The organism is Arthrobacter sp. CDRTa11 (assembly GCF_026427775.1).
Classification (GTDB): Bacteria; Actinomycetota; Actinomycetes; order Actinomycetales; family Micrococcaceae; genus Arthrobacter.
This window is the reverse complement of sequence record NZ_CP044532.1, coordinates 4,744,624-4,800,246: the sequence shown is the minus strand read 5'-3', so window position 1 is coordinate 4,800,246 and position 55,623 is coordinate 4,744,624. Positions and strand designations below refer to the sequence as shown.

The window sequence follows — 55,623 nt, the reverse complement described above, 5'->3', positions numbered from 1 at the left end:
CTTGCCTTTGCACTGGCAGGCTGCCGGGACCCCTTCGCCCCGCCGCCGTGCGGGCCGCCGGAATACTTTGTCTCGCCGTCGGCCGTTCAGGCCGGCGGGCAGGTGACGGTCTCCGCGCAGGACACTACCTGCGACGCGCTATACGGCGCGGATGCGCGCATCCAGGTTACGGTGACGGACGCTGCGGGGCAGACGGTCCTGGAGGAGCTCGCTCCCATGACCGACGACGGCGCCTTCACCTTTGTCTTCACCGTTCCGGACACCATGGCTGCCGGAGAGGGCGGCGTCAGCGCTGTCCCGTACGGCGTGGACTGGTGTGATGACACCGGCGTTAACAACAGGGCCGACCCGGGCACCCTGAGCCTGGAACGTGCCTCCTGCGCCCACCGCCTGGTCCCGCTCACAGTGCACGCGGCTCCTCCAGCCTGAGGCTCCTCCAGCCTGAGGCGTCAACGTAGGTTGACGGCCAGAGCATCGTCAACTAATGTTGACGCCGTGGAGGTGGACCGAATGAAGACACTCGTTGGATCGATGGATGGAAAGGGCCCTGCCGAGGCACTCTATGCCGTGGCGGAGCTGCAGAAGGAAGTAGGGCGGGCCGAAGCTGCACTGGTCAGGAACGCCCGCCAGGCCGGGCTCTCCTGGGAAGCGATCGCCCTGTGCCTGGGTGTGAGCAAGCAGGCAGTTCACCGGAAGTACGGCAAGCGCTGACCCATCAACGCGGTTCGTCTGGGTCCCTCCCGGGTTCCTTGCGCCTGGCGCGCCGCAGTTTTCAGGCCTTGAGGATGAGCGCCTCGCCCTGGCCTCCGCCGCCGCAGAGGGACACAACCCCAGTGCCGCCGCCACGCCGCTGCAGAGCCAATGCCTGGTGCAGCACCAGCCGTGCGCCTGAGGCGCCTACGGGGTGGCCCAAGGCGATGGCGCCGCCCTCGGCGTTGATCCGCTCCGTGCTGACGCCCAGGTCCCGGGCCGACTGGATGATCACGGACGCGAAGGCTTCATTGATTTCGATGAGGTCCAGGTCAGCTACGCCGAGTCCTTCCGCTGCCAGGGCGCGTTCGATGGCGCGCGACGGCTGGGAATGCAGGGAAGCGTCCGGGCCTGCGGTCTGGCCGTGGCTTCGGATCTCGGCGATCCAGCTGAGCCCGGCACGTTCCGCGGCGGCTTTGCTGGCAACCACGACGGCGGCCGCGCCGTCGGAGAGTGGAGAGGCGGATCCGGCGGTGATAGTGGCTGACGCCGCCGCGGAGAAGGCGGGCTTCAGCGCCGCCAGTGCCTCCGTCGTCGTACCCGGACGGATGCCTTCATCGGAATCCACCATCAGTGCGGGACCGCGGCGCTGCGGTACTTTGACGGGCGCGATCTCTGCAGCAAACAGGCCGGCGGACCTGGCCGCCTCCGAGCGCTGATGGGACGTGGCGGCAACCTCGTCCTGGTCCGCCCGGCTGATTCCGCGTTCGGCGTTGCCTGCATCGGTGGCGGCGCCCTGCAAAACACCGGAAACGGGATCCTGCAGGGCATCGAAATTCAGTGCATCAACCAGCGGGGCGTCGCCGATGGCCACGCCGTGGCGCAGGCCCTGAAATAGGTGCGGGGCGTTGCTCATGGATTCCTGGCCACCGGCCACGATGAAGTCTGCCTCGCCGGCCCGGATCATCCTGGCAGCGTCGATCACTGCTGTGAGTCCGGACAGGCAGAGCTTGTTAATGGTTACCGTGGGAACGTCCCAGCCAATGCCGGCCGCCAGGCTTGCCTGCCGGGCGGGTCCTTGCCCTGCTCCTGCCTGGATGACCTGGCCCACGATCACGGCCTGGACCTGCCCGGGATCTACGCCTGTGCGTTCCAGGGCGCTGCGGATGGCGTGTGCGCCCAGTTCACTGGCTGACAGCGCGGCCAGGCTGCCCCGGAAACGTCCAAAGGGAGTGCGGGCGCCGCCGAGGATGACGGCGGTACGGGCGTCAGCTTTCAGGGCCTCGTTACTCATAGTTTCGCTGCTCACGGCCTCGTTGCTCATGATGGGTGCCTTCCGCTGGTTTGGTTCTCGGATCTGGTGCCGGAAATGGCCGGGGCTAGTTCAGGAGCAACTGGTGGAGGAGGTGGTCCTGCCAGCTGCCGGCGATGTGCAGATACTCTGGGGCCACGCCAATCTCCTGGAAGCCGGCCCGCCGCAGGATCTTCCGTGATGCACCGTTGTGGACCAGGGTGGCTGCCTGGACCCGGTGGAGGCCGAGCTCCGCGCGGGCATGGTTCACGGCGAACATCACGGCAGCGGAACCTATCCCCTGGCCGTTGTAGTCTTTGTCCACCCAGTACCCCAGATGGGCGTTGAGGAACGGCCCCCGGACAATGCCCGTCAAAGTGACGGCGCCGATGATCCGGCCGCCATCCAGCAGGACCCAGGGAATTTCCTGCCCCACTGAATGCTGGGCGAGCTTGCTGTGGATGAGTCCGAGCTGGTGTGCGGGGGTGAAGAACTCATCCGCACGGGCCGGCTCCCAGGGCGCCAGGTGTGCCCGGTTCCGGGCATAGGCCAGGCTCAGCAATGGCGCATCATCCCGGTGGAGCAGCCGGACCTGGATGTTGCCCAGTAACTGCGAGGACTCGATGTGGTGCAACGTACCTCTTCGGGGGTAGCTCCTGCGTCGAAACATTGTTGCCTTAAGGGGAGGCAGTGTTCCTGCACGCCTGAGCTTCATCGTAACGCGGTGGGCTCTTAACGAGGTCTGCGTGGCAGACCCGCCTGCGAGGCCGGGCTTATGCAAGGCCTGCCCATGAGGGCCGGGCCTATGAGGGGACTGGATCCAGCGGGGTGGACACCGCGATCCGCCGGCCGCCGTCCGGCGCCGTCACCACCTGGTAGGCGTTCCGTTCCAGGCTCACGGGGGAGCCGCCGTCGTCAAGGTTTTCCATGACCAGGTGCCCTATCCAGATGCCCGGAACTTCAACGTCGGTGACGATCTCCCGGACCCTCACACCCTGTATTCCGCGGGAGCGGTAGAACTCCTGGCCTTGACTGAAAAACTCGCGGGTTTGTGGCGGTTCGGTCACCGCCAGGCATCCTGCGGCCGTTACTGCCAGGGCAGGGTAGTTATAGATGTTTACGAGGCCTTCAATATTGCCCTCGGTGAGGTACCGCATGTAGCGGGCAAAAAAATCCTCGATTGATTCCGTATTTTCAGGAACACGTTCCATGCCGCCGATGCTACGCGTCAGCGGCACCGGCGGCCATGGAATTTTTCGGAACGGTCACTGACCCACAGCGGTGGTCCCAAACATGAGGGTCCTTCGGCTGACGTCATAAAAAACAGTTCCAGCCGACGTCAACAGGTCCTGGAGGTTGTCTGCGTCGTCAGCGCTCAGGGTGAGCACTTCCTCCCAGGCGCCTTGGTCCAGTACCAGCTGGAGGGTCCATGTGCCTGGTTTGGTGGCCTCACCTGCCACCCAGCTGAACTGATAATGGCTGACCTGACGTACTTTGATGCTGTCGTCAGTTACGGGCTGTTTTGGGGTGGGATTCATGGCTGGTCCTTTGCCGGCTGGCCGCCGGCATATCGCAGGGATAGGGACATCCCGGAAAATATGCCGGCCCAGATCCGGCCACTCACCGGACTAACAATTTATCCCCGTCACCGCGCCCTGTAAATGCAGTGAGAGCACGTTCGTCTTCGCGGGCAGGGACGCTCGGCCGGGTAGCAACGCTGGCGCGGTCAGGCGTTTCTTGACATACAGGCAAAATGTCGTGGCAATCGGTCAGAATGATGTCGGCACATGGATTTTCTTGGGGATGCCGTTTTCCGACGGTGAGCTGCTGCCCTGAAGCCCTGGGCTGCATCATCACTCCATCGAAAGGCACCACCATGACCCAGCCCCCCGCCGAACAACCCGCAGTTCCGTCCATGCCGGAACTTCCCTCGCCGGACCAGCCTGCCCCGTACGTGGGTGCCCCTCCTGCTGCCGGCGCATACCCCGAGCAGGCGCCAGCTCCGCAGCAGTACCAGAATTTCCCGCCGGCACCCCAGCAGTACCAGGCACCCCAGTACCAGGCCCCAACGGCGCCGCAGCAGTACCAGAACCAGGCTCCGCAGTACCAGGCACCCCAGTACCAGGCCCCAACGGCGCCGCAGCAGTACCAGGGCCAGTATCCGCAGATGTCGCAGCAGCCTCCCATGCCCAACCCGGCCTACGGCTATCCGCAACCGAAGTCCAAGATCGCCGCAGGCCTGCTGGGCATCTTCCTCGGCGGACTGGGGATCCACCGCTTCTACCTCGGCTACACCACCATCGGCGTTATTCAGCTGGTGCTGACAGTCGTTCTGGGTATCTTCACGCTTGGACTCGTCGCGGTCTGGGGCCTGGTGGAGGGAATCATGATCCTCGCAGGTGCCACCTACTTCCAGCGGGACGCCAGGGGCATCCCGCTGCGCGAATAGCCGGCCTCCAAGTCTCAGGAAGTATCCACAAATGACACAAATTATCTATGACCGGCCTGAACAGCTGGAGCAGATCAGGGCCGGGCTGCTACAGGGCGAGACAGTTTATGCCGTGTACGACTGCATCGGTGTGGGGACCGGTTTTGTTGGCATCACCAACATGCGGATCATCCTGCAGGACAAGAGTTTCGTGGGCAACAAAGTTGCCATCGTTTCCGTGCCTTACAAGAACATCCGCTCGGTTTCGATGCTGTCGAATAAATCGATGCTCGGCCGCTTCGCGTCGTCCTCAAGCATTGGCATCGACACCGGCGGCAGCGTCAAGGAAGCCGATTTCCGCGGCGACGACAAAGCCAAGCACGCCCACGACCTGATCCTCTGGAACGTCCTCCAGGCGCGGTAGCGTTTCTGGTCAACGTGCGGGAATCAAAGGGCGGGCGGGTCAACCGGCCGCCCTTTGCGGCCTCCAGATTCGCCTAAGACACGGAGGAGGGCATCAAGGATGGGGAGTTGGCCCTTGACCAGTTTCACGCGGGCGTCCGTCTCGGGAAACCATGCAGCGTGGTCAATCTCCGGGAAGTCCTGGATAACGCCGGAGCCCTTCGGCCATTCCAGCGGAAAGGTATTGCTGAGGATCTGATCGGGCTGGAAGTCCGCTTCTGCCGCGAACGCCGTGATGATCTTTCCTGACGGTTGCCGGAAGGTGCCCAGTTCGCGGTAGTCTGCGTCCGGTGCCGGAGCGCCCATTTCCTCGGCAAACTCGCGCAACGCGGCAGTGAGCGGATCCTCATCTTCAGGAAATTCGCCCTTGGGAATGGACCAGCCGCGGGCATCCTTGCGCGCCCAGAATGGTCCGCCCATGTGGGCAATCCAAACCTCCGGCTGGCCTGTGGTGCTCCACCGGTACAACATGATTCCTGCGCTGTGAACTGCCATCTGTCCTCCCCTCCCACAGGCTATACCTGCGGGCCGCGCCATACTCCGCCTGCTATCTTCCGGCCTGCGCTGTCTTCCCGCCTGCGCTGTCTTCCCGCCTGCGGCGGGGACGTGCCAAATTCGAAAGTTCGTGCGACCATCCCAGCATGACCGCGGAGAATTCCATCCCAGCACTGATCGACCAGGCCCGGGAGGAGATGCTTTTCATCGGACCGGACCATCCCTACTATCCGATCCTCGCAGGCCTGGTCTCCGCCGTTGGAACAGCCTGGCAGCAGGGCTATGACCAGCATCGAAGAGGCGGCCCGGCAGAAAACCCGTACAGCTGGAGAGCATCCCCTGGCGCATAGCCGGCCCGCATTTGGCCTCAGGAAAATCCGGCTACTGAATTCGGGCGAACAGTTCGTTCAGCTCGGCGGTCAGCTGCTTTTGGATGGCAGGCGTGCCGATCTCCTGGCCGTCGATGTGGTTGACGGGCGCCAGCAGCCGGATGCTGGAAATCAGCCAGACGGCGTCGGCGTCCAGCAGGTCCTGCGGCTGCAGGGGGCCGTACCCGAGCTCCCAGCCTGCCGCTGCTGCGGTCTTGAAAAGGGCTTCCTGCGATGTCCCGGGGAGGATGCCGCTGTCCAACTGGGGTGTGATTAGCCGGCGCACCGTACGGGTGCCGCCGGCACCGTCGTCGGACGTTTGCAGGTGGGCCAGCAGGACAGTGGACGTAGGTCCCTCCAGGACACGTCCGTCCGAGGACGTAAAAATGACGTCGTCAGCGCCTTGCTTATGGGCGTGCCGCAGCGCAGCCATGTTCACGGCATAGGACAGTGTCTTGGCACCCAGCAGGAGCCACGGCGCGCGCTCGGCAGCGTCACTGTCATAGCCCCGGTCAAGGAGGATAACGTCGATGCCCGTCTCACGCTGGCGCCGTCCGAGGGAACCCACCGGTGACACCTGTACCCAGCATGTTGGGCCGGATGCGCCTTCAACGCCGCGCGAGACAACGAGCTTCACCACCAGTTCGTCCTCCGCCGGGGTGCTTGCCGGATGCTGGGAACGATGCTCAGCCACACCAGTTTCGATGGCACGCCGCCACTGGTCCTGCCCGGGAATGTCCAGGTCCAGGGCCACGGCCGAGCTGTCCAGCCGGTTCAGGTGCGCCTGGACTTTACGTACTTTGCCGCCCACCGCCAGCATGGATTCGAAGACTCCGTCGCCGCGGGTGGCACCCTGGTCCGTGGCCATCAGCTGGGGTTGGGACGCGTCCGCCAGCCGGCCGTTCGGGAAGGCAGGGTCAAGAAAAACGAGCACCACGGAAGCAGGAGAAGTCATGGCTTCAGCTTAGTCCGGCCCGCCGCGGATAAGCTGTGGTCATTGCCTGGCCGGAATCCGTCCGGAGGGCATAGACAGTCCTGGGGGTGGTTCGAGTGTTGTGGCCGTTGTCGCTTGCGGGTACCTCGCCAACGTGGCTTGTGGTGCTGCTGAGCGTTGCGGACCTGGTCATCAGGGTGCTGGCGGTGGGCATCATTCCCGGCAACAGGCGTCCCACTACGGCCATGGCCTGGCTGCTGGTCATCTTCTTTGTACCCTTCGTGGGCCTGGTGCTGTTTCTGCTGTTCGGCAATTTCAAGCTCTCCAGCCGTCGGCGCCAGCAGCAGGAGCAGGTCAACGACAGGGTGCGCGCCGGCATCTCCTCCCTGGCCGACGTCGAAAGCCACTACCCCGGGCCGGAATGGGTTTCCTCAGCTGCGGAACTGAACCGGAGGCTTGGCTCGCTCCCCATGGTGGATGGGAACTCCGTCGAGCTCATCCCCGGCTACCCGGATTCGATCCTGGCCATGACCCAGGCGGTGCGGAAAGCGAAGAAGTTCGTCAATGCCGAGTTCTACATCATGAGCACGGACCACATCACCGATGACCTGCTCACCGCTCTCGAAGAGGCCACCGAACGCGGCGTCGAAGTCCGGCTCCTGTTCGACCACATCGGCACCCTCCGGATCAAGGGCTACCGTGGCCTGCTCAAGCGGCTCCGGGCCGGCAAGATCCAATGGAAGCGTATGCTCCCGCTGCTGCCCATCCACGGCCAGTGGCGCCGTCCGGACCTGCGCAACCACCGCAAGATCATGGTGATCGACGGCGAACTGGCCTTTACCGGGTCCCAGAACCTGATCGAGCCCTCCTACAACAACCCCAGGCACCGCAAAGCCGGCCGCGAATGGGTGGAACTGATGGCCTGCCTGCGGGGCCCCATTGTGACCACCCTCAACGTGGTGTTCGCCACCGACTGGCTCAGCGAAACCGATGAGTCCCTGGAGCACCAGCTTCAGCTTCCGTCCAACCCCGAACCCGGCACGGTGACGGCGCAGGTGGTGCCCAGCGGCCCCGGGTTCATCACCGAAAACAACCTGCGGCTGTTCAACACCCTGATCTACTCCGCCCAGCACCGCATCTCCATCTGCAGCCCGTATTTTGTGCCGGACGATTCCCTGCTCTACGCCATCACCACGGCAGCCCAGCGCGGGGTGGACGTGGAACTTTTCGTTTCGGAGAAGGGCGACCAGTTCCTGGTCCACCATGCCCAGCGTTCCTACTACGAGGCCCTGCTGGAGGCCGGTGTCAGGATCTATCTGTACAAGGCCCCGTTCGTGCTCCATGCCAAGCACTTCACCATCGACGACGAAGTGGCGGTCCTGGGGTCCAGCAACATGGACATGCGCTCCTTCTCGCTGAACATGGAGGTCTCGGTGATGCTCCTGGGCGCTGAGATCGTGAACAACATGCGCGCGGTGGAAAATACCTACCGGGACATCTCGCACGAACTCAGGCTGGAGGACTGGCTGAAGCGCCCGCTCGCGGCCAGGTACGTGGACAACGTGGCGCGGCTGACCGCCACCGTGCAATAGCCCCGGAGTTTTTGTCCATTTGCGGCGACTTCCGGTGGGTTCAACCCGCCCGATCTGGACAAAAACTCGTGGGAGTCAGGAGTCCGGAAACACGGCCCCCAGAGCCGAGAGCACACCGAAGGCCTTGACCCTTATCTCCTCATACTCCTCGTCTGGCGCCGAGTCGGAGGTGATGGCACCGCCGACGCCGAGGGTCAGTTCAGCCGTTGCCTTGCCGTCGCTGCCCTCCCCGGCATCAGCCCTGATCACTAGGGTGCGGATGGCCACCGCCAGGTCAGTGGCGCCGTTGAGCGAGAAGTAGCCGATCGCGCCGGAGTAGATCCCTCGAGGCTCCCCTTCCAGCTGGTCCAGGATGGCCATGGTGCTGATCTTGGGCGCCCCCGTCATGGACCCCGCCGGGAAGCAGGCGGCCACGGCCTCGGCCCGCGGCGAGCCTGGCAGCAGCCGGGCATCGATGGTGCTCACCATCTGGTGCACCGTGGCGTAGCTTTCAATCTCGCACAGCCGGCTGACGGTGACCGATCCCGGCTCCGCGAAGTGGCTGAGATCGTTCCGCAGCAGGTCCACGATCATGATGTTCTCGGCACGGTCCTTGAGCGACGTGGCCAGCTCCCGCCGCAGCTCGGCGTCCCGGACCGGATCGGCAGCCCGGCGGCGGGTGCCCTTGATCGGCTCGGCACGCATGCCCCCGTCGGAGGTTATCTTCAGGAACCGCTCAGGCGAGGTGCTTGCAACTGTCAGCGCGCCGAATCGGAGATAGCTGGCAAAAGGTGCCGGGTTCCGTCGCCGCAGCGCCAGGTACGCCTCCCACGGGGACAGTGATTCGGCCGGAACCAGGGCAGAGAGAGTGGTGGTCAGGCACACCTCGTAGGAATTTCCTTCGCCGATTTCGTGCTGCGCCGCGGCGATCTTGTGTTTGTAGGCCAATTCGCTGTCGCGGCTGCTGAACGCGGGCACCGTTGAAGGCTCCGGCACCGTGGAAGGTACGACGGCGTTGCTCCCGCCGTCGGGCGCCGTCCCCGGACCGGATGGAGCTGCTTCTGTTACCGCCAGCCGGGCGCTCGCCAGCCACTCGTCAGCGTCTGGCGACTCGAGCGCGAGGAGCCAGGCCGTTTCCTCGGCATGGTCCAGGACCACGGCCCGGCCGGCGAAGATGAGCGCAGCGTCTGGGGTAGGGGCGGAAACGTCAGTCCCACCGGTTTCGCGCTTGAGCTCATAGCCCAGGCAGCCGAGCCAGCCCAGCGTAAATTCGCCGGAGTAGCCCTCGGGTGCCCGGACGGTGCTGCCGCCCCAGGCGGTGTCGAGCCAGCGGAAGAACGGGCCTGCCACCTTGGTGGTGGCGCAGCCGGCGGTTATCAGGCTCTCGCCGGAACGGTGGGTGAGGGACTGGCCGAACGTCCCGCCGTCGTCGGCCAGGATGCTGAAGCGGCTGCGTTCCGTGGCAGGGGACTTCTCAGCCCCATGAGCGGACGGCGCATTGGAGGAGTCGAGCCAGACGGCATTTGGTGAGCTTCCGTAGAGCTTGTTGAAGAGGGTTGCGGCGTCCGGGCTGGAGTGGAGGCGTTCGGCCCGGAGCCTGTGGGCGCGGCGGGTGAAAAGTTCGGGCACGAGGACCTGCGCCAGGGCGGGGAGGCAGGGGAGGAGCTGCAGGACATCGGCGGGGGCGGACCCGTCCGCTGGATTGAGCACGCGAACGTCCGCCTGCCCGGGTACGTCATCCCCGGCGAGCCAGTCGTCCTCCTGCGTAGCCCACTCGTCCCAGAACGGCTCGTAGGTGCCGCCGTCCCGGTCCAGGGCGCGCGTCCGGCGGACGTCCGCCGGGGAATCGGCCCAAATAACGGCACTGAGCAGCGGGCGCGCTTCGGCGGCGGCAGCTCCCACGCCCTCGATGATGACAATCTCCGCGGGCAGGGTGACCCGGGTGTCGCCGTCGTAGTGTTTTTCCCAGTCCCAACTGATCCACGTGGCCTGTTCTCCGCGGCTCAGGGGCGTGAGCACGGTTGAAACGTAGCGCTCCACACCAGCCCTCAGCCCGTTCCACCCCGGGTAGATGTCCTCAAGGTGGAACAGCGAAACCTTGTGATGGTTCCTGAGGCGAGCGGCCAGTTCGATGGCCAGAGTGGTCTTTCCTGCGCCGGATCGACCGTCGATGGCGATGATCACAGGTGCGGGGGTCATGAAATAGAGCGTACCTGCCCGGCTGCATTCCCGACGGCAGCCCTTGAATTCAACCCTCCATTTCAGCCCTGCCGGGCCTTCATCCTGGGGTTCTTCTTGTTGATGACAAACGTCCTGCCGCGGCGGCGCACCACCTGCGCACCCGGCATCTTTTTCAATGCCCGCAGGGAGTTCCGTACCTTCATGATGTGCTCCTTTGTTTGCTTGTTCAGGTTGCTTGTTCAGGTTGGCTAATGCCGGCTGGCTAGGGTTCTTCGGACTGCAGACCGAACGGGTCGTGCAGGCCGTCAAAGCCGGCCAGCATCTCCGCGTCGGTCAGTTCACAGCTTCTGAGCAGCTGTTCAATCTCCGCCGGGTCAACGTCCTCGCCGGTTGCCGCCAGCAGGGTGCCCCGGCGCTCCGGCTGCCGGTTTAGTTTCCCAGCGGTCACGGAGCTGGAGCCCGACGGCGTCGAGTCGGTCCGGGTGCCCCAGGCGCCGGTGTTTTCAAGCCAGACGCGCGGCCCGATGCCCTGGATGGCGATCCGGCATTCAGGCGCCGAAGCAATCCATAACCGGCCGCGCAGAACGCAGCAGCCTTCGGCGAGGGTTGCCAGGGCGTGCCGGAACCGCTCCGGGTGCAGTGGGCGCTCCACGCTGTGGAAAACGGTGGCGAACGGCGAGGCCGGCACGGTTCCGCAAGGAGCCGGATCATGAACGGTCCCGGGAACGGTTCGGGCAACGGCGTCAGAGTAGTGGTGGAGGCCGGGGCGGACATCGGCCGCACGCGGCGCCACGTGGGCGTGCGGGGCCAGTTCGCGGATCAGGTGAACGCCCCGCTCGTGTCCTTGCTGATCGGCCGGAACGATGTCCGGTGCTGCCAGGAGGACGGTGTCGTTGAAGCACAGCTCGCCGAGGAGGAACTCCCCGGGAGTGCGTTGGTCTTCATGGATGGGTGTGAAGCCGGACTCGAACAGCGTGTGGTGGTCCCAGATGTGGTCTTCCAGGGCGTCCGGAGCGCAAGCCAGGACGGCCGAATCAATGGTGAAGGGACTGGACAGCCCACGGTCAAGGGCGGCAATCGCGGCGGCCGCAGGCACTGCGGAGGGCAGGCCAACAATAATGCGGGTGGCGCCGCCGGAGAGCAGCCCCTCGATGGTGGGAACCAGGTCCAGGCGCACCGTGCAGCTCAGGCAGCCGTGTTCGAGCTGCGTCTCCACCCGTTCCAGAAGCTGGTCGGCGCTAAAGACCCGCCGAATGACCACGCCGTTCTCGAGCAGGTCGTGCAGGACCACTACGCTTTCGGGCTCGCCGGCGGCCAGGTCCTGGCACGCCTGCTGCCGGCACAGGGAATCGATCGAACTGACAACAGTGAGATGCATGCGGCCAGTCTAAATGAGAATGGTTCGCAATTACAAACTGTTGTTGGCCGTAGTGGCGGCTGACGCCGTCGGAGGTTCTAGTGCTGCTGCCGCTGAAGCTGCCTGGATTCCCTAAGGGCCGCCCGGACGTGCCGGATGATTCCCGGCACGGCGGCGTTGATTTGGTGCCAGACGGCGTCAAAGTCGGACTGTCCGCCGTACCAGGGGTCCTCGATACCCTGGTCCAGCAGGTCCCTGGCGGCGATGGCAGGGTCAAAGCTGCGGAGCATGCGCACCTTGTCCATGGATTCCTGGTCCGGCGCCGATTCGCGCAGCCAGGCGTAATGGTCCACGTCCAAGGCCAGGATCAGATCGCGCTCCCGGAACCAGTCAGCCCGCCATTCCCTGGCGATGTGCCGGTCTGACGCGAGGCGGGTGGCGGTAAGCCGCCGTGCCGCCCTGGGATCGATGGGGCGTCCGGCCTCGTAACCCGTGGTTCCGGCCGAGTCCACCTCCACTACGCCGTCCAGCCCATCCGCAGCAAGGGCCGCGGCCAACATCAGTTCGGCCATGGGGGACCGGCAGATGTTTCCGGTGCACACGGCAATGATCCGGTATGGGCTCGACGGTGAGTTCATGGAGCTAAGCATGCGGGATGCCGGACCATCTTGGCTAGCCGGAATTACTCACGGCTTTACTGTTGCGTAAAGAGACTTTCAGATTTCGTCATACGCTGTCGCTTTAGCGGCGCAGCGGGCGAAACCTCAGTGAATCAGGGCGAGCAGGATTCCCACTGCAACGAAGAGGACCCCAAAAATCCGGTTGAGGATCAGTTGTCCCCGAACATCGTGTGTGAACCGCTGGAAGGATTTGGCGGCGAGGGCAAAAAAGAACCACATGACAAGGATGTCGATCACCACAACAGTTGCCGTGAGGACGGCGTACTGCCCCAGCAGTGGCCGTCCCGGACGGATGAACTGGGGCATGAATGCCAGGAAGAAAACCACGGCCTTCGGATTGAGCAGATTCACCCAGAGGCCGCGCCGGAACATGGACCAGGCCGGCTCGTTCCGGAGGGCCACAGCCTGCCCCTGGTCCAGGCCCGGCTTGGCCAGGAACTGCCGGATGCCGAGATAAACCAGGTAGGCGGCACCCAAATAGCGGATGGCGTTAAAGGCAATCGGGGAGCTGGCGACGAGGACTCCCACCCCCAGGGCCACGATGACCACATGGAGCACCAGTGCCGCCTGCTGGCCCAGGATCCCCCAGATGGAGCGCCGGAAGCCCGCCGTCAGGGAATTGCTCATGGTGTTAATGGCGCCTGCACCGGGAGTAAAGCTGATCAGGGCACCGGTACCGGCGAGAGCCAGCCAGAGTGAGAGTTGCACCATCCGATCTTAGTGCGCGTGAAAGGAGGCGCAGGTTCACGGCAGAACGGCTCGCCAGGTGGGCTGTCAGGCCCTCGCGATGATTTCCCCGTTGGGGATCAGGAACCAGCCGTCGTCTGTGGAGCCCCAGCGGTGCCAACCTGCTGAAATCCGGGCCAGGTCCGCGGGGTTGGCGAAGCCGTACTCCAACGCCTGCTCCGCGAAGGCCGAATGCAGCACCCGTTCGCTCCACACGCGGGCCTGCCAGCGCCGCTGCTGGCCGGTGGCGTAGAGCCAGTTGCTGCTGGTGGGTGCAACGTCCGTGAATCCTGCGGACTGCGCCCAGGAGACCAGGCGGCGTCCGGCATCCGGCTCGGCTCCGTTGCGCCGGGCGATCCGCTGATACAGGTCCATCCACTCATCCAGTTCGGGGATGGCGGGATACCAGCTCATGCCATGGAAATCGGCGTCGCGGACAGCAACAATGCCGCCCGGCTTGGCGACGCGCCGCATTTCCCTCAGCGCCTCCACCGGATCGGTGAGGTGCTGGAGAACCTGGTGTGCGTGGACCAGATCGAAGGTTTCATCCTCAAAATCGAGGTCATAGATGTTGCCCGCCACGAACTCCACATTGTCGACGCCCCGCTCGGCGGCGAGGGCCGTCGCCTGGGCGATGATGTCAGGGGACCGGTCCAGGCCCGTCACCTTGCCGGGTGACACCAGGACGGCGAAATCGCAGGTGATGCTGCCCGGTCCGCAGCCGACATCGAGCACGCCCACGCCAGGGGTCAGGTGCGGAATAACAAACGCGGCGGAATTCTCGGCCGTACGGGCGGCGTGGGCGCGGATCACTGACTCGTGGTGGCCGTGGGTGTAGACGTCGTCTTCAGGCTCTTGCGCACTCATGGATAAAAACTACACCCGGGCCGCGCCGGAATCGGGGCGCCGGCACAGGCGCTTTCCTGCCGCTGCTCTGCCAGAATTGAGCAATGTTGCGGCGCCCCTTTTTCATCGCCGCTGTGGTGGTTTTTGCCATCGCAGTGCTGGCCGAGATCGGTTTGGCGCTGCTGCTGGGGAACACTGCAGTGGACCCCGTCGCGCCGTCCACAGCCAACGGGATGGGAGTCCCGCCGGAGGTGCTGCTCCAGACGGAGAAGGCCGACGCCGAACCACCCGGAAGCGGGATCGGTTACCTCGCGTTCCTGGACGGGTTACTCCTGTTCACTGTGGTGATGCTGGGCCTGAGCCTCATCATGAACCTTCGGGTTTACGGCAGGGTCCAAGGGATCGTGACGCTGGTTGTCACCTTCCTCTGGGTGGTGGGCGCGTTCTTCGCAGCAATGATTGCGCTGGCCAAGCTCTTCCTGATGTTCGGCCTGCTGGTGGCCACGCCATTCGGCACCATCGCCTACCTCGCCTTGTGGGGCAGTTTTCCGGTGGACGAGGCGGCGGTGATCCTGGGGCTGATACTGATGCTCAAGATCGTGTTTGTGGTGCTGCTGGTCCTGAGCCAGCCGGCCTTCCTGAAGATCGTGGGACTGGTGCTGCTTATTGTGGTCTCGGTGGTCCTGCAGCTGGTCCTTGGCCTGATCCACGGATTCCTGCCCGGCCCGCTAGTGTCGATCGGCGACCAGTTCTGGGCGCTCATTACCGTCGTCGTTGCCCTGGTCTGGGCACTGGTGATGCTGATCGCGTCCATCCCGGCAATCGTCAACGCCGTGCGGGTCAGCGGGTCGCTGGCGGACTGAGCGCTACCCGCCCAGGATCGGCCCGGGCTCAACCATCTTCACGCATTGCTCCGGGTTCAATACGCACTTGTTGATCGGCGGGAAGATGAATCCAGTGGTCCGGATTTCGGAGATCACCGCCACCCGGCTGCCCGTTTCCACCGGCTCGCCTGCCTTGGGTTCAACCCCGGCCACTGCGCAGTAGTCATAGAAAATGACGTTCGGCGGCCGTACCGGGGATGAGGTGCAGGTGGAATCGCTGGTAAACACCAGCTCCAGTTTCGCCATGGTCAGCGCTTCCCGGGCCGTTTCGATGGAATTGCCAAGAATGTCCGGCATGGTCACCTTCACCGGTACCGCCACTTCCAGCGTGACGTTGGAGCCGCGCGGCGCGGAGGTCTCGCCGTCGGGCTCCTGGGACAGCACCTGCCCCTTGGGAGCGGCATCCTCCTTCTCCGTGGTACCCACGCTGAACCCGGCATCCGTCAGGAGCTGGGTGGCCTCGGCAACCTGCTTCCCCTCCACGGGCGGCACGGTGACGTCCTTCAGCAGGAACCAGACCACGCCGCCGATCAGGGCCAGGAGTACGACGGCTCCAATCACTACCCACAGCCACGGAAACTTCTTCTTGCGTTCCTCCTCGGCCGCCGGGACCACGAGCGTGACCACGTGCGCCTGGTCCGCGTAGTCCTCGGGGGCCTCGTCCGCTGAATACGCAATGAGCTTCACCTGGTGGTTGCCGGCCGAGGCTCCTGTGGTGTCAAAATTCACGACGTACTGCTCCGTGGCGCCGGCCGGAATGACACGGAGTGGCTTGTCGATGCTGGCGTAGGTGGCCCCGGGCGGGCTGGCGGCTTGTGCCGAAAAAGCCCCCAGCACCACGGGTTCCTTCTCCGCCCCGGCATTGGTCACGGATGCGGCCAGGGAGCCTTTTCCGTCCTTCAGTTCCACACCCGGGGAACTGAGCGTCATGGTGATGGTGCCCATGTCATCCTCCTGCTTCCATTAGCTGCAACGTGCAGCCGCCCACGGACAGGCAGGTGACGCCCAGCCGCCCGCCCGAAGTTCCAAATGTCAGCGGAATGTCCTTTCCCGCCTCAATGTCCTGTTCTATCCGGCTGCCCTGGACCAACAGTTCTATGGCCACATCCTGCTGCGGTACCAGCGTGCCGCGTTTGGTGGGCGGGCCAAGACCGAACGCCGCGCCGAAGTCTTTGACCACAAACACGCAGGACCCGCTCACGATGAGCCGGGATTCAGACACCGTGCAGTTGTCACCGCCGGCTTTCAGGTCCCCAGCGGTGAGGTCCGCCCCGCCGGCCGCTTCGCCAAACGATTCCTGCCACTCCTTCGCGGCAGCGCCGTCGCCGTCATCGCCACTGCCGCAGCTCACGCCCAGCACCAGCACCAGGACCGCGATCACGGCACACACCCCGACTACCAGCAGCGGCTTCCTGCTCTCACTTCCGCTCACGGCCCGCCACCACCCTCCGCGGCAGGTGCACTCCCGGCGGCAGGCCCAACATCTGGCAGCACCATAATCTCCGCGGTGACGTGAGCCGGTTTGGTGCCGTCCACGATCCTCCGTACCAGCTCCAGCTGCCTCTCCGCCGCAGACGGCACTCCTATCAGCATGTGGAACGCGCCCGGAACCGAGCCCACCGTGAAGCCGCGGACTCCCGTGGCCAGATGCAGGAAACGGACCAGCCCGTCCACGGTTCCGCGGCGTGCGGAGAGCTGCGAAGCCGCGGCAATCAGGTCCCGCTGCCGGGCCAGGGGAACCTCGGCGCCCGCCGATCCGGCGGCCTTCGCGTCCGGCAGTATCAGCCAGTCCAGGTCCACCCACCGCGACAAAAACGGAACCAGCGACGACGGCACCTGGCCCGGGTGCGGAATCGTCGCCACCGTGTCGAGGATGGTCCGGACGGGCCGGTGCAGGTCCTCCGCGACGGCCAGCAGCGCACGCAGGGGAGGGCTTGCCCCGTGGACACTGCTGGCCGCCGCGGCCACCCGGAAGACCTCGGGCAGCACACGCGCCACTGCGGAATCTTCCGCCCTGAAATCCGGTTCAACCATGGCTGCGCACCACCTCGATCCGGTGCTGGCCGGAGCAGAACAGCCACGTCTCCGGGAGGGTCACCACGTCCTCCACTACGCGCCGGCTGCAGCTCTGCCAGGACGAAGTGAGGTCAAGGCTCCGGAAGATCCCCTTGGGTCCGGCCGCGAGGATGACTGTTGCGCCGCCGTCGGGAGATCCGGTATCCGTAAGGACCGCGCCGGAGACGGAGCGCACCGGTTCGAAGCGCGTCCGGTCGCGCAGCGGCAGCCCGCAGTTCACGTCCGGAACGCTCCACTGCGCGGAGGCGTCACCGAGCTGAAGCCGCAGCACCCCGCCGCTCTGGGTGGCGGCGTAGGTGGCGTTTCCTGTGACGTGGACTCCCCAGCAGCTCCCGCCGGTCCACCCTGCCCGGTACTCTTCCCACGAGCCTGCCAGCGACTCCAACTGGGTGCGGGCCAGTTCGTCGATCTTGAGGCGCAGGCATCCTGTCCCGCTTCCCTCCGGGGTGGAGCGGCCCAGCCAGAGGTGGGTTGAGGCGCCGTCGTACTGGATGGCCATGCACCGGATGTCCTCGCCTGCGGCCTTGATCTGCGTAAAGGTGCCCGCTGCGCCGGCGTCGGGGGATAGCCAGATGCCCGCCGACGCCTGCGCCGCCACCACCACGGCGGTGCGGCCGCGGACGTCAACAAACGCCTCCACCGCATAGAAGCCGCGGTCCGGCTGGGCGGCATCCACCAGGTTCTGCACGGGAACGGCGCCGGATTCCATGGGCAGCTCGTACAGCCCGTGCTCGCCGGCCAGGAGCAACACGGGAGATCCCTGCCGGTCCACCCAGCAGAGATCCACGACGCCGAATCCCAGTTCCGCTGCCCGCCGCCAGGACTCGCCCAGGTCCTCGCTGATGTAGATCCGGGATCCGTCCGCTGTGGCGGTGGCGACGGCCACCATGCCCGGATGCTTCTCGGGACCCAGCCGGCCGGGTGCGGGGGAGCGGAAGGGGGCGATGGTGCGGATAGTCTCAGATGGTTCCCCAGAAGCGTCCCCTGGAGCCCCCGGCCCGCCAAACTCCGCGCACGCCTCCCAGCCGTCCGCCGCGTTGGTGGTCCGGAACAGGATGCCCTGCTGCGCCACAAACCAGGTGCGCGACTGGCCGTCCGCCTGCACCAGACCCACGGCATCGCTGTCCGGAACCTTGTCCACCTCCAGCCGGACGCGGTCCACGTACTGCACACCGGGCTCGGATTCCTCCATGGCCCGGTAGAGGTTTGACACCCGCAGCGGCCGGCCAAACCCGGATCCATAGCCGGAGCCTCCCTTGGCGAGGGGGCTGATGGTGGCAGACAAGCGGCCGATGATCCGGGCCTTGACCGCCTCAGCGTCCTCGTCGCTGCGCACTACCACCCGGGCATCCACCCGCACTTCCTTGTACAGGCCCCACCGCACCACCGGCTCCGCGCCCACCGTGGACCGGCGTCGAAGATAGTTCTCCACCTCGGTGCGGACCTGGTCCCGGGCATGCGCACGCAGGTCCTCCGCCTGCACCGGTTCCGGATTCCGGTCAGTGCCCGGCCCGGATCCCGGCCCAGCTCCTGGCCCTGCACCGTGTCCCGGTACAAACGGCACCAGCACCACTTCCACCTCGCCCGGCCGCGCGAAACCCCACAAATCCTTGCGTGTGAAGGCCCGGGCCCGGGCCACGCCGGCGTGCCTGGCAGCCAGCACCTCATAATCGCGCACCGTGACAGCGCGGTCCCTGGCTTGGAAGTCCTGCGGGGCCCGCCGCAGCGCGTTTTCCACGGACTCGCCGTTCCGGCCGCCGGTGGCCGGTTCAGGGTTCGTTACCCGCACTCCCGCCACCGGCGTGCGCAGGACAGTCAGCTGACCTGCGCCCACATTGCCCCGCTCACCACCGCCGGCCCGGTACCAGGCCCGGACCTCTGCACCGGGAGCCGGAACGATCAGCCCGGGACTTCCGGCATCCGCCTCGTCCCACCAGGGGAACATGGCCACACCCGCGCTGCGGTCGATCTTTACCGCCGCCTCGCCGGGTTCCGCGTCGGCGAAGGCCTCCACTTCCCGGCAGTAGCGGAACCGCTTCCCTTCCACCAGGACAGCCGCGCCGCTGGCCAGCCGGGTGCCCTCCGGAACCTCCATCGCGATGGCCAGTCCCGCTCCGGACACGATCGGCGCGTTGGGAATCTCAAAGTTTTGCCCTGGACGCCCGGTACCGACGCCGATCCGTACGGCGTCGTACAGCGTCACGTCGGCTGCGGGGACCAGTACGTTCGCCGCACCTGCGGGGATCACTGCCGCCGCCGTCGTCGTAAATACCGGCTGCGGCGCCCCGGGTACTCCGGCGGGGCAGCCCACCTGGGTGCCGCGCGGGATCTGGATCTCCTCCGTGCCCGGGGTGGCGCGGCTGAACTCCAGCAGGGTTTCAGCGGTGCTGGGCGGGTGGAGGCTGGTGCCGATGAGGTTCAGGAACACGGCATAGAGCTTTTCCGGCACCCTGTTGACACGGTAGAGGAGGGTTTCGGTGACGAACGCGAAGGCCTCCACGATGACGATGCCGGGATCGTGCACCGAGAGGTCCGTCCACTCTGGATCCACCTGCCGGATGCGCTCGCGGGCTGCCGCCACCAGGTCCGCGAAGTTCCGGTCGTCAAGATTGGGCACGGGGATACTCATGGGGCGCCTCCGGAAGCAACGGGCACGGCAATGGCGATTTCGTCCTCAAGCTGGGTGGTGCGCACCCGGTAACGCAGCCGGACTTCCAGGAGCTCCGGGGTCTCCGGTGACCGTCCGGCGTCCAGGGACAGGACATTGATCCGCGGCTCCCACTGCTCCACCGCGCGGGCGACGTAATGGATGGCAAGGCCGGCGGTGGTGTCGTCCGCCGGGGCGAAAACCAGCCGGAAAAGGTGGCAGCCGTAGGTTGGCCGGTTGATCCTCTCGCCGGGCCTGGTGCTCAGCAGCAGCAACAGCGCCTGCCGGACCGACGCCGCATCCGTGACAACGCCCAGCCGTCCCGCTGGCGTGAGGCGCAGCCCCGGAACTCCGGCGCCGGCGTCGAAATCCGGGTGGATAAAGGCGATGGAACGGTACCGGGGGGCGCTCATGATCCCGCCTCCACAAAGACCTGGCCGGGCCGGCGCACCGTGTATTTCACGGCTCCGGGCGGTGTGCCGTCCGTGAAGCCTTCCACGGTATCCAGGCATACCGACTGGCCGCCGATCCGCACAAACCCGGAGTAGCCGGTCCGCACCATCAGGGTTTTGGTGCATGGCTTGATGTTGATATTCACGTTGGGGCACATGGCAATGTCCCGGCCCTGCGGATCGTGATCCACCAGGACCGGCAGCCCGGCTACCCGTACCCATTCCTGTGAGGGCACGTTGGCCACGATTCCGTCGTGGCCGCAGCGCAGGATGGCCTCGGTGACCAGCAGTTTCATCAGGCCTCCTCAAAGTCCACGGTTTTTGCCCGAATGGTCATGGCTCTTCCGGGTGCCTCCAGCAGCAGGTCCGTGGCCGCCGTGATTCGGAGCCTGTTAGGGCCCAGTTCCACGGCGGAGCCATGGCCGTTGCTGAGCCGGATAGTATGGGCATGGCCGTCCAGCTGCACCTCCTGGCCGTCCCGGGTCCTGAACGTAAAGCGGCCGTCCCGCGGACCGCTCACCTGCGCGTCCGGTGGCTGCCCGGCCCCGAACAGCCCGCCCAACACAATCGCCTGGCCGGGATCGGACGCCGGCAGCAGCACCAGCACGGTGTCGTCCGGACCAGGCGGTGCTACCAGCCCCTTGTCCGCGCCGGCCGCCGCGTACATCACCGGTACCCACGGCGTTTCCAGCTCCGGATACGCGGGCAGCCGCACGCGGACGCGTCCGCGGCCCTCCGGATCGTCGACGTCGGACACTATCCCCAAGGTGAAGACGTCCGGTTTGCGCTCCGGCGGAGGAGGCGGCGGGAGGGTGGAGACGGTGGTTTCGTATCCTGTGCCGTCCAGCCGATGGGTCACGGAGGTCACCGCATAGGTTCCTTCCAGCCGCTGGGCAATCCCCCGCACGCGGACCCGCCCGCCCGCCCGGAGCCGGGGATCGCCGTCGGCCACAAAAACCGCGGTGACCTGGCCCGCCACCCGGACGTCCAGTTCCGCCTGCGCCAGGTGGTCCGCGAGCGCTGCCGAGGCCAGCGGCTCATTGTCCCGCAGCAGCTTGCCGCCTGCGCCCACCGAGGCCAGTGCCGGATCGGCGGTAACGCCGGCCTTGGCGTCACTGCTGCCGGCGGTGGCACCTTGCGGGGACGCGTCATCGGCCCGCCAGCCGGAGGTGCGGGCACCCGCGAACGCCGGCTCCTGGCTGATTTCCACCTCCGCGGAATGAAGGCTGGTACCAAGCTCCAGGTCCAGGGGATCGCCCTCGCCGGACAGGCCAGGCAGCCGGAGCGTGCCGTCGTCCACCACCGGATACACCCCCACGCGGGCGCTTTGCTCCACCAGCAGGCTCAGGTCCGAGCGGGCGCACTGATAGACGTCCCCCAGGGGCGTCCCTCCACCCGTGACCAGCAGCCCCGTCCCTTCGCAGAGCGTCCCGGCCAACGCCGCCAGGTCGGTGTCCGGATGGAAACGGGTGAACTGGCGCTTCCGCAGCCGGTGCAGGGCATCATAGGCACGCACCCGGATTTCCTGGGACAGATCCGCGCCGTAGCTGTACTCCACCACTGTCACTTCGCCCGCAAAGAGCGGCGCCCGGAACCCGCCCACCTCCACCCGCAGGGCGTCGCCCGGTGCGGGATCAACGCTCCCGGCCGGGGACCGCCCGCCGCCGAGCGACCGCCCCGGACCGGGGCCGGGCCGCCAGCTGATGAGGCACTGTGCCGGCCGGGCCAAGGTGCTCAGGACCTGCACGGAGATGATGGCGGCCGTTTCAGATGCGCTGAGCCTGCGCCGCCCGAGGGTGACGATCAGTTCCGGCAGGCCCTGGAGTTGCCTCACGGCGTTTCCCCCAGCGGCGGAACGGCGAGGGGACCGGCGAAGCGGGCTGGATCATCGATGTTGTTGTACTCCAGGAGCAGCTTCCACAACAGGGGCGTTCCGAAGGCCGCCAGGGAAAGCCTTCCCAGTTCACCCGGCGGGACCTCCGGAACTGAAGTTTCGCCGTCGGGCTCCACCACTGATGCGGCGCCGGGGGTGCCGCCGTCCCCGTACACCGGGAGGGTATCCACCGGCGGAGCTGTGAGGTCAACGGCCGGCAGCCGTTGGGCGAGCTCGTAATTTTCGCCGCCTTCCTCGTCCGCGCTTTGGCCCACGCGGACGAAAACCATCCGCATCCATGAGCGTAGCGGCGAGCCATCGGGCGAGAAACGGTCAAAGCGCTCGGCCACTTCCGTGACGATGCCCGGGACGTTCCAGGCGCGCCCCCACACAAAGCGGACCGACGGCGGCCGCCGCTGGCGTTCAACTTCGGCAGAGTTTTCGGCGAGTGCCCAGATGGGCCGGGTCATCTGCCGCACGTCCTGCAGATGAAGGTTGACGGGGGCCAGGTCCACGTCGAACAGCAGGTCCAGGCGCAGTTCGGTATGCCCGCCGCCGGTGAACAGGAGGGGGTCGTCAGCCAGTCCCGAACCGGTGAGTTTGCCACCCGCGGACCTCCGCGGTTCCACACCCGCTGTCCGGGTCATCACCACCGTTTCGGGGTTGAGCAGGCAGCCAAGGTGTTCGCCGGTGTCCTCGATGAGGAATGCCACACGTTCCACGCTAAACCGCCTGCTGCTCGTCGCGGAGCCGGAGATTCCGGGTCAGGGCCTGCTCGATCTTCGGCGCCGCTTCCGTGGCAGGCGCGGCATGGATTACTGGGAGCTCGGGCCACTCGCCTGCCAGCGCGGATGGCAGGTTCCTGGCCGCCGGCCCAAGGGCGGGGTACTGCACGCCGGCGCCGTCGAGAGGCCGCTCCGGATGTGCCCGGTTCTGGGCAGGTTGCTTGGGAGCAGTTTGACCCTCTGGAACGACGACGGCGGCCGGACCCGTCTGTACCGTTCCCTCACCGGAGGGGGCTGCCGCTGAAGAGAATCGTTCCGGGGACCATGCCAGTCTCCAGAGCCCCGAACGCACACTCCGTTCCGAGAGCCTTTGTGGTCCCGACGTCCCAAATTCTCCCGAAAGCCCTTCTTGTCTCGACAGCCCCGGGGGCACCGTCAGTCCTGCCGCCCCCGGTAACTCCGGGGCGGACGGCTCCGGCGGCGACGCATTTGGCAACGGCTGCCGTGCCGGCTGATTGGTGTTCGATGCAAGTGTGGGAGCAGCCCGCCGTGCTGAATGTCTGTGGGATCCGGACGTGAGGGCGGGTTCGCCTGACCCGGGAGGTGTGGGGCCGGGGAGCGAACCTGGTCTCGTCATCCCCTGCCCCTCCTTCGGTACTGCTTCAGCCCCCAGGCGGCTGATGTGGGCAGTTCCTGTATCGGAAGCGCTGCCGGCGCGAGCGGCCTGCGGGTCGGCAGCGTGCGGGCTGGCGGCCTGTCCGTTGGCTGCATGCTCCCTTAAAACCGGCTGGCTTGTGGCAGTCCGACGGCCAATGAGCAGCCGCGGAATACGTCTGCCGCCATTGGCCCGGGGGTGGTGTCCGCCGGCGCCTGCACCCTCCGCGCGCGCTGCTTGCCCATAAGCCGCAGCGTTGCCGGCATCAGCCGCGTCGGCGCGCAGCGATCCGGCCTCTCCAGAACCGGCCTGGGCAGAACTCGCCAGAGGCACAGAAGCCGGACCTGCCGAGTCGTCGTCCGCAGGCGTCGTCGGCCCTGCTTTACCCACTCCATGCCCGCCAGCCACCAGGCCGGCATCACGCAGGAGCTTCACCCAGTGTTCGGGAGCTTCACCCAGATCGAAGCGGCGGCTGCCCGCGGCCGCCGCATCCGGTGCGAGATGGCCGCCGTCGTAAGGTGGGTGGTCCGTGGCGGATACCTCAGGGGAGGGGGAGAGGCTGTCTGCCGCCTGCCTCAGCCAGCCGGCGGCGGCACTACGCCACCGGGGCCCGGGCATCATCCAACTCCAGGCGGTCATAGGCGATGCTGAGCGATTCAATGGCGAGGTTCTTGCCCAGGGCATCCAGCGGGGCGCCGAACCAGTCGCACGGCCAGGCACCGATAAGGTTCCAGCGCCGCACCTCGGCTGTGCCGGCGTCGTTAAGCATGGCGATGGAGACGTTGCGGCGCTCCACCTGCCCCTCCACTGCCCGGAACAGCCACTGCAGCATCTCGGTCGAGTCGGTCAGGCCGTACTTCAGCGTCACGGGGGTGTACTCCACCTGGCCGGGAATGACGCGGACTGCGCTGTTCTCGCCCCCGGCCCGGAACAGGATCCGCCCGATGGACATGCCCAGGCCCTCCACCTTGGTGAAATGCCCCTGGACGACGCCCTGGATGACCACTTTGAAGTTGAAGTCGCGGTAGGGGGTAACCTGGACGCCCGGCTGGGCTGACGGCGGTTGAGTGGTCATATCAGGCTCCTGCGTTTTCTATGGACGTCGTGTCCGCTGACTGCATGAGTTTGAAAATCACGAACTCGGCGGGTTTCACCGGTGCGATGCCTATCTCCGTGACTACCTGGCCTGCATCGCGCACGCTGGCAGGGTTGGTTTCCTCGTCGCACTTCACATAGAACGCCTGCTGCGGAGTGGTCCCCAGCAACGCCCCGTCCCGCCAGACATTGGTGAGGAACGCCCCCACATCGCGGCGGATGGACTTCCACAGAGTATGGTCGTTCGGTTCAAATACCACCCAGCGCGTCCCCTCGGCCACTGATTCCTTGATCATGTTGGTCAGCCTGCGGACGTTGATGTACCGGTACTCGCTGGCTTCAGCCGCCCTGGTGCGTGCTCCCCAGATACGGATCCCCTCGCCCGGAAAGTACCGTATGCAGTTCACCCCGGCCGGGTTGAGGGTCTCCTGCTCACCGCGGCTGACGCGCCTTGCCAGATCCAGCGCACCCTGGATGGGCTCGTTGGCGGGCGCTTTATGCACGCCCCGGGTGGCATCCACCCTCGCCCACACGCCGGCAATATGGCCCGACGGCGGCTGCGTCACCTTCTTCCCGGACACCGGGTCAACCATCACAATCCAAGGAAAATACAGCGCCGTGTATCCGCCTGGTGATTGTGGGGCGCCCAGCGCGTCTTCCTCACTGCCGCGCCTGCCTGATGTGGGAGCCGCCGCGGGAGGGGGAGGCCCGGCGGCAGGCTCGGCTGCGTCGCTATCTGTTGCGCCGCTATCTGTTGTGCCGCCTTCTGTTTCGTCACCTTCTGTTTCGTCTGTCTCATCACGGTCTGTTTTGTCTCCGTCGGAGTGACTGTCTGCGTCAGGCACTCCGGAGGTGGCCGCCCGGGTGAGGACACCGACGTCGTCCACTGTCTCCACGGTGTCCAGGATGGCCATCCGGTCCTGCCGGAGCGGATGCTCCACATGGGCCTGCAGTGCGGCGTAAGCTTCGGCGTCCGTATATCCGGGAGCGGCCACCATGGAAATGTCATCGATTGCTTCGAGAAGGGTCAGTCCGGTGGGCTTGGCGGCGGTGCCCATCAGGCTGCCACCTTTCCCCACATTCACCACATAGCAGCGGCTGCCTCCGTTGGAGAAGAAGCCGAACACTGCGTTGGACAGCGGCGAACCCTCGGTGGCCTTGCCCACGAACTGGTCCACGAACTGGGTCCAGTTATCGAGGACCCGGGCCTCATGGAGGTGGGCGGAGGTGTCCGGGGCGATGCCCACGAACGCCGCGATGCTGGTGCTGACCTGTCCTATGGGACGGCTGCCGCTGGGTATCTCCTGTACGTAAACTCCTGGCGCCTGGTAGTTCGGCATCGTGCGCTCCCTTTCATTCCCACCGGATAGTCACTGGCAAGGTGCTGGTGGCAGCGGTGACTTGCCGTTCTGTGCCGCGCACGAGCACGGCGAAATGCTGGAGTTCGTCCGCCGAGGCCAGGACCTCGAATCCGCCCGAGTCATCGCTGACCACGGCGTTGGCGGACGAATGAACGCGAATCCGCGCATGGGGGATCCCGTTGTTGTGGCTGTCCAGGAGCCGGCCGCTGATGGTGCGGCCGATCACCGTCTTAGTGATCATCGGCTGCAGGACCGGCGGGCCAGACTGTTCATCAACCCGGAGGCTGACGGGGATCCGCACCAGGAAGCCGAGGCCCGTCGGGACGGCTTCGGCCGGCGCTGTGGTGTATTGGCTGTGGCGTTCGACGGCGAGGAGCAGCTTCTCGAGGTTGTCCAGCTGGCGTGGGCCCCGGCATTCCACGGTGACGGTGAGCTCCAGATCCAGGACAGGCCCGTCCCGCCGGGAGCGGCCCACCCTGGTGAGGGCTGTGGGCTTGAGGGAAACGGGGGACCCTGGAGGCTCCTCTGGTTCGTCGCGGGAGCCGTCGTCGAGCATGATTTCGTCCGGTGTGATGGCGTCATTGAGCAACTTGACGAGCTCAGTGAGCGACGCTCGCACCACGCCCATGAAAATGCCCCCAGTCCAAGGATTCCACGCTGAACGGATGCCTTAGGGTACTCCTCGGCGCCGGGCGGCGTCACATGACTCGCGGGGGCGATTCCATTCGATTTAGGGGGATTTGGGGCCGTCGTCGGAGGCTGTTCCCGAAGCCTCCTGGCGGGCGGCGATGGTGGCTTCCACCATGGCGGTCATAAAGCGCGTGACCGTTTCCAATTCCTCGGCAGAAAAGGCCGCCATCGCGGTGCCCATGTGCCGGGACAGCGGCATAAACATGGCACTGCCGTCCTGGAAGGCCTTGGGGGTCATCCGGAGCTGGACCTGCCGGCGGTCCGAGCCCAGCCGTTCGCGGACCACGTGGCCGGAACGGTCCAGCCGGTCGATCAGCGCTGTGGTGGCAGGGGAACTGAGGTTCAGTTCCCTGCGCAGGACACCGGGGGTGACCACCAGACCTTTGGCGGTGTGGCGCATAATCACGGCCAATGCGTTGAGGTCAGTGCGGTGCATGTCGTTCCGGCCGCCGGCCGTGTCCACGTAGCGGTTTGCCTCGAGGGTGAAGTCCTGGAGCAGCCGGACCAAGGCTTGGGGTCCGGCATTTGGGGGGCGCTGGAACACTTCCTCTGCCATGTCCCCACTCCTCCGCGTCGCCGTACTGCCCTGACGGATATTACTGCAGCCTGCTGTGCCTCCGGCATTTTCCCTCAAAGAGTTTGCCTTGGAGGGTTATCTCTATGGTGGAGATACTTTATGATGGAACCAATTCTACTCTCCGCAACCCTCGAGGGAACATGCCATCACATCCTGTACGTCAAGCCCCGGTGCCATTCCTTCTGCGCTGGCTTATTCCGGTCCTCCTGGTGCTGACCTGGCTCGCCGTGGCGGGTGTAGGGGGGCCAACGTTCGGCCGGCTGGATGAGGTGTCCTCCAACGACCAGGCCTCGTTCCTTCCGGCCGGCGCCGAAGCCACCGAGGCCCGGGACTGGCAGGAGAAGTTCCGGGACTCCAATGAGATCCCTGCCGTCATCGTCATAGAAAACGACGCTGCGTTTTCGCCAGCCCAGCTTGGACAGGCCGCGGCGCTTAAGGCGGACCTTGAGGCACTGCAGCTGGGCAGCGCCGTGATCGGCCCCATCCCTTCAGCGGATGGTAAGGCGGTGCAATTCATCGCCCCCATCTCCTCCTCGGATGAGGTCAAGGAGGGTGTTCAGGAACTGCGGGATACCCTGGCGGACGCCGCGCCGGAGGGCATGCAGGCCTACGTCACCGGCCCGGCCGGCCTGACAGCCGATCTTGTCAGCGCGTTTGCGGGCATCGACGGAATCCTGCTGCTGGTGGCCCTGGGTGCGGTTTTTGTGATCCTGCTGGTGGTGTACCGGTCCCTCCTGCTTCCCCTCGTGGTGCTGCTGACGTCGGTGTTCGCTCTCTGCGCCGCCATCCTGCTCGTGTTCGGCATGGCCAAGCTCGGGTGGATCCAGCTCAATGGCCAAAGCCAGGGCATCCTGTCCATCCTGGTGATTGGCGCGGCCACCGACTATGCGCTGCTTTACGTTGCCCGGTTCCGCGAAGCCCTCACCCACACCACCGACAGGACGGCGGCTGTGCTGACGGCGTGGAAAGCGTCGGTTGAGCCGATCGTTGCTTCCGGCGCGACGGTGATCATCGCCCTGCTGTGCCTGCTGTTCTCGGACCTGAACTCGAACAAAGCCCTGGGCCCAGTGGCCGCGGCGGGCATCCTGTGCTCGCTGTTTGCGGCGCTGACACTGCTGCCCGCGATGATGGCGCTCCTGGGCAGGGCATCCTTCTGGCCCTTCGTGCCGAAGCTTGTCCCCGCCGATGAACGTGAACCGGAACTCGTCACCGGGCTGGAGGGGCAAAAGGGCATCTGGCGGGCCACCGGATCGCTTGTCTCGCGCAGGCCGCGCACTGTATGGATCGGATCGGTGCTCCTGCTCCTGGCGGCCTCGGCCGGCCTCCTGCAGCTGAAGGCCAACGGCGTGCCCCAGACGGACGTCATCCTCACCGCATCCAATGCCGTGGACGGGCAGGATGCGCTGGCGCGGCACTTCGACGCCGGGAGCGGCAGCCCCGCCGTCGTGGTTGCCGACGAAGGCAAGGCAGCGCAGGTGCTGGAGACGGTCAAGGCGGGCGACGGCGTCGGGGCAGCTTATCTCCTGGCCGCGGGAAGCGTGCCCATCACCGGAGCCCCCGGCTCTCCCGCTGTCCCCGACGTCCGGGAGGGGAAGGTGCTGATCAACGCAACGCTCGACTACGCGCCGGACTCCGGGGACGCCGAGAATGCCGTGAAGGTGCTGCGCGAGCAGGTAAAAACCGTTGACTCGGATGCGCTGGTGGGAGGCGTGACTGCGACGGCCCTGGATACCAACACCACGGCCCAGCGCGATCTGGTGATCATCATTCCGGTGGTGCTGGCGGTCATCCTTGTCATCCTGATGCTGCTGCTGAGGTCGGTGGTTGCCCCGGTCCTGCTGGTGCTTTCGGTGGTCCTTTCCTACGGCGCGGCCATGGGTGTCTCGGCGCTGGTCTTCAACAACCTGTTCGGATTCCCGGGTGCCGACGCCACCGTGCCGCTGTTCGGGTTTGTGTTTTTGGTGGCCCTGGGTGTGGACTACAACATCTTCCTCATGAGCCGGGTGCGGGAGGAGTCGCTCAAGCACGGGACCCGGCCCGGTATCCTGCGCGGCCTGGGGGTCACCGGCGGGGTGATCACGTCCGCGGGAGTGGTGCTGGCCGCCACGTTCGCGGCGCTTGGCGTTATTCCCATCATGTTCCTGGTGCAGCTGGCGTTCATTGTGGCGTTCGGCGTGCTGCTGGACACCGTGCTGGTGCGCTCGCTGCTGGTCCCGGCGCTGGCTTACCACATCGGGCCCCGCATCTGGTGGCCCGGAAAGCTGGGGAAACCCGAGCTGGACGCCGCCGAGCCGGGGGAGCCGGCGCCACGCCACGCCCTCATCTGAGTCCATGCCACTCAACCGGCTACCCCTGGGTGCGCCACCAGGCGACAGTGGCCGCGGCGGCCTGAGGAAGGGGAGTGGGCTTCAATCCCAGGGCTGATTCACTCACCGCCGATTCCATCACAAACGGCTTCTCGAACTGGTACATCATTTCGGCCAACTCCCGGGCATCCCTGGAAAACGCCCCGGCTGCCCGGATCACCCAGCCGGGAAGTGCGCCCACCGGCGGCGTCCCCAGCCCGGCGGCGTCACCGAAGGCAGCGGCCAGTTCGCGCTGGGTCAGGGCCGGGCCCGTGGGGGCATGCCATACCTTGTTCCAGACGGAGGGGGTTTTGGCGGCGCGGATCATCGCCGCCGCGAGGTCAGGAACGAACGTGAAGGAGTGTGGCTGCGCCGCGCTCCCCAGCACCTTCAGCTTCTTGCCGGCCAGGATAGGCGGGACCATCCGCTCGCCCGCGTGGGCCATCCGGACCCGGGGACCAAAAAAGTCTCCCGCCACCACGCTGACCGTATTTGTGGCCGACTCTTCCCGTGCCCGGAGCAGTGCCGTCCTGATTCCGCGTTTGCCGCCTTGGGCCTCCCGCGGTCCCGCTTCGGTCAGGGTTTTGTCCGGCCGGCTGTACGAATAGAGGCTTTCAGGAAAGACAACGACGGCGCCGGCCTCGCCAGCCGCTGCCAGAACCGTTCGTTCGGCCTGCGGGAGCTCCGCTTGCCAGGCAGAGGCACGGTAGGCGGAGCTGTGGATGCAGTGGAAGACGGCGCTGGCGCCGGAAAGGGCAGGAGCCAGCTGTTCCCGCTCCCGGGCGTCGGCGGCAATCCGCTCGATGAGCGGATGGTCAGGGCCGCTGCCGGTGCGGGTGAGAATCCGCACCTGCTGTCCCTGCCCGGCGAGCTGTTCGGCGATGGTCCAGCCAACAGGTCCGGCTCCGGTTACAACGTGCAGTTCGGACATGGTGTTCTCCTTGGTTCGATTTGGGAGAGCACTGCTCTCTGCTCTCTGAACTCAGCTTGGAGCTAAGGTCGGTAAAAGTCAAGAGCACTGCTCTCGAAAGTTGACACTGCTCTCTTTTGTGGGAAAGTGGACCCATGAATCCACAAACACCGCGGGAGCGGGCGAGGGAACAGACCATTGCCGACATCGTCCGGCTGGGCAGGGAGCACCTCGCGGCCCATGGGGCCGCAGCACTGTCGCTCCGCGCCGTCGCTCGTGACCTGGGTGTTGTCTCCTCTGCCGTCTATCGCTATGTGGCCAACCGCGACGAACTGCTGACCCTCCTGCTGATTGACGCGTATAACGAGCTGGGGAACCAAGTGGATGCCGCTGTGGGCGCGCTGCCCGAGGATGATCACACCGGACGTTTTGCTGCGCTCGGCCGCGCCGTGAGGAAATGGGCCCTGCTCGAACCCGCCCGCTATGCCCTGCTCTTCGGAAGCCCCGTGCCCGGCTATCGTGCGCCGGCCGAGCGGACCACCGAGCCCGGAACCCGTGTGATCCTTGCCCTCATGGCGATTTTCGAAGCCGCATACCGCGCCGGGGTGATGACCGGGGGCTCGGGGCCGGGGGAGGCCCGGACTAAACCCAGGATTTCGCCCGCGCTCGCCGCCGACCTCGAAGCCATCCGAATCGGGCAGGGTCTGACCCTTCCGGACGGACTGCTGGCGCGTGGGGCACTGGTCTGGACATCGCTTTTTGGCGCCGTCAGCTTTGAGGTTTTTGGGCAGTACGGGGAGGACACTTTCCAGGCCGCAGACGAGCTTTACGAGCACCACCTGCAGGCCCTGCAGGGCGTGGCCGGTCTGGCCTAACCCGCTTTAGGCTGAAGATTCCTCGCCGGCGTTCCGGAAGGTCCAGTATTGTGATCGCTAACAAATATTCCTTGCTCCCCGATATACAACGATGTAAAGTCTGGAGCAGTCCTGGCCGAGCAATCGGTTTCTGAGATTTCCGAATCCGTCGGCTGGGTTTTTTGTCTCGCTACGTCCAAAGGAGTGACGGTGAAGCAACAGGATTCAGGCGGCATGCACATGAACCGCCGGCAAGTACTGCTGGGCGGTGGGGCGTTGCTGGGGGGACTGGCCCTGGGAGCGGGGGTGACCGGCTGTGGAGGACCCGCGCAGGCTGCAGCTGGTGATATCCGCTTCTGGCATCTGCTCTCCGGCGGCGACGGCATCAAGATGCAGGCCATGATCGACGCGGCCAACGGCCAGAACCCGGCGTTCAAGGTCAAACCCACGGTGCTCGCCTGGGGTGCGCCGTACTACACAAAACTTGCCATGGCCTCTGCCGGTGGACGGCCGCCCGAGGTGGCCGTGATGCATGCGGCCAGGGTCCCCGGATACGCCCCTGGCGGGCTCCTGGATGCCTGGGACCTGGACCTGCTGGCGGAGTTCGGCGTCCGGCCGGAGGATTTCAGCTCCAGAATCTGGGAGAAGAGCCAGTTCGGTGGCCAGGTGTTTTCGCTGGCACTGGACTCCCACCCCTTTGTGATGCTCTACAACACCGAGCTGGCTGATAAGGCGGGAGTGCTGGGGCAGGACGGGCGGCTGCTGGAAATCAATTCGCCTGACAGGTTCCTTGAGGTCAGCCGGGAACTGCAGCGTGTCACCGGTAAACATGGGCTCTCTTATGGCTACCTTGGCGACGGCGCCCAGATGTGGCGCCTCTTCTACACCCTCTACAGGCAGCACGGCGCAGACCTGGTGCTTGACCCGGGCCAGCCGGCCCGGGTGGAGCGCGATGTGGCCATCGACTGCCTGGAGTTCATCACCTCCCTGCTGGACAACAACATCGCCACCAAAAGCGGCGACGGCGGGACGGCCATCGCGGAGTTCGCCGGCCAGGGTTCGGGCCTGCTTTTTACCGGCGTCTGGGAGCTGCCCACCATGAAGACGGCGGGCGTCCCGCTGGGTGCGGCCACCATTCCCACCCTCTACGGGACACCGGCCGCGTTCGCTGATTCGCATTCGTTTGTCCTGCCGCACCAGGCGCAGGCTGACGAGGCTAAACGCCGCGGCGTGTACCAGTTTGTGGCGTCCATGCTCAAGGGCTCACTCAGCTGGGCCGAGGCCGGACACATCCCGGCCTTCCAGCCCGTGGTCCGCTCCGCGGAATATGCGGCCCTCGATCCGCAGGCCGACTACGCCCATGCCGCGGAGATCATCAACTACGATCCGGAAGCCTGGTTTACCGGATCGGGTTCCGACTTCCAGAGCTACTTTGCCGAGAACGTCCAGAACGTCTTCCTGGGCAGGGACAAGGCCACGGCCGGCTGGGATGCCTTCATCTCCCGAATTAATACCGTCCTGGCCATGCCGAACCCCGTCTGACTGCCCGTTCGACCTGCCGAACCCTCTGCGACAAAGGAGTCCCTTTGAGTACCGTACGCACGCCGGCCTCAGCCGGAGAAAACCGGGCCGGACAAAGCCCCGCCCCCGAAAACCCTGCCCAACAAGCCCCTGCCTCCGAATTTCCCGCCCGAAAAACCCCTGCCGGAAAGTCAGGCTCCGGGCGTTCCCGGGCCAGGCTGGCCGGTGCCCAGAGCCGCCGCAACAACATCCACGGCTGGGCGTTTTCCGCCCCCTTCTTGGCCTTCTTCCTGATGTTCCTGGTGTGGCCCATGCTTTCCGGCGCCTACATGAGCCTGACCGGAACGTCGCTGACCGGCGCCAACACCGGGTTCGTCGGCCTGGACAACTACACAGAGGCGTTCGCTGATTCCGATATGTGGCGCTCGCTGGGCAACACGTTGTACTTCACCCTGATCAGCACGGTCCCTCTGGTGGTGATTGCCCTGGCGCTGGCAGCCCTGGTCAACATGGGGCTGCCTGCGCAGTGGCTCTGGCGCCTCTCCTTTTTCTCACCCTTCCTGCTCGCCTCCACCGTGGTCTCACTCTTCTTCGCCTGGATGTACAACCCGGAGCTGGGGCTCTTCAATGACGTCCTGGCGAAAATGGGCCTGCCCCCGGTGGCATGGCTGAACGATCCGGGCGTGGCCATGTGGGCGGTCGTGATCGCCACTGTCTGGTGGACCATAGGGTTCAACTTCCTGCTGTACCTGGCCGCGCTGCAGAACATTCCGCAGCAGCATTACGAGGCCGCGTCGCTGGACGGTGCCGGCGGGTGGCGGCAGTTCTTCTCCATCAGCCTTCCCCAGCTGGGCCCCACCACGGTCATGATTGTCATCCTGCAGATCCTGGCGTCCCTGAAAATCTTCGACCAGATCTACCAGATGACCCAGGGCGGTCCCGGCGGGGCCACCCGGCCGATTGTGCAGTACATCTTCGAGGCCGGGTTCACCGGCTACCGGCTGGGCTATTCGGCGGCCATTTCCTATATCTTCTTCGGCCTGATCCTGCTGATCGCACTGGTCCAGGTCTTTTTCACACGGAAACGGAGCGCCTGAGCCATGGCCACTACTACCCTCACACGGCCCGCCCTGCGTCTTAAGGGCTCAGGCGCCGGCTCCTCCGCCCGCCGGAAGCGGACCCCGTTGTCCCGCGTCCTTGCCACCGCCGTTGTTTCGGTCCTTGCCGTCACGTGGCTTGTCCCCTTCGCCTGGGCAACGGTCACCGCCCTGAAGAGTGAAACGGAAGCCGCGTCCACCCCCATCAGTTGGCTGCCGGCGTCGGGCTTTACGCTGGATGCCTTTACCAAAGTCCTGGCCAGCGGGAACATCCCCACCTGGACGCTGAATTCCCTCTTCACCTCCGCGGCCATCACCCTCATCACGCTGGTGATTTCCGCTTCAGTGGCCTACGCCATTTCGCGGATCGATTTCCGCGGCAAAGGGATCCTGATGGGCGTTATTATCGCGTCCATCATCATCCCGCCGCCGGTGCTGATCATCCCGCTGTTCCAGCAGATGCAGTCCCTGAACCTCATTGATACCTATTGGGCGCTGATTCTGCCGCAGGTGATCCATTCCCCCATGGTGTTTGTGCTCAAGAAGTTCTTCGACCAGATTCCGCGGGAACTGGAGGAGGCGGCACTGATGGACGGTGCTGGCCGGCTGAGGATTTTTACCACGATCGTGCTTCCGCTGTCCCGCCCGATCCTGGCCGCGGTGGCCATCTTTGTGTTCATCGGAGCCTGGAACAACTTCCTCTGGCCGTTCATCGCCACCAACGAGAGCTCCCTGCTGACCCTTCCGGTTGGCCTGCAGACCATCAAGAGCGCCTACGGCATCCAGTACGCGCAGAACATGGCTTCCGCCCTGCTCGCCGCGCTGCCCCTGATCGTGGTGTTCCTGTTCTTCCAGCGGCAGATCATCAAGGGTGTTGCCACCACCGGCTTGGCCGGAACCTAACGGCCGGACTTTCGCCCAGCAGGCTCCACCGGACAGGGCGTCCGACGGCGGGCGGCATCCTTTTGCCGCCCGCCGCACCTGAGTAGACTTCCAGTGCGTCCGCACGGACGCGTCCAGTCCTCCAGAGGAGTGATGTGCGATGACCGAGAACAATGACCTCGACAACGCAGGGATAAGCGACGAGAACACCCCCGCCGGTGTGGAAGAGGGCGAGGGCGAATACCTTGAAGGCGACTACCGCCGGGCCGGCGCCGGGGACCCGGACGCGCGCGTCGGTGAAGGCGAATACGCCCAGGGCGACTACGGCCGGGCCGGCACGGCGGGCGCCGATGAAAGGCCGGACATTTCAGAAGCGGACGCCGCAGGGGAAGACCGCACCCTCCGCGGCGACAGTGAGGGTTCCTGACCCGTCCCTGGTTTTCCTCGCTATCGGAGCCTGTTCACGCACAGCGGAACAGGCTCCGGGCGTTGGAGGGAAGCAGTGTCCGGCGCCCGAATTTCCCGACATTCTGCGGTTCCTGACCTGAAGTCCCATGGTGACAGCTGCGTGTTTGGCCAAACTTGAGCGTGCTGCACTCAACTTTGGATTGACTTAAATTCCGCGCTGAGTAAAGTTGAGTGTAGATCACTCAAGGACTGGGCGAGGTGCCCGGATCTCAACAGGACGATCACTGGATTACCGGCAAGCCCAACCCGGAAGTTCGATCACTGAAAGAAGGAAGCAACACATGTCACGTGCAGTAGGTATCGACCTCGGAACAACCAACTCCGTCGTCTCCGTTCTCGAAGGTGGCGAGCCCACCGTTATTGCCAACGCCGAGGGTGGCCGCACCACGCCGTCGGTCGTTGCATTCTCCAAGTCCGGCGAAGTGCTGGTTGGCGAAATCGCCAAGCGCCAGGCCGTCAACAACATTGACCGCACCATCGCCTCCGTCAAGCGCCACATGGGCACCGACTGGAGCGTCTCGGTTGATGACAAGAAGTACACGGCGCAGGAAATCTCCGCCCGTATCCTCATGAAGCTTAAGAACGACGCCGAGTCCTACCTGGGCGAAAAGGTCACCGACGCCGTGGTCACCGTTCCGGCGTACTTCAACGACGCCCAGCGCCAGGCCACCAAGGAAGCTGGCGAGATTGCCGGCCTGAACGTCCTCCGCATTGTCAACGAGCCCACCGCGGCTGCTCTGGCCTACGGCCTGGACAAGGGCAAGGAAGACGAACTCATCCTGGTCTTCGACCTCGGCGGCGGAACCTTCGACGTTTCCCTGCTGGAAGTCGGCAAGGACGAGGACAACTTCTCCACCATCCAGGTCCGCTCCACGGCCGGTGACAACCACCTCGGCGGCGACGACTGGGACCAGCGCGTTGTTGACTACCTGCTGAAGCAGCTCAAGGTCAAGGGCATCGACCTCTCCAAGGACAAGATCGCCCTGCAGCGCCTGCGTGAAGCGTCGGAGCAGGCGAAGAAGGAACTCTCCTCCTCCACCAGCACCAACGTCTCCCTCCAGTACCTCTCCGTCACCCCTGACGGCCCGGTCCACCTGGACGAGCAGCTGACCCGCGCCAAGTTCCAGGACCTCACCAAGGACCTGCTGGACCGCACCAAGAAGCCGTTCCAGGACGTCATCAAGGAAGCCGGCATCAAGCTCTCCGAGATCGACCACATCGTGCTGGTGGGCGGTTCCACCCGTATGCCCGCCGTCTACGAACTGGTCAAGGAAATGGCCGGCGGCAAGGAACCGAACAAGGGTGTCAACCCTGATGAGGTCGTGGCCGTTGGCGCCGCACTGCAGGCCGGTGTCCTCAAGGGTGAGCGCAAGGACGTGCTGCTGATTGACGTCACGCCGCTTTCCCTTGGCATCGAGACCAAGGGTGGTGTCATGACCCACCTGATCGAGCGCAACACGGCCATCCCCACCAAGCGCTCCGAGACCTTCACCACGGCTGATGACAACCAGCCTTCCGTGGCTATCCAGGTCTTCCAGGGCGAACGCGAATTCACCCGCGACAACAAGCCGCTGGGCACGTTCGAGCTGACCGGTATTGCGCCGGCCCCGCGCGGCGTCCCGCAGGTTGAGGTCACCTTCGACATCGACGCCAACGGTATTGTGCACGTCTCGGCGAAGGACAAGGGCACCGGCAAGGAACAGTCCATGACCATCACCGGCGGCACCGCGCTGTCCAAGGAAGACATCGACCGCATGGTCCGTGACGCTGAGGAACACGCAGCCGAGGACAAGGCCCGCCGCGAGGCAACCGATACCCGCAACACGGCCGAACAGCTCGCCTACTCCGTGGACAAGCTGATCGCCGACAACTCGGACAAGCTGCCTGAGGAAGTCAAGACCGAGGTCCAGGCCGACGTCGACGAACTCAAGAAGGCCCTTGAAGGCACGGATGACGCCGCCGTGAAGACTGCTTTCGAGAAGCTGCAGGCTTCCCAGGGCAAGCTCGGCGAAGCCATCTACGCCCAGGCCGGTTCGCCCAACGGCGCCACCGGCGACGCAGGTGCCGAGGGCGCCGCGGGTGCGGGTGAAAAGGCGGGTTCTGCCTCGGGCGAAGAAGACATCGTTGACGCCGAGATCATCGATGAAGACGAAGCGAAGAAGTAGCCATGCCCCATCACGGTAACGAAGAAGAGCACATCTCTTCCCCGCACGAGGAGCACCGGAAAGTCCAGGAAAGCCAGGAGCGCCAGCAGGAACAGCAGGGCCAGCAGGAGCCGGTTATCCGGGACAACCGCAAGGTTGACCCGGTGACCGGGCAGGCCCGCCACCCGCAGGGCGAGCAGCACGCTGCCCCCTCGGAAGGCGCGGCAGGCGCCGCCGCCAACGCAGATTCCGATGGCGACGCCCTGGCCCAGGCCGAGGAGATCCTCAACGGCATCGAGGTGCCCGCCGAGGAATCGGTGGCACAGGGGGTTTCGCCGGAGGCAACCACGGTTGAAGCTGCCGAGCTGAAGAACGACCTCCTCCGCCTCCAGGCTGAGTACGTCAACTACCGCAAGCGCGTTGAACGTGACCGTGCCGTGGCAGGGGAGATGGCCGTCATCGGCGTCCTGAATTCGCTGCTCCCGGTACTGGATGACGTAGACGCCGCCCGCCAGCACGGTGACCTCGAAGACGGCCCCTTCGCCGCCATCGCCACCAAGCTGGAGAACGCGCTGAAGACGTACGGCCTGGAGCGCATCGCGGAAACGGGTGTCGAGTTCGACCCCACAATCCACGAGGCCCTCATCCAGCAGCCCGGCGAGGACATCGAGGTTGACACCGTCAGCCAGGTACTCCGCTCAGGCTACAAGTCAGGCGAACGGGTCCTCCGCGCAGCCCAAGTGATTGTGGCTGTCCCGGCGTAGTCACCTTACGCCTCCGCGGATGAGGGGGCCCCGCCCCTACGCTGGGCGGCTTAGGATCTTCGATCCTTAGCCGCCCAGCTCCGGCAGGCCCGATGCCACTCCCGGGCCCCCTCATCCGCTCCGGCGTAGCGGTAGTCTCGCCTTAACGCTTTTGTACTTTGAAAGGAAACGCCATTGGCTAGCCAGGATTGGGTGGACAAGGACTTTTACGCGATCCTTGGTATCGCCAAGGACGCTTCCGACGCCGACATCAAGAAGGCTTACCGGAAGCTCGCCCGCCAGCACCACCCGGATACCAACTCGGGAAATACTGCGTCGGAGAAAAAGTTCAAGGACATCTCCGAGGCGTATTCCGTGCTGTCCGATCCCGAAGAGCGGCAGCAGTATGACGCTATCCGGGCCATGGGTGGCGGCGCGCGGTTTGCCCCCGGTGGCGCCGGTGCTGCCAACGGCGGCTTCGAGGACATGTTCGGCGGCCTCTTTACCGGCAGCACCGGACGCCATGCCGGCGGCTTCAGCACCTCCGGCGGCATTCCGCCCGAGTTCGCCGACCTGTTCGGCGGCGGCTTCGGCGCCCAGCCCGGCTTCCAGCGCGCGCCACAGAAGGGTGCCGACCGTACCGCTTCCACCACTATTTCGTTCGCCGGCTCCATCCGCGGCACCACCATCGGCCTGCGTGAGCCCAGCGGCGAGGTGATTGACGTCCGGGTTCCGCCGGGTATCAAGGACGGCCAGAAGGTCCGCGTCCGCGGCAAGGGGCAGCCAGGTCCGGCCGGCAACGGTGACCTGGTGGTTGCCGTTTCGGTCAAGCCCCACGATTTCTACACGCGCGACGGCGACAACCTGCGCATCCACGTACCGGTCAGCTTCCCCGAAGCTGCTTTGGGCGCCGACATCGAAGTTCCCACCATTGACGGGGAGAAGGTCCGGGTCCGGGTCCCAGCCGGCACACCTTCGGGGCGTACGCTCCGGGTCAAAGGCCGCGGCGTCAAAACCTCCAAGGGTGAGGGCGATCTGCTGGTGACCATCGACGTCGCCGTCCCCAAGAACCTCAACAAGGAAGCAGAAGCTGCAGTGAAGGCCTTCGCCGAAGCCACAGCCGACGCCGACGTCCGTCAGGGCCTGGCCGCCAAGGCCCGGCTGTAGCAACGGGGCACGCCGTGGACATCAATGCTGACCAGCCGATCTTTGTGATCTCCGTGGCTGCCGAACTGGCGGACATGCACCCCCAGACGCTGCGGCAGTACGACAGGCTCGGCATCGTCTCGCCCAGCCGCGCGCCCGGCAAGTCCCGGCGCTACTCGCAGCGGGACATCAACATGCTGCGCGAAGTCCAGCGGCTCTCCCACGAGGGCGTTTCACTGGAAGGCATCAAGCGGATCCTGGAGCTGGAGCACCAGGTGCGTGCCCTTCAGCGCAGGGTGACGGAGCTGACCGAGGAACTGGGCCGCCGTCGTAATCCACTTGATTCAAGGATTTTTGCCGCCGGCGCCGCGGGCGACGTCGTGAGCCTGGCACGCGGCCAGCGTCCGCGTGCCCGCTCCCAGGCCGTGGTGCTTTGGCGGCCGCGGGCACTCACCGACTAGCTCCACGGCGGGCATAAAACGCGTAGTCCGGCCGGCTGCGGCCGCCGGAATAGAGTACCCACTACTCGTGACTGGCTTCCGGCCAGTGTCTTGAATGGACCTAGCTGAGTCTCACAGCGTAGTTCAAGCCTCTGGGGGTGTATTCGCGTGTTTGGTTCTTGTCATCGTCCTGTATTCCTTTCCGGCGTCGCAGTCATCGGGACTCTTTCATGAGCGCCGGGACGGAATCCGTGACCATGTTCGCCTCATCCGCGCCCGGCCAGCTGCTGCTGATCGCCGGGCAGACGCTGGTGGTGGTGTGCCTTTGCTTTGACATGGTGCGGGCGCTTTCGGTGCCCAGGTCACACCGCCGGTACGTGGCCAGCACCGTCTTCCGGACCCTGGCTATCCCGTCCGTCATCGCCAACGGTGTCACTGTCCTGATCGCTTTGCTGCTCTGGTCCTGGATGGATGTAGTCACGGGCATGTTTGTGCTGGTCGCCATCATCTTCCGGCTGCACCATGACAAGGATGAGGACAACTGGTGGAAGGGCAAGGGCAAGAAGCTTGCCCGCTGGGCCCGCCGCCAGTTCGCGGGCCGTACCTCCACTGCCCCTGCCATGGGCTGAACCGTAAGTCAGTAGCTGGCGGGGGAACCGCCGTCGGATCTCCGGATGAACTGGGCGGCCAGCGCTTCCGAGCCCCGGGCAAGCAGCGCGACGTCGGCACCCACCAGGATGAAATTGGCACCGCTGTCCAGGTACTGGTTGGCGGTGACCGGATTGAACGCGTTGACGCCGGCGGGTTTCCCTGCCGCTTTGGCGGCTTCCAGGCAGTGTTCGACGGCGGCCCGGACCTCCGGGTGTTCCTGCTGTCCCAGCACGCCCATGGAGGCGGCGAGGTCTGAGGGGCCCAGGAAGATGGCGTCCACACCGTCCACGTCCAGGATCTTGTCCACGGCTTCGACGGCGGCGGTGGATTCGATCTGGACGGTGACACTGATGGTTTCCGCGGCCCTGTCCAGGTAGTCCGGGATCCGGTTCCAGCGTGAGGCCCGGGCAAGGGCTGAACCCACGCCGCGGACACCGTGGGGCGGGTAGCGGGTGGCGGCCACCGCGGCCTCGGCGTCGGCCGCGGAGTTAACCATGGGGATCAGCAGGTTTTGAACGCCCAGGTCCAGGTACTGCTTGATCAGCACGGTGTCGTTGACGGGCGGCCGGACCACGGCGTGGACGGGGTAGCCGCTGATTGCCTGGAGCTGGGCGAGGATGGATTCCAGGCCGTTGGGGCTGTGCTCGGCGTCCACCAGGAGCCAGTCCAGGCCGGAGCCGGCGCACACTTCGGCGATGAGCGGGCTGCCGGAGCAGACCCACATGCCGGCAAGCGGACGGCCTGCTTTACCGTTTTGATTGCGCAGCGCGTCGCGGAAGGTGTCCTCTATTCGAAGCGGCATGTGATGCTCCCCAGCGGTCCGTAGTCGGCGTGGACGGTGTCACCTTTGTAGACCCACAGCGGACGGGTAAACGATCCGGCCAGGATAATGTCCCCTGCCTTCATGCTGTCCCCGTGGGCCGCGATCTTGTTGGCCAGCCAGTGCACCCCGTTGGCCGGGTGGTCCAGGACCCCTGCGGCCACGCCGGTTTCTTCCACTGTCTGGTTTTTGTACAGGATGGCTGCCACCCAGCGCAGGTCCACGTCATCGGGCCGGACCGGGTTGCCGCCGATCACCATGGCGCCCATCGCGGCGTTGTCCGCGATGGTGTCCACGATGGTCCGGCCCTCCATCTCGATCCGGGAATCCAGGATCTCCAGGGCCGGAACCACGTACTCGGTGGCCTTAAGGACATCAAAAATGGTGCAGCCGGGGCCTTTCAGCCCGTCCTTCAGGACAAAGGCCAACTCCACCTCCACCCGCGGGTGCGTGTACTGGTCCCACTGCACCGAACATCCGGTTTCCAGGACCATGTCATCGAAGATGGCGCCGTAGTCCGGTTCGGTGATGCCGGTGGCTGCCTGCATGGCCTTGGACGTGAGGCCGATCTTGCGTCCCACCAGGGTCCGTCCGGCGTCCTCGTTCCGGCGCCGCCACAGTTGCTGCACGGCGTAGGAGTCCTCGACTGTCATCTCCGGGTAGCGCGCCGTCAGCCGGGGCACGGGTTTGCGGCTGCGGCCGGCTTCCAGCAGTTCGTCCGCGATGGCCTCAATCGTGGTGGCATCCATCATGGCTACAGCTGCGCTCCCAGTTTGAAGCCTGTCTTTTCTCCGGCGTCCGTCCCGTCGCTGTCCTGCTTGCGGGTGTAGGAGAAGCCGTCTGCTCCGACGGTGACTGCCATTTCGCTCTTTTCCTCCCGGACAATCACAGGCTGCGGGTTGCCGTCGAGGTCCAGGACCAGGGAGGCTTCGGTGTACCAGGACGGGACGACGGGGTTGCCCCACCAGTCGCGGCGCTGGTTGTCGTGGACGTCCCAGGTGATGGTGGGGTTGTCGGGGTCGCCGGTGTAGTAGTCCTGGGTGTAGATCTCGATGCGGTGGCCGTCCGGGTCCAGGATGTAGAGGTAGAAGGCGTTGGAGACACCGTGCCGGCCGGGGCCGCGTTCGATCCGGTCGCTGATGCGCAGGGCGCCCATTTTGTCGCAGATCTGGATGATGTTGTGCTTCTCGTGCGTGGCGAACGCGACGTGGTGCATGCGCGGGCCGTTGCCGCCGGTCAGGGCGGTGTCGTGCACGGTCTGCTTGCGGTGCATCCACGCGGCGTACGTGACGCCGTCGGAATCCTGGATGTCCTCGGAGACGCGGAAGCCCAGGTCCTCAAGGTATTTGCGGCCGCGGGGCACATCCGGGGTGACCTGGTTGAAGTGGTCCAGGCGCACCAGTTCCCCGGCGGAGTAGAGGTCGTAGCGCTGGGTGAGGCGTTCCACGTGCTCCACGTCGTAGAAGAACTCGTAGGGGAAGCCCAGCGGGTCCTCAACACGGACGGAGTCGCCGATGCCCTTGGTGAAGCCTTCCTTGCGCCGCTCAACCCGGCAGCCGAGCTCGCGGTAGTAGGCCTCGGCGGCGTCCACCTCGGCCGGGGACTTGACCCGGTAGGCAAAGGCGGCGACGGCGGCGATGGGTCCCTTGCGCAGCACCAGGTTGTGGTGGATGAACTCCTCCAGGGAGCGCAGGTAGATGTTGTTCTCATCTTCCTCGGTGACATGCAGGCCCAGGAGGTCCACGTAGAACGCGCGGGACTTGGCGAGGTCGGTGACCACGATTTCCATGTAGGCGCAGCGGACGATGTCCGGAGCCGGGACGGTGGGGGTGGGTACGAAGTTTGTCATGGGATTCTCTCTTCTTTGAGCAGGTAAAGGCGAAGACTGTTTAGCCTTCGTTGGCGGCGCTGGCCTCGATGCTGCCGAACTTGGGGGTGTGGACGCTGCCGAGCGTGATGTGCACTGCCTGCTGGTCCGTGTAGAAGTCAATGGAGCGGTAACCGCCCTCGTGGCCCAGGCCGGAAGCTTTGACGCCGCCGAATGGAGTGCGCAGGTCGCGGACGTTGTGGCTGTTCAGCCACACCATGCCGGCTTCCACGTTCTGGGAGAAGTTGTGGGCGCGGGTCAGGTTCTGCGTCCAGATGTAGGCGGCAAGGCCGTACTTGGTGTTGTTTGCCAGGGCCAACGCCTCGTCGTCGTTCTCGAACGGGGTGATGGCGACGACGGGACCGAAGATCTCCTCCTGGAAGATCCGGGCGTCGGGGGCGACGTCGGCGAACACCGTGGGTGCGATGTAGTTGCTGTTGTTGAGCCCTGCGGGCAAATTCTCGGGACGTCCACCCCCGGCCAGCAACCGGCCTTCGGACTTGCCGATTTCCACGTAGGAGGCCACCTTTTCGTAGTGCTCCGGGTGGACCAGGGCGCCCACCTGTGTTTTGGGATCGTGCGGATCGCCGACCACGATGTTCTTGGCGCGGGCGGCATACTTTTCGCAGAATTCGTCGTAGATGGCCCGTTCCACCAGGATGCGGGAGCCTGCGGTGCAGCGTTCGCCATTGAGGGAGAAGACGCCAAACAGGGCGGAGTCGATCGCGGCGTCCAGGTCGGCGTCGGCGAACACCACGCAGGGGGACTTGCCGCCGAGCTCCATGGACAGGCCTTTGAGGTTGGCGGCGGCGTTCCGGAAGATGGTTTGGCCGGTGGTGGTCTCGCCGGTGAAGGAGATCAGCGGAACGTCCGGGTGCTTCACCAGCGCGTCGCCGGCTTCCTCGCCCAGGCCGTTGACCAGGTTGAACACGCCGTCGGGGAGGCCCGCATCCTTGAAGATGGTGGCCCACAGCGAAGCCGAGAGCGGGGTGAACTCAGCCGGCTTAAGGACCACGGTGTTGCCGGTGGCCAGGGCCGGGGCCAGCTTCCAGGACTCGAGCATGAAGGGCGTGTTCCACGGCGTGATCAGGCCCGCGACGCCGATCGGCTTGCGGTTCACGTAGTTGATCTGCGAGCCGGGGACCTTCATGGCGTCGTCGAACTGGGCCACGATCAGGTCCGCGAAGAAGCGGAAGTTCTCTGCCGCGCGGAGGGCCTGGCCCTTGGCCTGGGTTATGGGCAGGCCGGTATCGAAGGTTTCCAGCTCAGCCAGGCGCTCTTCCTGCGCCTCGACGGCGTCGGCGATCTTGTTCAGGACCCGGGCACGCTCGCGGGGCTTCATCTTCGGCCACGGCCCACTGGTGAAGGCTTCGCGGGCGGCGGCCACGGCGAGGTCGATGTCCTCTTTCTGGCCGGCCGCGGCGGTGGCGTAGTTCTGGTTGGAGACAGGGTCCAGGACGTCGAAGGTCTTGCCGCCCACAGAGTCAACGAACTGGCCGTTGATGTAGTGCTGGATGTGGGAGGGAAGGTCCCGCGGCACGTAATGGGCTTTGGTTTCTTGGGCAGTGAACGTCATTGTTGTTTTCCTTACTGCTGGTGAGGCTACTTGGGAGAAACGCTGCTTTTGGGGGAGCGGGTCAGATGTTTTTGGCCTGGCTCAGGTAGGCATCCAGGGTGGCGGAGCGGTGCAGCCGGGCGGCCTTTTCGATCTCGTCGGCGCTGGCGCTGGCTTCGATGAGCTTCAAGAGGGCCTCGTGCTCGTCCACTGAGTCGTGAGCCCGGCCGGGGACGAAGCGGAAGGTGGAGGAGCGAAGGGAGGCCAGCCGGTTCCAGCCGCGATGGACCAGGTCAAGGATGTGCGGGTTGGGGCAGTGCTCGAACAGGATGCTGTGGAAGTCCTGGTTAAGTCGGGTGAAGCGGACGGGATCGAAGTGCTCCAGGCATTCGCGCATTTCGGCGTTCACGGCTCGGGCACGGGCAATTGCCACCGAGTCGATTAGGGGTGCGGACATCGCCGTCGCGGCCCCCTCCACGATACTCAGCGTCTGCATGGTGTACAGGTATTCGGTGGGGTCAATCCCGGACACGGTGGCGCCTACGTTGCGTTCGAACTTGACCAGGTTTTCGGCTTCAAGCCGGCGGATGGCCTCCCGGACCGGGACCACGCTGAAACCGAGGTCCTTGGCGATGCTGGCCAGCACCAGCCGGTACCCGGGCGTATACGTGCCTTCCACGATCCTTGCCTTGATGGCCCGGTAGGCCTGCTCGGACTTGCTGCCGGTGATATCGGCTGAGGTGGTCTCAGCGTCGGTGGCTGTTTCAGTCATTGGACCGGCCCGCTTCCCATTCTCGTTCCCATTCTTCATACTTTCTCCGCCAGGCAGCGTTCATCGGATAGAGCCCGTCCACACTGTGGCCCTGCTCCACCATTTCCGCAATGAACGTCTCCTCGCGTTCCTGCACGATGGATTCGTCGGCCACTTCCTCGGCCAGTACCGGCGGGATGACCAGGATGCCGTCCGAGTCGGCCACGATGATGTCGCCGGGCTGCACGGTGGTGCCGCCGCAGGCGATGGTGATGTCCGTATCCCACGGGATGTGGCGCCGGCCCAGCACGGCAGGGTGCGGGTTGGAATAGTAGGTGGGCATCTCCATGGCTGCCACAGCGGAGAAATCCCGGACACCGCCGTCGGTGATGATGGCTGCGGCGCCGCGGACCTGGGCCCGCAGGGCCAGGATGTCACCGATGGTGCCGGTGCCCTTTTCGCCGCGGGCCTCCATGACCAGGATCTCGCCCTCATTCACGGAGTCGATGGCCTTCTTCTGTGCATTGAAGCCGCCGCCATGGATCTTGAAGAGATCTTCGCGGTTGGGGACGTAACGGAGCGTCCGGGCCAGCCCCACCACGCGCTTCTCCGGGCGGGTGGCGGTGAGGCCGTCGATGCTGACGTTGTTCAGGCCGCGCTTGCGCAACTGTGAGGACAGTGTTGCGGTGCACACGCTTTCCAGCTTTGCCTTCAGTTCGGGGGAGAGGACAGGCCCGACGGCGGCCCCCGCCCCTGCATCTTCGACCGTTGGCAGCCCCGCTGCCTCGCGTGAGCCGTAGGCCTCCTCCCGCTGCAGGTCATCAGCCTGGGGCCCGGCACCAAAGGCCGCAAACGGCGTCGTGCCTTCCTCCACCCGGGTGACCAGGCGGCCCGTGGTGAGGCTGCCGTCAACGGTGCCCACCTCCACTTCCAGGACATCGCCCGGCGTGGCGACCGATGCGCCGGCGGGCGTGCCGGTGAGGATGATGTCCCCCTCCTGGAGGGTGAGCAGCTGGGAGAGATCGGCCACCAGGCGGGCAAACGGGAAGAGGAGGTCACCAGTGGTGTCGTCCTGGACCAGGGTGCCGTTGTGCCAGGTGCGAATGCGGAGCCCGGCGGGGTCCAGCATGTCAGCCGCGATCAGTCCGGGGCCCACCGGCGTGAATCCGTCGCCACCTTTGGACCGGAGGTTGGAGCCCTTGTCCGCATAACGAAGGTCGTAGACGCCCAGGTCATTGCTGGCCGTAATGGCGGCGACGTGGCTCCAGGCATCTTCGAGGCCCACACGGCGGGCAGGTTTGCCGATGATCAGGGCGATCTCGCCTTCATAGCCGAGCAGTTCACAGCCCGCTGGCCGCTCCACTGTTGAACCGCTCACGGCCAGCGACGACGATGGCTTGAGGAAGTAGGACGGCTGGCCTGGAGTGCGGCCCCGCTGCGCTGCGCGGCTGGGGTAATTGATATGCACCGCGATCACCTTGCGTGCTGCCGCCAGGGTGTCTTCGTTGACCTTCTCCAAGACTATCTCCTCATCGGGTACGAAATCGTATACGATCACTATCCCTCGTCAGGCGGGTTCCGTCAACCCCCAAGCCAGGTCCGAATCTGCTCTCTTGTCGTCCATGTCACATGTGGCGTAAAGTGTCCTCCAAAGCCATATGTTTCGAATATAGAAACTCAAGTTCTCATATAGAACAGCAAAGAGTTCTTTGAATCAGCCACACAGTGAAGTGAGGAAAGCCCGTGCAATTCCACCACCACGGTTACGTATCCGGTGACCCGCGGGTCCAGCCGGCCGCCGGCGTCGGCATCAACCGGCCCACCGACCTTCCCAGCGAGGTGGATGTGCTGATCGTCGGTTCCGGACCTGCCGGAATGCTGGCCGCTGCGCAGCTGTCCCGGTTCCCGAACGTCACCACCCGCATTATTGAGCGCCGCCCCGGCCGCCTCGCCATCGGCCAGGCCGATGGCATCCAGGCCCGAAGCGTAGAGACCTTCCAGGCCTTTGGCTTCGCCGAAAGGATCACGGCCGAGGCGTACCGCATCACGGAAATGGCGTTCTGGAAGCCGGACCCGGCAAACCATGCCAACATCATCCGGACCGCCCGCGCCGTCGACGACGAGATGGGCATCAGCGAATTCCCGCACCTCATCGTCAACCAGGCCCGAGTCCTGGACTACTTCGCCGAGTACATGGCGAACGCCCCCACCCGCATGACCCCGGACTATGGCTACGAATTCCAGGGGCTGAGCGTTGCCGATGAGGGGGAGTACCCGGTCACCGTGACACTCCTTTACACGGCAGGCCCGAACGAAGGGCAGGAGCGCACTGTCCGCGCCAAATACGTGGTGGGGGCTGACGGTGCGCGGAGCAAGGTGCGCCAGGCCATTGGATGCACCCTCGCCGGGGATCAGGCCAACCATGCCTGGGGTGTCATGGATACCCTGGCCGTCACGGACTTCCCGGACATCCGGACCAAGTGTGCCATCCAGGGAGCCGAGGGCAGCATCCTGCTGATCCCGCGCGAAGGCGGCCACCTGTTCCGGATGTACGTGGACCTCGGCGAGGTGGACCCCGCCACCCACCATGCAGTCCGCAATACCAGCATCGAACAGATCATTGCGAAGGCGAACGCCATCCTTCATCCGTACACCCTGGATGTCCGGAACGTCGCGTGGCACAGCGTCTACGAGGTGGGCCACCGCCTCACGGACCGGTTCGACGATGTCCTGCCGGAGGACCGCGGCACCCGCACCCCGCGCGTCTTCATCACCGGCGACGCCTGCCATACGCACAGCGCCAAGGCCGGCCAGGGCATGAACGTCTCCATGCAGGACGGCTTCAATATTGCCTGGAAGCTTGGACACGTCCTGGAGGGGCGCAGCCCGGAGAGCCTGCTGTCCACGTACTCGGAGGAGCGCCAGGTGGTGGCCAGGAACCTGATCGACTTCGACAAAGAGTGGTCCGCCATGATGGCCAAGAAGCCGGAAGAGTTCGAGAACCCCTCCGATCTTGAGGACTTCTACGTGCGCACCGCGGAATTCCCGGCCGGCTTCATGACGCAGTATGCACCATCCATGCTTGTGGGTGCCTCTGACCACCAGGACCTGGCCGCCGGCTTCCCGATTGGCAAGCGGTTCAAGTCCGCACCTGTTGTCCGTATCGGCGACACCAATCCCATGCACCTGGGCCACCATGCCACTGCGGACGGCCGGTGGCGGATCTACGTTTTCGCCGATTCCGCCCTGCCCGGAACGGGAAACGGGCCGGTAGGTTCCGCCACCAACCAGCTTGCCGAGTGGCTTGCGAGCTCGCCGGAATCACCGCTGGCGGCGACGCCGTCGGACGCTGATCCGGACGCATGGTTCGACGTCAAGGTGATCTACCAGCAGCCCCACACGGCCGTTGACATCGGCGCGGTGCCGGCTGTGTTCAAGCCGCAGGTGGGGCCGTTCAAGCTGACCGACTACGAGAAGGCCTACGCCACCGATCCGAACGCGGACATCTTTGAACTGCGCGGCCTGGACCGCAACGGCGTGGTGGTGGTGGTGCGTCCGGACCAGTACGTGGCCAACGTCCTCCCCCTCATGGCGACGTCCGAACTGGCCGCGTTCTTTGCGCCCCTGCTGCGCCACCGGATCTCCAGCTCCTCGAGTGAACTGCGTGCATAAGGAGACTTCCCGTCGTAGGGTACGGGCAGGGGCGTTCGGCTGATTCTCCGGCCGGTGCCCGTCCCTTGCCCGGCGAGCCGCCGTGCACAAAGGGGAACTGGAAGCCGACGAAGGGAACGAACTGTGAGCCTGCGGGGATTCAGCACCATCAACTTCTGGGCCGATGACGTGGCAGCTGCCACCGCCTGGTATCAGGAGTTCCTTGGTTTTGACGCCTACTTCCAGCGGCCGGGGCCGGACGGGCTCCTGGCATACTCGGAGTTTCGGATCGGTGACTACCAGAACGAGCTGGGCATCATCGACAGCCGCTTCCGGCCGCCGTCGACGGCAAATGGGCCCGGTGGCGCAGTGATGCACTGGCATGTTGACGATCTCAGTGCCACCGTGGAGCGGCTGTTGGCGATGGGTGCCACGGAGTATCAGCCCATCACAGCCCACGGGGACTCGGGCTTCATCACCGCTTCTGTGGTGGACCCGTTTGGAAACGTGCTGGGCGTGATGAACAACCCCCATTACCTGGACGTGCTTGCCTCCCGACCGCAGGGCTGACGTGGATCCGCTCGAGTTCCGGAACGCCGGGGAGTGGGACTCGTGGCTCACGGCAAACGAGGGCCACGCGAGCGAGGCCTGGCTGCTGATCGGCAAGCGGCATTCCCGGGCGGCGTTGCTGACCATTGAGGAAGCGCTGGACGTAGCACTGTGCCACGGCTGGATCGATGGCCAGCGCAAGTCCCATAACGACGCGTCATTCCTCCAGCGCTACTCGCGGCGACGGGTGAAAAGTTCGTGGTCCCGGATCAATGTGGTCAAGGCCGAGGCCCTGATGGAAGCCGGTCGGATGCGGCCGCCGGGACTCGCGGAGATCGAGTTGGCCAAGGCGGACGGACGCTGGGCTGCCGCGTATGACTCGCAGCGGACCGCGGACGTGCCGCCTGACCTGGCGGCCGCGCTCGCTGATGACCCCGCGGCTGGAACTGCCTTCGAAAGCCTCGGGAAATCAGGACGCTACGCCGTGATCCTTCCACTCCTCAAGGCCCGGACACCGGAATCACGGGCAAAGATCCTGGCCCGGGAGCTGGCGAAGCTGGCGGGCTTGGCTTCTAAGTGAGCACTAATTGACACTTGTAAACTTATTTACACTTGTATAGTATCCTCGCATGATGACAGCTGGAAAAGAGGCCCTGGACCCCAGGGTGCGCCGCTCGCGGGCAGCGCTGATGCGGGCCGCCGTCGAGCTCGTGGCCCAGCGTGGCACCGCTGCCGTTCCCGTCTCAGAGATTGCTGAAGCTGCCGGTGTGACCCGGCCGGTGATTTACCAGCATTTCGGGGACCGCGAGAGTCTTCTGTTGGCGGCCGTATACGATCTGGCCAGCCGCGAATTGTTGCCCCGGCTGGCTGACGCCTCAAAGTCGCCTACGAGGCGGGCGGGAGCGCTGGCCCTGGCGGCCCATTTCGCCGAGCACAGAGCGTTCTACCGCGCCGTGCTGACCAGCTCCTGCGCCTTTCAGATGACAAAGTCGCTGACAGAATTGCTCATTCCCGTCAACCAGGAACTGGTCCACCAGACGTTCGGCTCGGACCTTGACGCGCAGGCGGAACTGGACTTTGCCACGTTCCTGACCGGCGGCGGGGCCGCCGTCGTCAATACGTGGGTGGTGGAGGGGCCGGAGCCCCTTGACCCCGAACAGTTCGCGGACCGGCTGATGCGGTTGGCGGGCGCTGCTGCAGCCCTGCTCCCGCCGGCAGCCAGTCCTCTCATCCGCTCCGAAAGCACGACGACGAAAGTACAGGAGCCGCAGCCGTGAACCTTTTAAGCCACATCCTTCAGCGCAAACTGGAACTTCCGCCGCCCCTGACCCGCGACCTGGTGGTGCAGAAAAACCTGCGCGTGCCGATGCCCGACGGCGTTGAGCTGCTGGCGGACCGCTGGGCTCCGCGGGATGGCGGCAAGGGGCTGCCCACTGCACTGCTCCGCACACCGTATGGACGGGCTGGCATGTTCGGCGCGGCCATGGCACGGCCTCTTGCGGAGCGCGGATTCCAGGTGCTGATCCAGAGCGTGCGGGGAGGATTTGGTTCTGGCGGAATACTGGATCCGATGCGGCAAGAGCGCGAGGACGGTATGGCCACTCTTGACTGGGTGGTGAAGCAGCCTTGGTTCGGCGACTCAATGGTGCTGGTGGGCATGAGCTATCTCGGATTTGTCCAGTGGGCGGTTGCCGATCAGCTGCCGCCGCAGGTGAAGGCGATGATCCCGCACGTGACGGAGTCTGCGCTGACCATGGAGTTTCTCCGCGAAGACGGCATGTCGCTGGAGCTGCCGTTCGAGTGGGGAGTGCTGACCGCCGTCCAGGAGCGGCCCTGGGCGATGCTGCGGAGCAGGGGCCAGGCCAGGAAAACGGTGCGGGCGCTGCACACCCTGCCGCTTGCTACGGCCGATGTGGCAGCCATTGGCCGGAGCTCCAAGTACATTCAGGACGTCCTGGCTTACGATGCGACGCACGAGTACTGGGACAGCCTCAACCATTCGCACCGGGTTGCCAATGTGGGTGTGCCGGTCAGCTCCGTCGGTGGCTGGTACGACATCTTCCTTCCCGGCCAGCTCCGCGACTTCCAGGTCCTCCAGGAATCGGAGCGGCCGGCCCGGCTGACCGTAGGCCCTTGGACGCACGCGGAATTCACCAATGCTGCGCTGCTGGAGGCCCTCGATTTCGGCCTGGCATTCGCAAGGGGCGGGCAGCCGGCGGAGCGTGCCCCGGTCCGGCTTTTCGTGATGGGAGAGGACGCCTGGCGCGACTTCGAGTCCTGGCCGCCGAAGGGCTATGAACCTCAACGGTTCCACCTGCAGGCCCAGGGCGGACTTTCTGTCGATCCGGCCACTGATTCTTCGCCGGATACCTTCCGCTACGATCCGGCAGAACCAACGCCGGCCGCGGGAGGCATCAGCATCAGCCATGGGGGCCGGGTCGACAACACAGCGCTTGAGGCGCGGGCCGATGTGCTGACCTACACCACCGCCGTACTTGAGCAGGATGTGGACGTTATCGGCGAAGTCAGCGCTGAGATCTGGTTCCGATCCAGCCTGGCGCACGCCGACGTCTTCGTCCGCCTGTGCGACGTGGGCCCCGACGGCCGTTCCCACAACGTCTGTGACGGTCTGACCAGCCTCTCGGCCGCCGACGAGCTTTCCCGCGCCACTGTTCGGCTCTGGCCAACCGCGTATCGATTCAAGCGTGGCCACTCCATCCGGGTGCAGGTTTCCAGTGGCGCCTTCCCGCGGTTCGCCCGCAATCATGGCACGGGTGAACCCCGGGCCACCGCCGTCACACTGCTTGCGGCCGACCAAGCCGTCTACCACGATCCGGAGCACCCTTCGGCGATAGTCCTGCCCGTGAAGGTGGCAGGGGACCAGGTGCGGGGCTAGCAACTCTGGAAAGCCGGCGGCGGAGCCATCAGCGGTGCGGCGCTCCCGCCGTCGAACATCCTGTCGACGGTCCGGACGTTGCTGGTCCGGACGTTGTTGGTACAGCTGGTGTTGGTCCGTCTGGTGTCAGTACGGGCTGTTGTCAGTCAAGCGGAAGGGTGATACACACCCGGGTACCCTCACCGCGGGCGGACTCCACGGTGATGGTGCCGGCGGCTTCATGGACGGCCATGGCCATCAGGCGGAGGCCGTAGCCGTGATTGCTCCGGCTGTTGGCATTGCTGTCGGCGCTGAATCCCACGCCGTCATCGGTGATGGTGAGTCGAACGCCATGGAAAACCGCTGCCAGGCGAACGGTGAGTGCGGTTGCCCTGGAGTATTTGGAAGCGTTGGTGAGTGTTTCCTGTGCAGCCTGATACAGCAAGGCGGCGCAGGCTGCGGGAATCTCGATGCCGTGATGAGGGGTCTCCCAGTGCACCGCAACACCTTGCTGGCGCAGCGGAGCAGTCAGCTTGTCGATGCAGCCAGCAAGTCCCAGAGTATGGAAGTCAACGGCCAGGTCATGAGTGACGGCGCCGGCGGTACGTTGGTCCAGAACTGTTGTGTGGCTCACGGCTGTCCCTGCTTCCTTTGCATCTTACGGATTCGCCCACCTGGTCCGGCTGGATCGGTGTGCCGTTGAAATAACCATGGACCTCAACGATCAAGGGTTCCGGCACTATGGCGCAGTGGAAGGGCAGGTTTCAGGCAGGGTTTGGCAAGCAAGGCCAGGTGATGTCCCGGCCCCGGTGCTGCGCACCACGCTTCTCCGGCGCTGTGCACCCCGGCCCCGGCGCCCCCAGAGGCATCAGCGTTACAGGTGAAACTCCGGTATCTGCGACTGAAACGTTGATTTAACCAGCCGGAAACCCACCGCCCACATGCCGCCATACAGTTGGAACCAGACGGCAATAGCTGCCCTCCGACGACCGCGGTGCAGACTCCGCGATCTTCCTCCGGAGCGGCTCTGACGGGCAATTTCCGTTCTCTCTTCGCATCACGAAAGGGGTTTCCCATGGATTCGGGAAATGTCGCTTGGATTTTGGCCAGTTCAGCACTGGTCTGCATGATGATCCCCGCCCTGGCCTTGTTCTATGGGGGCATGGTGGGGTCTCGCCGCATTCTCAACATGATGATGATGTGCTTCGGTGGGGCCAGCCTGGTTGCTGTTCTGTGGGCTTTGTTTGGCTACTCGATGGCCTTTGGAAATTCAGTGGGAGGCCTGGGCCTCATCGGAGACATCACGGAGTTCCCCGGCATGGGTCAGCTGATGGAAGCCGATGAGGCAGCATCCATTCCGGTGATCCTCTTCGCGGCTTTCCAGCTGTTCTTCGCCTGCGTCACCACTGCCCTGGTTGCGGGAGCGGCAGCCGGGCGCATGAAGTTCGGGGCCTGGATGTTGTTTGCCGGGATCTGGGCCACCATCGTCTACTTCCCCATCGCACACTGGGTGTTCGCCTTCTCCTCTGCGGACGGGAGCGTTACCGGTGGCTGGATCGCCAGCGGAATCAAGGCGATCGACTTTGCAGGCGGAACCGCTGTTCACATGAATGCCGGCGCCGCGGCGCTCGCCTTGGCCCTGGTGCTGGGCAAGAGTTCCGGCTGGCCGAAGATGGAACACACCAAGCCGCACAGCCGGCCCCTGGTGCTGGTGGGGGCCGGGCTGCTCTGGGTTGGCTGGTTCGGTTTCAACGCCGGCTCGGCACTCTCGGCCGGCCAGTCCGCCTCGGTGGTCTTCCTCAACACGGCCGTTGCAGCCTCGGCCGGACTCCTTGCCTGGGCCTTGGTTGAACGTCTGCGCAGCGGGGCCGCCACCAGCATGGGTGCAGCTTCGGGCCTGATCTCGGCACTCGTTGCCATCACCCCTGCCTGTGGTGCCGTGAGCCCCCTCGGCGCCCTCGCCATCGGAGCCATAGCGGGTGCGGTATGCTCCCTCGCCATCGAGCTGAAGTTCCGTCTGGGCTTCGATGATTCACTCGACGTGGTGGGCGTTCACCTGGTCGGCGGCATCCTGGGCACCCTGCTCATCGGTTTGTTCGCCACCGACGCGGCTCCGAATGGAGTAAGCGGCCTCTTCTACGGCGGCGGCGTCGAGCTCCTCGGTGTCCAGGCTTTGGCCACGGTGACGGTGCTGGCCTACTCGTTCGGCATCACATGGATCCTGGCGAAGATCCTCGACCGGACCATTGGCCTGCGCATCAAGCCGGAGGATGAGATGCGCGGCATCGACCTCGCCGCCCACTCCGAGCTGGCGTACCTTACGGACGAAGACCCGGTGGAGCTGGGTTCCCCGCACCGCAGCTAATTCGAAAAGGGACTCATTCGAGTCAGGCAGAGGGCCGAACCACGGACCGGTGCCAGCAGCGGCTGGCTTATAGTTCCGTGGTTCGGCCCTCTGTTGTGGGCGCCCGGTGCCCGGTGCCCGGTGCCCGGTGCCCGGTGCCCGGTGCCCGGAGCTAGTGCTCGGTGCAGACCAGGTTTCCGTCGCGAACTTCCAGTACTGCCGCCCGGATGTGGCTCAGGTGCGTCCTGGGGTCAGGGGCCATGGTGTCGATGTCCTCCCCACCCCAATACGGGTGCGTGAAGTAGACCAGCAGGGCACGTTCCCCGCCGTCCTCCGCGGGTGCGAGGGGAACCACGTCCGCGTGTCGTCCGACGACCGGCCGTCCATCTACGGATTCCGGTTGCGTCAGGATGAGCCCGCCGAGGTGTTCCTGCCGGGTCCAGCCTCCCGCGCCGTCCCCCGACCGATGAACACCCTGGCCTCGCCACTCGTCTACGATCATCCAGAACTTTCCCTCCAGCTGGAAGACCTTGGGCCCCTCATGTGGGCGGCCCGGGATGGTGAGGCCTTCAAGAGCCCACGACGACGGATCCCCAGGGGTGTCGCTGACGGCACTGTATGTTTTCGACTCCCGGGCTTCGTCCTTGTACCAGAGCCGGTAGCGGCCGTCGCCGCACAGGGCCACCGCGGCGTCAATGACGCGCGGCGAATCCAGGTCCAGGGCGCCGAGGTACTCCCAGTTCACCAGATCCTGGCTGGCGAACTGGACGATTGACGCGTTACCGGTCCAGTCCGTACGCACCCCGCCCAGGACGGTCAGGTACATGATCCAATGGTCACCAATCCGTACGACGTCGGGCGCCCAGAGAGTAGCGGGGAGTTCAGTTTCTGGGGGCACCAGTCCGTCAACCGTGCCTTGGTAGCGCCAGTTGAGGCCGCCGTCGGA

General features: G+C 65.3%; 58 protein-coding genes (2 of these 58 cut by a window edge). 24 read left to right on the top strand and 34 right to left on the bottom strand.

Features of this window, described 5'->3' with window-relative positions; translation table 11 throughout:
- Both F8G81_RS21920 and F8G81_RS21915 read left to right on the top strand, forming a co-directional pair.
- A protein-coding gene (locus F8G81_RS21920) for a hypothetical protein (RefSeq protein ID WP_267276733.1) crosses the window boundary here: on the top strand, window positions 1–429 show its 3' portion. Its footprint begins 48 nt before the window's first position; 429 of the gene's 477 nt are visible here — the last part of the coding sequence; its start codon lies off the left edge, out of view; the stop codon is at window positions 427–429.
- Window positions 430–510: 81 nt separating this feature from the next.
- On the top strand, window positions 511–711 hold the full coding sequence (locus tag F8G81_RS21915) for an AsnC family protein (RefSeq protein ID WP_267276732.1): 201 nt from the start codon (window positions 511–513) through the stop codon (window positions 709–711).
- Window positions 712–772: 61 nt separating this feature from the next.
- Here the strand turns inward: F8G81_RS21915 and F8G81_RS21910 are convergent, their stop codons facing one another.
- From F8G81_RS21910 to F8G81_RS21895, 4 genes are all read right to left on the bottom strand, one after another.
- A complete protein-coding gene (locus F8G81_RS21910) occupies window positions 773–1,984 on the bottom strand; it encodes an acetyl-CoA C-acyltransferase (protein ID WP_267279326.1) in 1,212 nt (403 codons plus the stop codon).
- An 85-nt stretch (window positions 1,985–2,069) separates the two neighbouring features.
- Complete coding sequence (locus F8G81_RS21905) at window positions 2,070–2,615, bottom strand: GNAT family N-acetyltransferase (protein WP_267276731.1); 546 nt, start codon at window positions 2,613–2,615, stop codon at window positions 2,070–2,072.
- A 169-nt stretch (window positions 2,616–2,784) separates the two neighbouring features.
- Complete coding sequence (locus F8G81_RS21900; protein WP_267276730.1) at window positions 2,785–3,192, bottom strand: hypothetical protein; 408 nt, start codon at window positions 3,190–3,192, stop codon at window positions 2,785–2,787.
- A 54-nt stretch (window positions 3,193–3,246) separates the two neighbouring features.
- Window positions 3,247–3,519, bottom strand: a complete 273-nt coding sequence (locus tag F8G81_RS21895; protein ID WP_267276729.1) for a hypothetical protein — start codon at window positions 3,517–3,519, stop codon at window positions 3,247–3,249.
- A gap of 338 nt (window positions 3,520–3,857) precedes the next feature.
- Between F8G81_RS21895 and F8G81_RS21890 the strand changes: the two genes are divergently transcribed.
- Both F8G81_RS21890 and F8G81_RS21885 read left to right on the top strand, forming a co-directional pair.
- Complete coding sequence (locus F8G81_RS21890) at window positions 3,858–4,430, top strand: TM2 domain-containing protein (RefSeq protein WP_267276728.1); 573 nt, start codon at window positions 3,858–3,860, stop codon at window positions 4,428–4,430.
- A 31-nt stretch (window positions 4,431–4,461) separates the two neighbouring features.
- Window positions 4,462–4,833, top strand: coding sequence for a PH domain-containing protein (locus tag F8G81_RS21885; RefSeq protein WP_267276727.1), 372 nt, complete (start codon window positions 4,462–4,464; stop codon window positions 4,831–4,833).
- Between the two features lie 23 nt (window positions 4,834–4,856).
- On the opposite strand, the gene F8G81_RS21880 is transcribed toward F8G81_RS21885, so the two are convergent.
- Window positions 4,857–5,366 (bottom strand): NUDIX domain-containing protein, encoded by a 510-nt coding sequence (locus F8G81_RS21880; RefSeq protein ID WP_267276726.1) that lies wholly within the window; start codon window positions 5,364–5,366, stop codon window positions 4,857–4,859.
- A gap of 146 nt (window positions 5,367–5,512) precedes the next feature.
- Between F8G81_RS21880 and F8G81_RS21875 the strand changes: the two genes are divergently transcribed.
- On the top strand, window positions 5,513–5,716 hold the full coding sequence (locus F8G81_RS21875) for a hypothetical protein (protein ID WP_267276725.1): 204 nt from the start codon (window positions 5,513–5,515) through the stop codon (window positions 5,714–5,716).
- A 31-nt stretch (window positions 5,717–5,747) separates the two neighbouring features.
- Here the strand turns inward: F8G81_RS21875 and F8G81_RS21870 are convergent, their stop codons facing one another.
- Window positions 5,748–6,689, bottom strand: coding sequence for an aminodeoxychorismate lyase (locus F8G81_RS21870; protein ID WP_267276724.1), 942 nt, complete (start codon window positions 6,687–6,689; stop codon window positions 5,748–5,750).
- A gap of 98 nt (window positions 6,690–6,787) precedes the next feature.
- On the opposite strand from F8G81_RS21870, the gene cls reads away from it, so the two are divergent.
- Entirely contained in the window at window positions 6,788–8,260 is a 1,473-nt protein-coding gene (gene cls, locus F8G81_RS21865; protein WP_267279325.1) for a cardiolipin synthase, read from the top strand.
- Between the two features lie 75 nt (window positions 8,261–8,335).
- Here the strand turns inward: cls and F8G81_RS21860 are convergent, their stop codons facing one another.
- The 6 genes from F8G81_RS21860 to F8G81_RS21835 all read right to left on the bottom strand — a co-directional run bounded on the left by F8G81_RS21860 (window position 8,336) and on the right by F8G81_RS21835 (window position 14,050).
- Window positions 8,336–10,438 (bottom strand): chorismate-binding protein, encoded by a 2,103-nt coding sequence (locus F8G81_RS21860; RefSeq protein ID WP_267276723.1) that lies wholly within the window; start codon window positions 10,436–10,438, stop codon window positions 8,336–8,338.
- Between the two features lie 62 nt (window positions 10,439–10,500).
- On the bottom strand, window positions 10,501–10,623 hold the full coding sequence (gene ykgO / locus F8G81_RS21855; RefSeq protein ID WP_056624948.1) for a type B 50S ribosomal protein L36: 123 nt from the start codon (window positions 10,621–10,623) through the stop codon (window positions 10,501–10,503).
- 59 nt (window positions 10,624–10,682) lie between these two features.
- The gene (locus F8G81_RS21850) at window positions 10,683–11,798 is read right to left on the bottom strand and encodes a GTP-binding protein (protein ID WP_267276722.1); all 1,116 of its coding nucleotides are present in this window, start codon (window positions 11,796–11,798) and stop codon (window positions 10,683–10,685) included.
- Window positions 11,799–11,875: 77 nt separating this feature from the next.
- Complete coding sequence (locus F8G81_RS21845) at window positions 11,876–12,415, bottom strand: low molecular weight phosphotyrosine protein phosphatase (RefSeq protein WP_267276721.1); 540 nt, start codon at window positions 12,413–12,415, stop codon at window positions 11,876–11,878.
- A 126-nt stretch (window positions 12,416–12,541) separates the two neighbouring features.
- Window positions 12,542–13,165, bottom strand: a complete 624-nt coding sequence (locus F8G81_RS21840; protein ID WP_267279324.1) for a LysE family transporter — start codon at window positions 13,163–13,165, stop codon at window positions 12,542–12,544.
- Between the two features lie 66 nt (window positions 13,166–13,231).
- Window positions 13,232–14,050: a methyltransferase domain-containing protein gene (locus F8G81_RS21835; RefSeq protein ID WP_267276720.1), complete on the bottom strand. Its 819-nt coding sequence runs from the start codon at window positions 14,048–14,050 to the stop codon at window positions 13,232–13,234.
- Window positions 14,051–14,133: 83 nt separating this feature from the next.
- On the opposite strand from F8G81_RS21835, the gene F8G81_RS21830 reads away from it, so the two are divergent.
- On the top strand, window positions 14,134–14,892 hold the full coding sequence (locus tag F8G81_RS21830; RefSeq protein ID WP_267276719.1) for a hypothetical protein: 759 nt from the start codon (window positions 14,134–14,136) through the stop codon (window positions 14,890–14,892).
- A gap of 3 nt (window positions 14,893–14,895) precedes the next feature.
- Here F8G81_RS21830 and F8G81_RS21825 read toward each other — a convergent pair whose 3' ends face one another.
- The 13 genes from F8G81_RS21825 to F8G81_RS21765 form a co-directional block, all read right to left on the bottom strand.
- Window positions 14,896–15,858 (bottom strand): PASTA domain-containing protein, encoded by a 963-nt coding sequence (locus F8G81_RS21825; protein WP_267276718.1) that lies wholly within the window; start codon window positions 15,856–15,858, stop codon window positions 14,896–14,898.
- A gap of 1 nt (window position 15,859) precedes the next feature.
- The gene (locus tag F8G81_RS21820; RefSeq protein ID WP_267276717.1) at window positions 15,860–16,345 is read right to left on the bottom strand and encodes a hypothetical protein; all 486 of its coding nucleotides are present in this window, start codon (window positions 16,343–16,345) and stop codon (window positions 15,860–15,862) included.
- Entirely contained in the window at window positions 16,342–16,947 is a 606-nt protein-coding gene (locus F8G81_RS21815) for a phage tail protein (RefSeq protein ID WP_267276716.1), read from the bottom strand. Before F8G81_RS21815 ends, F8G81_RS21820 begins: the two co-directional genes overlap by 4 nt.
- Entirely contained in the window at window positions 16,940–19,618 is a 2,679-nt protein-coding gene (locus F8G81_RS21810) for a baseplate J/gp47 family protein (RefSeq protein WP_267276715.1), read from the bottom strand. Before F8G81_RS21810 ends, F8G81_RS21815 begins: the two co-directional genes overlap by 8 nt.
- Complete coding sequence (locus tag F8G81_RS21805; RefSeq protein ID WP_267276714.1) at window positions 19,615–20,049, bottom strand: GPW/gp25 family protein; 435 nt, start codon at window positions 20,047–20,049, stop codon at window positions 19,615–19,617. Before F8G81_RS21805 ends, F8G81_RS21810 begins: the two co-directional genes overlap by 4 nt.
- Complete coding sequence (locus F8G81_RS21800; RefSeq protein WP_267276713.1) at window positions 20,046–20,384, bottom strand: hypothetical protein; 339 nt, start codon at window positions 20,382–20,384, stop codon at window positions 20,046–20,048. Before F8G81_RS21800 ends, F8G81_RS21805 begins: the two co-directional genes overlap by 4 nt.
- A complete protein-coding gene (locus F8G81_RS21795; protein ID WP_267276712.1) occupies window positions 20,384–21,922 on the bottom strand; it encodes a phage baseplate assembly protein V in 1,539 nt (512 codons plus the stop codon). Before F8G81_RS21795 ends, F8G81_RS21800 begins: the two co-directional genes overlap by 1 nt.
- Window positions 21,919–22,683 carry a hypothetical protein gene (locus F8G81_RS21790; protein WP_267276711.1) on the bottom strand — a complete coding sequence of 255 codons (765 nt, stop codon included), beginning with the start codon at window positions 22,681–22,683 and terminating at the stop codon, window positions 21,919–21,921. The genes F8G81_RS21795 and F8G81_RS21790 overlap by 4 nt, the downstream gene beginning before the upstream one ends.
- A gap of 1 nt (window position 22,684) precedes the next feature.
- The gene (locus tag F8G81_RS21785; RefSeq protein WP_267276710.1) at window positions 22,685–23,980 is read right to left on the bottom strand and encodes a hypothetical protein; all 1,296 of its coding nucleotides are present in this window, start codon (window positions 23,978–23,980) and stop codon (window positions 22,685–22,687) included.
- Window positions 23,937–24,416 carry a phage tail protein gene (locus F8G81_RS21780; RefSeq protein ID WP_267276709.1) on the bottom strand — a complete coding sequence of 160 codons (480 nt, stop codon included), beginning with the start codon at window positions 24,414–24,416 and terminating at the stop codon, window positions 23,937–23,939. The genes F8G81_RS21785 and F8G81_RS21780 overlap by 44 nt, the downstream gene beginning before the upstream one ends.
- Window position 24,417: 1 nt before the next feature.
- Window positions 24,418–25,776, bottom strand: coding sequence for a phage tail sheath family protein (locus F8G81_RS21775; RefSeq protein WP_267276708.1), 1,359 nt, complete (start codon window positions 25,774–25,776; stop codon window positions 24,418–24,420).
- Window positions 25,777–25,789: 13 nt separating this feature from the next.
- Complete coding sequence (locus F8G81_RS21770) at window positions 25,790–26,425, bottom strand: hypothetical protein (RefSeq protein WP_267276707.1); 636 nt, start codon at window positions 26,423–26,425, stop codon at window positions 25,790–25,792.
- A gap of 102 nt (window positions 26,426–26,527) precedes the next feature.
- On the bottom strand, window positions 26,528–27,043 hold the full coding sequence (locus F8G81_RS21765) for a MarR family winged helix-turn-helix transcriptional regulator (protein ID WP_267276706.1): 516 nt from the start codon (window positions 27,041–27,043) through the stop codon (window positions 26,528–26,530).
- A 161-nt stretch (window positions 27,044–27,204) separates the two neighbouring features.
- On the opposite strand from F8G81_RS21765, the gene F8G81_RS21760 reads away from it, so the two are divergent.
- The gene (locus tag F8G81_RS21760; protein ID WP_416377076.1) at window positions 27,205–29,391 is read left to right on the top strand and encodes an MMPL family transporter; all 2,187 of its coding nucleotides are present in this window, start codon (window positions 27,205–27,207) and stop codon (window positions 29,389–29,391) included.
- A 19-nt stretch (window positions 29,392–29,410) separates the two neighbouring features.
- Here F8G81_RS21760 and F8G81_RS21755 read toward each other — a convergent pair whose 3' ends face one another.
- Window positions 29,411–30,340, bottom strand: a complete 930-nt coding sequence (locus tag F8G81_RS21755; RefSeq protein ID WP_267276704.1) for an NAD-dependent epimerase/dehydratase family protein — start codon at window positions 30,338–30,340, stop codon at window positions 29,411–29,413.
- Window positions 30,341–30,474: 134 nt separating this feature from the next.
- On the opposite strand from F8G81_RS21755, the gene F8G81_RS21750 reads away from it, so the two are divergent.
- From F8G81_RS21750 to F8G81_RS21705, 10 genes are all read left to right on the top strand, one after another.
- Window positions 30,475–31,194, top strand: a complete 720-nt coding sequence (locus F8G81_RS21750) for a TetR/AcrR family transcriptional regulator (protein WP_267276703.1) — start codon at window positions 30,475–30,477, stop codon at window positions 31,192–31,194.
- 189 nt (window positions 31,195–31,383) lie between these two features.
- Window positions 31,384–32,715: an extracellular solute-binding protein gene (locus F8G81_RS21745; RefSeq protein ID WP_267276702.1), complete on the top strand. Its 1,332-nt coding sequence runs from the start codon at window positions 31,384–31,386 to the stop codon at window positions 32,713–32,715.
- 197 nt (window positions 32,716–32,912) lie between these two features.
- A complete protein-coding gene (locus F8G81_RS21740) occupies window positions 32,913–33,791 on the top strand; it encodes a carbohydrate ABC transporter permease (RefSeq protein ID WP_267279323.1) in 879 nt (292 codons plus the stop codon).
- A gap of 3 nt (window positions 33,792–33,794) precedes the next feature.
- On the top strand, window positions 33,795–34,694 hold the full coding sequence (locus tag F8G81_RS21735) for a carbohydrate ABC transporter permease (RefSeq protein ID WP_267276701.1): 900 nt from the start codon (window positions 33,795–33,797) through the stop codon (window positions 34,692–34,694).
- 139 nt (window positions 34,695–34,833) lie between these two features.
- On the top strand, window positions 34,834–35,100 hold the full coding sequence (locus F8G81_RS21730) for a hypothetical protein (RefSeq protein ID WP_267276700.1): 267 nt from the start codon (window positions 34,834–34,836) through the stop codon (window positions 35,098–35,100).
- Window positions 35,101–35,422: 322 nt separating this feature from the next.
- Window positions 35,423–37,306 carry a molecular chaperone DnaK gene (dnaK, locus tag F8G81_RS21725; RefSeq protein WP_267276699.1) on the top strand — a complete coding sequence of 628 codons (1,884 nt, stop codon included), beginning with the start codon at window positions 35,423–35,425 and terminating at the stop codon, window positions 37,304–37,306.
- Between the two features lie 2 nt (window positions 37,307–37,308).
- Window positions 37,309–38,049 (top strand): nucleotide exchange factor GrpE, encoded by a 741-nt coding sequence (locus F8G81_RS21720; RefSeq protein WP_267276698.1) that lies wholly within the window; start codon window positions 37,309–37,311, stop codon window positions 38,047–38,049.
- Between the two features lie 174 nt (window positions 38,050–38,223).
- A complete protein-coding gene (locus F8G81_RS21715; protein WP_267276697.1) occupies window positions 38,224–39,195 on the top strand; it encodes a DnaJ C-terminal domain-containing protein in 972 nt (323 codons plus the stop codon).
- Window positions 39,196–39,209: 14 nt separating this feature from the next.
- Window positions 39,210–39,635, top strand: coding sequence for a heat shock protein transcriptional repressor HspR (locus F8G81_RS21710; RefSeq protein ID WP_323809219.1), 426 nt, complete (start codon window positions 39,210–39,212; stop codon window positions 39,633–39,635).
- A gap of 209 nt (window positions 39,636–39,844) precedes the next feature.
- Window positions 39,845–40,243 carry a hypothetical protein gene (locus F8G81_RS21705; protein WP_267276696.1) on the top strand — a complete coding sequence of 133 codons (399 nt, stop codon included), beginning with the start codon at window positions 39,845–39,847 and terminating at the stop codon, window positions 40,241–40,243.
- 8 nt (window positions 40,244–40,251) lie between these two features.
- Here the strand turns inward: F8G81_RS21705 and F8G81_RS21700 are convergent, their stop codons facing one another.
- From F8G81_RS21700 to F8G81_RS21675, 6 genes are all read right to left on the bottom strand, one after another.
- Complete coding sequence (locus F8G81_RS21700; protein ID WP_267276695.1) at window positions 40,252–41,067, bottom strand: HpcH/HpaI aldolase/citrate lyase family protein; 816 nt, start codon at window positions 41,065–41,067, stop codon at window positions 40,252–40,254.
- Window positions 41,052–41,837 (bottom strand): 2-oxo-hept-4-ene-1,7-dioate hydratase, encoded by a 786-nt coding sequence (gene hpaH, locus F8G81_RS21695; protein ID WP_267276694.1) that lies wholly within the window; start codon window positions 41,835–41,837, stop codon window positions 41,052–41,054. The genes F8G81_RS21700 and hpaH overlap by 16 nt, the downstream gene beginning before the upstream one ends.
- Window positions 41,838–41,839: 2 nt before the next feature.
- Complete coding sequence (gene hpaD / locus F8G81_RS21690; RefSeq protein WP_267276693.1) at window positions 41,840–42,934, bottom strand: 3,4-dihydroxyphenylacetate 2,3-dioxygenase; 1,095 nt, start codon at window positions 42,932–42,934, stop codon at window positions 41,840–41,842.
- 40 nt (window positions 42,935–42,974) lie between these two features.
- On the bottom strand, window positions 42,975–44,528 hold the full coding sequence (gene hpaE / locus F8G81_RS21685; RefSeq protein ID WP_267276692.1) for a 5-carboxymethyl-2-hydroxymuconate semialdehyde dehydrogenase: 1,554 nt from the start codon (window positions 44,526–44,528) through the stop codon (window positions 42,975–42,977).
- A 61-nt stretch (window positions 44,529–44,589) separates the two neighbouring features.
- Complete coding sequence (locus tag F8G81_RS21680; RefSeq protein ID WP_267276691.1) at window positions 44,590–45,279, bottom strand: GntR family transcriptional regulator; 690 nt, start codon at window positions 45,277–45,279, stop codon at window positions 44,590–44,592.
- On the bottom strand, window positions 45,272–46,777 hold the full coding sequence (locus tag F8G81_RS21675) for a fumarylacetoacetate hydrolase family protein (protein WP_267276690.1): 1,506 nt from the start codon (window positions 46,775–46,777) through the stop codon (window positions 45,272–45,274). Before F8G81_RS21675 ends, F8G81_RS21680 begins: the two co-directional genes overlap by 8 nt.
- Before the next feature lie 224 nt (window positions 46,778–47,001).
- Here F8G81_RS21675 and F8G81_RS21670 point away from each other — a divergent pair, with 224 nt between their 5' ends.
- The 5 genes from F8G81_RS21670 to F8G81_RS21650 all read left to right on the top strand — a co-directional run bounded on the left by F8G81_RS21670 (window position 47,002) and on the right by F8G81_RS21650 (window position 52,354).
- Complete coding sequence (locus tag F8G81_RS21670; protein WP_267276689.1) at window positions 47,002–48,930, top strand: FAD-binding monooxygenase; 1,929 nt, start codon at window positions 47,002–47,004, stop codon at window positions 48,928–48,930.
- A 123-nt stretch (window positions 48,931–49,053) separates the two neighbouring features.
- Entirely contained in the window at window positions 49,054–49,479 is a 426-nt protein-coding gene (locus F8G81_RS21665) for a VOC family protein (RefSeq protein WP_267276688.1), read from the top strand.
- Between the two features lies 1 nt (window position 49,480).
- Window positions 49,481–50,038, top strand: a complete 558-nt coding sequence (locus F8G81_RS21660; protein WP_267276687.1) for a YdeI/OmpD-associated family protein — start codon at window positions 49,481–49,483, stop codon at window positions 50,036–50,038.
- 49 nt (window positions 50,039–50,087) lie between these two features.
- Window positions 50,088–50,735: a TetR/AcrR family transcriptional regulator gene (locus tag F8G81_RS21655; RefSeq protein WP_267276686.1), complete on the top strand. Its 648-nt coding sequence runs from the start codon at window positions 50,088–50,090 to the stop codon at window positions 50,733–50,735.
- Entirely contained in the window at window positions 50,732–52,354 is a 1,623-nt protein-coding gene (locus F8G81_RS21650; RefSeq protein WP_267276685.1) for a CocE/NonD family hydrolase, read from the top strand. The genes F8G81_RS21655 and F8G81_RS21650 overlap by 4 nt, the downstream gene beginning before the upstream one ends.
- A gap of 142 nt (window positions 52,355–52,496) precedes the next feature.
- On the opposite strand, the gene F8G81_RS21645 is transcribed toward F8G81_RS21650, so the two are convergent.
- Window positions 52,497–52,967 (bottom strand): sensor histidine kinase, encoded by a 471-nt coding sequence (locus tag F8G81_RS21645; RefSeq protein WP_267276684.1) that lies wholly within the window; start codon window positions 52,965–52,967, stop codon window positions 52,497–52,499.
- Between the two features lie 441 nt (window positions 52,968–53,408).
- On the opposite strand from F8G81_RS21645, the gene F8G81_RS21640 reads away from it, so the two are divergent.
- The gene (locus F8G81_RS21640; RefSeq protein WP_267276683.1) at window positions 53,409–54,698 is read left to right on the top strand and encodes an ammonium transporter; all 1,290 of its coding nucleotides are present in this window, start codon (window positions 53,409–53,411) and stop codon (window positions 54,696–54,698) included.
- A 151-nt stretch (window positions 54,699–54,849) separates the two neighbouring features.
- Here F8G81_RS21640 and F8G81_RS21635 read toward each other — a convergent pair whose 3' ends face one another.
- Window positions 54,850–55,623 carry the 3' portion of a glycoside hydrolase gene (locus F8G81_RS21635; RefSeq protein ID WP_267276682.1) on the bottom strand. 375 nt of this gene lie beyond the right edge of the window, so the window shows 774 of its 1,149 coding nt (coding positions 376–1,149); its start codon lies beyond the right edge, outside the window; it ends in the stop codon at window positions 54,850–54,852.

Excerpts from the sequence above, each read along its gene's own strand:
- F8G81_RS21915 (WP_267276732.1), top strand. The coding sequence starts at position 511 with ATGAAGACACTCGTTGGATCGATGGATGGAAAGGGCCCTGCCGAGGCA.
- F8G81_RS21910 (WP_267279326.1), bottom strand. The coding sequence starts at position 1,984 with ATGAGTAACGAGGCCCTGAAAGCTGACGCCCGTACCGCCGTCATCCTC.
- F8G81_RS21900 (WP_267276730.1), bottom strand. The coding sequence starts at position 3,192 with ATGGAACGTGTTCCTGAAAATACGGAATCAATCGAGGATTTTTTTGCC.
- F8G81_RS21895 (WP_267276729.1), bottom strand. The coding sequence starts at position 3,519 with ATGAATCCCACCCCAAAACAGCCCGTAACTGACGACAGCATCAAAGTA.
- F8G81_RS21890 (WP_267276728.1), top strand. The coding sequence starts at position 3,858 with ATGACCCAGCCCCCCGCCGAACAACCCGCAGTTCCGTCCATGCCGGAA.
- F8G81_RS21885 (WP_267276727.1), top strand. The coding sequence starts at position 4,462 with ATGACACAAATTATCTATGACCGGCCTGAACAGCTGGAGCAGATCAGG.
- F8G81_RS21880 (WP_267276726.1), bottom strand. The coding sequence starts at position 5,366 with ATGGCAGTTCACAGCGCAGGAATCATGTTGTACCGGTGGAGCACCACA.
- F8G81_RS21875 (WP_267276725.1), top strand. The coding sequence starts at position 5,513 with ATGACCGCGGAGAATTCCATCCCAGCACTGATCGACCAGGCCCGGGAG.
- F8G81_RS21870 (WP_267276724.1), bottom strand. The coding sequence starts at position 6,689 with ATGACTTCTCCTGCTTCCGTGGTGCTCGTTTTTCTTGACCCTGCCTTC.
- F8G81_RS21860 (WP_267276723.1), bottom strand. The coding sequence starts at position 10,438 with ATGACCCCCGCACCTGTGATCATCGCCATCGACGGTCGATCCGGCGCA.
- ykgO (WP_056624948.1), bottom strand. The coding sequence starts at position 10,623 with ATGAAGGTACGGAACTCCCTGCGGGCATTGAAAAAGATGCCGGGTGCG.
- F8G81_RS21850 (WP_267276722.1), bottom strand. The coding sequence starts at position 11,798 with ATGCATCTCACTGTTGTCAGTTCGATCGATTCCCTGTGCCGGCAGCAG.
- F8G81_RS21845 (WP_267276721.1), bottom strand. The coding sequence starts at position 12,415 with ATGAACTCACCGTCGAGCCCATACCGGATCATTGCCGTGTGCACCGGA.
- F8G81_RS21835 (WP_267276720.1), bottom strand. The coding sequence starts at position 14,050 with ATGAGTGCGCAAGAGCCTGAAGACGACGTCTACACCCACGGCCACCAC.
- F8G81_RS21830 (WP_267276719.1), top strand. The coding sequence starts at position 14,134 with ATGTTGCGGCGCCCCTTTTTCATCGCCGCTGTGGTGGTTTTTGCCATC.
- F8G81_RS21825 (WP_267276718.1), bottom strand. The coding sequence starts at position 15,858 with ATGGGCACCATCACCATGACGCTCAGTTCCCCGGGTGTGGAACTGAAG.
- F8G81_RS21815 (WP_267276716.1), bottom strand. The coding sequence starts at position 16,947 with ATGGTTGAACCGGATTTCAGGGCGGAAGATTCCGCAGTGGCGCGTGTG.
- F8G81_RS21810 (WP_267276715.1), bottom strand. The coding sequence starts at position 19,618 with ATGAGTATCCCCGTGCCCAATCTTGACGACCGGAACTTCGCGGACCTG.
- F8G81_RS21805 (WP_267276714.1), bottom strand. The coding sequence starts at position 20,049 with ATGAGCGCCCCCCGGTACCGTTCCATCGCCTTTATCCACCCGGATTTC.
- F8G81_RS21800 (WP_267276713.1), bottom strand. The coding sequence starts at position 20,384 with ATGAAACTGCTGGTCACCGAGGCCATCCTGCGCTGCGGCCACGACGGA.
- F8G81_RS21785 (WP_267276710.1), bottom strand. The coding sequence starts at position 23,980 with ATGACCGCCTGGAGTTGGATGATGCCCGGGCCCCGGTGGCGTAGTGCC.
- F8G81_RS21780 (WP_267276709.1), bottom strand. The coding sequence starts at position 24,416 with ATGACCACTCAACCGCCGTCAGCCCAGCCGGGCGTCCAGGTTACCCCC.
- F8G81_RS21775 (WP_267276708.1), bottom strand. The coding sequence starts at position 25,776 with ATGCCGAACTACCAGGCGCCAGGAGTTTACGTACAGGAGATACCCAGC.
- F8G81_RS21770 (WP_267276707.1), bottom strand. The coding sequence starts at position 26,425 with ATGGGCGTGGTGCGAGCGTCGCTCACTGAGCTCGTCAAGTTGCTCAAT.
- F8G81_RS21765 (WP_267276706.1), bottom strand. The coding sequence starts at position 27,043 with ATGGCAGAGGAAGTGTTCCAGCGCCCCCCAAATGCCGGACCCCAAGCC.
- F8G81_RS21760 (WP_416377076.1), top strand. The coding sequence starts at position 27,205 with ATGCCATCACATCCTGTACGTCAAGCCCCGGTGCCATTCCTTCTGCGC.
- F8G81_RS21755 (WP_267276704.1), bottom strand. The coding sequence starts at position 30,340 with ATGTCCGAACTGCACGTTGTAACCGGAGCCGGACCTGTTGGCTGGACC.
- F8G81_RS21750 (WP_267276703.1), top strand. The coding sequence starts at position 30,475 with ATGAATCCACAAACACCGCGGGAGCGGGCGAGGGAACAGACCATTGCC.
- F8G81_RS21735 (WP_267276701.1), top strand. The coding sequence starts at position 33,795 with ATGGCCACTACTACCCTCACACGGCCCGCCCTGCGTCTTAAGGGCTCA.
- F8G81_RS21730 (WP_267276700.1), top strand. The coding sequence starts at position 34,834 with ATGACCGAGAACAATGACCTCGACAACGCAGGGATAAGCGACGAGAAC.
- dnaK (WP_267276699.1), top strand. The coding sequence starts at position 35,423 with ATGTCACGTGCAGTAGGTATCGACCTCGGAACAACCAACTCCGTCGTC.
- F8G81_RS21720 (WP_267276698.1), top strand. The coding sequence starts at position 37,309 with ATGCCCCATCACGGTAACGAAGAAGAGCACATCTCTTCCCCGCACGAG.
- F8G81_RS21705 (WP_267276696.1), top strand. The coding sequence starts at position 39,845 with ATGAGCGCCGGGACGGAATCCGTGACCATGTTCGCCTCATCCGCGCCC.
- F8G81_RS21700 (WP_267276695.1), bottom strand. The coding sequence starts at position 41,067 with ATGCCGCTTCGAATAGAGGACACCTTCCGCGACGCGCTGCGCAATCAA.
- hpaH (WP_267276694.1), bottom strand. The coding sequence starts at position 41,837 with ATGATGGATGCCACCACGATTGAGGCCATCGCGGACGAACTGCTGGAA.
- hpaD (WP_267276693.1), bottom strand. The coding sequence starts at position 42,934 with ATGACAAACTTCGTACCCACCCCCACCGTCCCGGCTCCGGACATCGTC.
- hpaE (WP_267276692.1), bottom strand. The coding sequence starts at position 44,528 with ATGACGTTCACTGCCCAAGAAACCAAAGCCCATTACGTGCCGCGGGAC.
- F8G81_RS21680 (WP_267276691.1), bottom strand. The coding sequence starts at position 45,279 with ATGACTGAAACAGCCACCGACGCTGAGACCACCTCAGCCGATATCACC.
- F8G81_RS21655 (WP_267276686.1), top strand. The coding sequence starts at position 50,088 with ATGATGACAGCTGGAAAAGAGGCCCTGGACCCCAGGGTGCGCCGCTCG.
- F8G81_RS21640 (WP_267276683.1), top strand. The coding sequence starts at position 53,409 with ATGGATTCGGGAAATGTCGCTTGGATTTTGGCCAGTTCAGCACTGGTC.